General features: G+C 71.9%; 49 protein-coding genes, 1 pseudogene and 1 riboswitch (1 of these 51 cut by a window edge). Of the genes and pseudogenes, 27 read left to right on the top strand and 23 right to left on the bottom strand.

Features of this window, described 5'->3' with window-relative positions:
• From rpsF to rplI, 4 genes are all read left to right on the top strand, one after another.
• Positions 1-65 carry the 3' end of a 30S ribosomal protein S6 gene (rpsF, locus tag ABZ924_RS04225; protein ID WP_003956532.1) on the top strand. 226 nt of this gene lie to the left of the window's left edge, so the window shows 65 of its 291 coding nt (coding positions 227-291); the start codon falls outside the window, past its left edge; it ends in the stop codon at positions 63-65.
• Between the two features lie 71 nt (positions 66-136).
• A complete protein-coding gene (locus ABZ924_RS04220; protein WP_361903809.1) occupies positions 137-715 on the top strand; it encodes a single-stranded DNA-binding protein in 579 nt (192 codons plus the stop codon).
• Between the two features lie 43 nt (positions 716-758).
• Positions 759-995 carry a 30S ribosomal protein S18 gene (gene rpsR / locus ABZ924_RS04215; RefSeq protein WP_005315025.1) on the top strand — a complete coding sequence of 79 codons (237 nt, stop codon included), beginning with the start codon at positions 759-761 and terminating at the stop codon, positions 993-995.
• Positions 996-1,013: 18 nt separating this feature from the next.
• Complete coding sequence (rplI, locus tag ABZ924_RS04210; RefSeq protein WP_361903806.1) at positions 1,014-1,460, top strand: 50S ribosomal protein L9; 447 nt, start codon at positions 1,014-1,016, stop codon at positions 1,458-1,460.
• Between the two features lie 166 nt (positions 1,461-1,626).
• Here rplI and ABZ924_RS04205 read toward each other — a convergent pair whose 3' ends face one another.
• Positions 1,627-2,964: an MATE family efflux transporter gene (locus ABZ924_RS04205; RefSeq protein WP_361903803.1), complete on the bottom strand. Its 1,338-nt coding sequence runs from the start codon at positions 2,962-2,964 to the stop codon at positions 1,627-1,629.
• Positions 2,965-3,399: 435 nt separating this feature from the next.
• Here ABZ924_RS04205 and dnaB point away from each other — a divergent pair, with 435 nt between their 5' ends.
• Positions 3,400-4,875 (top strand): replicative DNA helicase, encoded by a 1,476-nt coding sequence (gene dnaB / locus ABZ924_RS04200; RefSeq protein ID WP_361903800.1) that lies wholly within the window; start codon positions 3,400-3,402, stop codon positions 4,873-4,875.
• Positions 4,876-4,885: 10 nt separating this feature from the next.
• Positions 4,886-6,271 (top strand): serine hydrolase domain-containing protein, encoded by a 1,386-nt coding sequence (locus ABZ924_RS04195; protein WP_361903797.1) that lies wholly within the window; start codon positions 4,886-4,888, stop codon positions 6,269-6,271.
• Positions 6,272-6,300: 29 nt separating this feature from the next.
• Here ABZ924_RS04195 and ABZ924_RS04190 read toward each other — a convergent pair whose 3' ends face one another.
• Together ABZ924_RS04190 and ABZ924_RS04185 are read right to left on the bottom strand one after the other, a co-directional pair.
• Positions 6,301-7,476, bottom strand: a complete 1,176-nt coding sequence (locus tag ABZ924_RS04190) for a winged helix DNA-binding domain-containing protein (protein WP_361903794.1) — start codon at positions 7,474-7,476, stop codon at positions 6,301-6,303.
• Positions 7,477-7,577: 101 nt separating this feature from the next.
• Positions 7,578-8,462: a GNAT family N-acetyltransferase gene (locus tag ABZ924_RS04185; protein WP_361903791.1), complete on the bottom strand. Its 885-nt coding sequence runs from the start codon at positions 8,460-8,462 to the stop codon at positions 7,578-7,580.
• A 174-nt stretch (positions 8,463-8,636) separates the two neighbouring features.
• Between ABZ924_RS04185 and ABZ924_RS04180 the strand changes: the two genes are divergently transcribed.
• Positions 8,637-9,287 (top strand): haloacid dehalogenase-like hydrolase, encoded by a 651-nt coding sequence (locus ABZ924_RS04180; protein WP_361903789.1) that lies wholly within the window; start codon positions 8,637-8,639, stop codon positions 9,285-9,287.
• 212 nt (positions 9,288-9,499) lie between these two features.
• A pseudogene (locus tag ABZ924_RS04175) lies at positions 9,500-10,612 on the top strand (globin domain-containing protein); the annotation flags it as partial.
• Between the two features lie 26 nt (positions 10,613-10,638).
• On the opposite strand, the gene ABZ924_RS04170 reads toward ABZ924_RS04175, so the two are convergent.
• The 5 genes from ABZ924_RS04170 to ABZ924_RS04150 form a co-directional block, all read right to left on the bottom strand.
• Complete coding sequence (locus ABZ924_RS04170; protein ID WP_361903786.1) at positions 10,639-11,118, bottom strand: NUDIX hydrolase; 480 nt, start codon at positions 11,116-11,118, stop codon at positions 10,639-10,641.
• 60 nt (positions 11,119-11,178) lie between these two features.
• A complete protein-coding gene (locus ABZ924_RS04165; protein WP_361903783.1) occupies positions 11,179-12,096 on the bottom strand; it encodes a LysR family transcriptional regulator in 918 nt (305 codons plus the stop codon).
• A 182-nt stretch (positions 12,097-12,278) separates the two neighbouring features.
• Positions 12,279-13,478 (bottom strand): cystathionine gamma-lyase, encoded by a 1,200-nt coding sequence (locus ABZ924_RS04160; protein ID WP_361903780.1) that lies wholly within the window; start codon positions 13,476-13,478, stop codon positions 12,279-12,281.
• Complete coding sequence (locus ABZ924_RS04155; protein ID WP_361904053.1) at positions 13,475-13,918, bottom strand: low molecular weight protein-tyrosine-phosphatase; 444 nt, start codon at positions 13,916-13,918, stop codon at positions 13,475-13,477. Before ABZ924_RS04155 ends, ABZ924_RS04160 begins: the two co-directional genes overlap by 4 nt.
• Positions 13,919-13,976: 58 nt before the next feature.
• On the bottom strand, positions 13,977-14,357 hold the full coding sequence (locus tag ABZ924_RS04150; RefSeq protein WP_361903777.1) for a phage holin family protein: 381 nt from the start codon (positions 14,355-14,357) through the stop codon (positions 13,977-13,979).
• Between the two features lie 89 nt (positions 14,358-14,446).
• Here ABZ924_RS04150 and ABZ924_RS04145 point away from each other — a divergent pair, with 89 nt between their 5' ends.
• From ABZ924_RS04145 to ABZ924_RS04130, 4 genes are all read left to right on the top strand, one after another.
• A complete protein-coding gene (locus tag ABZ924_RS04145; RefSeq protein ID WP_361903774.1) occupies positions 14,447-14,764 on the top strand; it encodes a cupin domain-containing protein in 318 nt (105 codons plus the stop codon).
• 178 nt (positions 14,765-14,942) lie between these two features.
• Positions 14,943-15,179: a DUF5326 family protein gene (locus tag ABZ924_RS04140; RefSeq protein WP_361903771.1), complete on the top strand. Its 237-nt coding sequence runs from the start codon at positions 14,943-14,945 to the stop codon at positions 15,177-15,179.
• Positions 15,180-15,476: 297 nt separating this feature from the next.
• Positions 15,477-16,223: a helix-turn-helix domain-containing protein gene (locus ABZ924_RS04135; RefSeq protein ID WP_361903768.1), complete on the top strand. Its 747-nt coding sequence runs from the start codon at positions 15,477-15,479 to the stop codon at positions 16,221-16,223.
• 97 nt (positions 16,224-16,320) lie between these two features.
• Entirely contained in the window at positions 16,321-16,770 is a 450-nt protein-coding gene (locus ABZ924_RS04130) for an SsgA family sporulation/cell division regulator (RefSeq protein WP_361903765.1), read from the top strand.
• 6 nt (positions 16,771-16,776) lie between these two features.
• Here ABZ924_RS04130 and ABZ924_RS04125 read toward each other — a convergent pair whose 3' ends face one another.
• Entirely contained in the window at positions 16,777-18,234 is a 1,458-nt protein-coding gene (locus tag ABZ924_RS04125) for a YibE/F family protein (RefSeq protein WP_361903762.1), read from the bottom strand.
• 39 nt (positions 18,235-18,273) lie between these two features.
• Positions 18,274-18,419: riboswitch (TPP riboswitch) on the top strand.
• Here ABZ924_RS04125 and thiC point away from each other — a divergent pair.
• Both thiC and ABZ924_RS04115 read left to right on the top strand, forming a co-directional pair.
• Complete coding sequence (gene thiC / locus ABZ924_RS04120; protein ID WP_361903760.1) at positions 18,414-20,201, top strand: phosphomethylpyrimidine synthase ThiC; 1,788 nt, start codon at positions 18,414-18,416, stop codon at positions 20,199-20,201. It overlaps the preceding riboswitch by 6 nt.
• A gap of 147 nt (positions 20,202-20,348) precedes the next feature.
• Positions 20,349-21,398 (top strand): aldo/keto reductase, encoded by a 1,050-nt coding sequence (locus ABZ924_RS04115; RefSeq protein ID WP_361904050.1) that lies wholly within the window; start codon positions 20,349-20,351, stop codon positions 21,396-21,398.
• Here the strand turns inward: ABZ924_RS04115 and ABZ924_RS04110 are convergent.
• Entirely contained in the window at positions 21,395-22,528 is a 1,134-nt protein-coding gene (locus tag ABZ924_RS04110) for a glycosyltransferase (protein ID WP_361903757.1), read from the bottom strand. The two genes, ABZ924_RS04115 and ABZ924_RS04110, sit on opposite strands and share 4 nt — an antisense overlap.
• 723 nt (positions 22,529-23,251) lie before the next feature.
• On the opposite strand from ABZ924_RS04110, the gene ABZ924_RS04105 reads away from it, so the two are divergent.
• The gene (locus tag ABZ924_RS04105) at positions 23,252-23,593 is read left to right on the top strand and encodes a hypothetical protein (protein WP_361903754.1); all 342 of its coding nucleotides are present in this window, start codon (positions 23,252-23,254) and stop codon (positions 23,591-23,593) included.
• 17 nt (positions 23,594-23,610) lie between these two features.
• Here ABZ924_RS04105 and ABZ924_RS04100 read toward each other — a convergent pair whose 3' ends face one another.
• The 3 genes from ABZ924_RS04100 to ABZ924_RS04090 form a co-directional block, all read right to left on the bottom strand.
• On the bottom strand, positions 23,611-24,465 hold the full coding sequence (locus ABZ924_RS04100) for a hypothetical protein (protein WP_361903751.1): 855 nt from the start codon (positions 24,463-24,465) through the stop codon (positions 23,611-23,613).
• Positions 24,466-24,622: 157 nt separating this feature from the next.
• Positions 24,623-25,840, bottom strand: a complete 1,218-nt coding sequence (locus ABZ924_RS04095; protein ID WP_361903748.1) for a metallophosphoesterase — start codon at positions 25,838-25,840, stop codon at positions 24,623-24,625.
• 231 nt (positions 25,841-26,071) lie between these two features.
• On the bottom strand, positions 26,072-27,187 hold the full coding sequence (locus tag ABZ924_RS04090) for a LacI family DNA-binding transcriptional regulator (protein ID WP_361903745.1): 1,116 nt from the start codon (positions 27,185-27,187) through the stop codon (positions 26,072-26,074).
• A gap of 361 nt (positions 27,188-27,548) precedes the next feature.
• Here ABZ924_RS04090 and hisC point away from each other — a divergent pair, with 361 nt between their 5' ends.
• Positions 27,549-28,634 carry a histidinol-phosphate transaminase gene (gene hisC / locus ABZ924_RS04085; RefSeq protein WP_361903742.1) on the top strand — a complete coding sequence of 362 codons (1,086 nt, stop codon included), beginning with the start codon at positions 27,549-27,551 and terminating at the stop codon, positions 28,632-28,634.
• 56 nt (positions 28,635-28,690) lie between these two features.
• Here hisC and ABZ924_RS04080 read toward each other — a convergent pair whose 3' ends face one another.
• Positions 28,691-29,059, bottom strand: coding sequence for a cyclophilin-like fold protein (locus ABZ924_RS04080; RefSeq protein WP_361903739.1), 369 nt, complete (start codon positions 29,057-29,059; stop codon positions 28,691-28,693).
• 186 nt (positions 29,060-29,245) lie between these two features.
• On the opposite strand from ABZ924_RS04080, the gene ABZ924_RS04075 reads away from it, so the two are divergent.
• Genes ABZ924_RS04075 through ABZ924_RS04060 form a run of 4 tightly spaced genes read left to right on the top strand, consistent with a single transcriptional unit; the run spans position 29,246 to position 37,174 of the window.
• Positions 29,246-30,748, top strand: a complete 1,503-nt coding sequence (locus ABZ924_RS04075; protein ID WP_361903736.1) for a cytochrome ubiquinol oxidase subunit I — start codon at positions 29,246-29,248, stop codon at positions 30,746-30,748.
• A gap of 18 nt (positions 30,749-30,766) precedes the next feature.
• Positions 30,767-31,768 (top strand): cytochrome d ubiquinol oxidase subunit II, encoded by a 1,002-nt coding sequence (gene cydB, locus ABZ924_RS04070; RefSeq protein ID WP_361903732.1) that lies wholly within the window; start codon positions 30,767-30,769, stop codon positions 31,766-31,768.
• Positions 31,769-31,819: 51 nt separating this feature from the next.
• A complete protein-coding gene (gene cydD, locus ABZ924_RS04065; RefSeq protein ID WP_361903730.1) occupies positions 31,820-35,398 on the top strand; it encodes a thiol reductant ABC exporter subunit CydD in 3,579 nt (1,192 codons plus the stop codon).
• Between the two features lie 24 nt (positions 35,399-35,422).
• Complete coding sequence (locus ABZ924_RS04060; protein WP_361903727.1) at positions 35,423-37,174, top strand: GAF domain-containing protein; 1,752 nt, start codon at positions 35,423-35,425, stop codon at positions 37,172-37,174.
• On the opposite strand, the gene ABZ924_RS04055 is transcribed toward ABZ924_RS04060, so the two are convergent.
• Positions 37,171-38,103 carry a Cof-type HAD-IIB family hydrolase gene (locus ABZ924_RS04055; RefSeq protein WP_361903724.1) on the bottom strand — a complete coding sequence of 311 codons (933 nt, stop codon included), beginning with the start codon at positions 38,101-38,103 and terminating at the stop codon, positions 37,171-37,173. The two genes, ABZ924_RS04060 and ABZ924_RS04055, sit on opposite strands and share 4 nt — an antisense overlap.
• A 118-nt stretch (positions 38,104-38,221) precedes the next feature.
• Between ABZ924_RS04055 and ABZ924_RS04050 the strand changes: the two genes are divergently transcribed.
• Positions 38,222-39,127 carry an LLM class flavin-dependent oxidoreductase gene (locus tag ABZ924_RS04050; protein WP_361903721.1) on the top strand — a complete coding sequence of 302 codons (906 nt, stop codon included), beginning with the start codon at positions 38,222-38,224 and terminating at the stop codon, positions 39,125-39,127.
• 54 nt (positions 39,128-39,181) lie between these two features.
• On the opposite strand, the gene ABZ924_RS04045 is transcribed toward ABZ924_RS04050, so the two are convergent.
• From ABZ924_RS04045 to ABZ924_RS04035, 3 genes are all read right to left on the bottom strand, one after another.
• A complete protein-coding gene (locus ABZ924_RS04045; RefSeq protein ID WP_361903718.1) occupies positions 39,182-42,208 on the bottom strand; it encodes a tetratricopeptide repeat protein in 3,027 nt (1,008 codons plus the stop codon).
• Entirely contained in the window at positions 42,205-44,133 is a 1,929-nt protein-coding gene (locus ABZ924_RS04040; RefSeq protein ID WP_361903715.1) for an HSP90 family protein, read from the bottom strand. The genes ABZ924_RS04045 and ABZ924_RS04040 overlap by 4 nt, the downstream gene beginning before the upstream one ends.
• 125 nt (positions 44,134-44,258) lie before the next feature.
• Positions 44,259-44,798, bottom strand: a complete 540-nt coding sequence (locus ABZ924_RS04035; protein ID WP_361903712.1) for an RNA 2'-phosphotransferase — start codon at positions 44,796-44,798, stop codon at positions 44,259-44,261.
• 143 nt (positions 44,799-44,941) lie between these two features.
• Between ABZ924_RS04035 and ABZ924_RS04030 the strand changes: the two genes are divergently transcribed.
• Positions 44,942-45,766: an aquaporin gene (locus ABZ924_RS04030; protein ID WP_361903709.1), complete on the top strand. Its 825-nt coding sequence runs from the start codon at positions 44,942-44,944 to the stop codon at positions 45,764-45,766.
• Between the two features lie 90 nt (positions 45,767-45,856).
• On the opposite strand, the gene ABZ924_RS04025 is transcribed toward ABZ924_RS04030, so the two are convergent.
• The 3 genes from ABZ924_RS04025 to ABZ924_RS04015 all read right to left on the bottom strand — a co-directional run bounded on the left by ABZ924_RS04025 (position 45,857) and on the right by ABZ924_RS04015 (position 49,560).
• Positions 45,857-46,771, bottom strand: coding sequence for a MerR family transcriptional regulator (locus ABZ924_RS04025; protein WP_361903706.1), 915 nt, complete (start codon positions 46,769-46,771; stop codon positions 45,857-45,859).
• An 84-nt stretch (positions 46,772-46,855) separates the two neighbouring features.
• Positions 46,856-48,694, bottom strand: a complete 1,839-nt coding sequence (locus ABZ924_RS04020; RefSeq protein ID WP_361903703.1) for an SDR family oxidoreductase — start codon at positions 48,692-48,694, stop codon at positions 46,856-46,858.
• Entirely contained in the window at positions 48,691-49,560 is an 870-nt protein-coding gene (locus ABZ924_RS04015; protein ID WP_361903700.1) for a M24 family metallopeptidase, read from the bottom strand. The genes ABZ924_RS04020 and ABZ924_RS04015 overlap by 4 nt, the downstream gene beginning before the upstream one ends.
• Positions 49,561-49,784: 224 nt before the next feature.
• Here ABZ924_RS04015 and ABZ924_RS04010 point away from each other — a divergent pair, with 224 nt between their 5' ends.
• From ABZ924_RS04010 to ABZ924_RS03990, 5 genes are all read left to right on the top strand, one after another.
• Positions 49,785-50,756, top strand: coding sequence for an ABC transporter ATP-binding protein (locus ABZ924_RS04010; RefSeq protein ID WP_361903697.1), 972 nt, complete (start codon positions 49,785-49,787; stop codon positions 50,754-50,756).
• A complete protein-coding gene (locus ABZ924_RS04005) occupies positions 50,746-51,639 on the top strand; it encodes an ABC transporter permease subunit (RefSeq protein ID WP_361903694.1) in 894 nt (297 codons plus the stop codon). Before ABZ924_RS04010 ends, ABZ924_RS04005 begins: the two co-directional genes overlap by 11 nt.
• Positions 51,636-52,547, top strand: coding sequence for an ABC transporter ATP-binding protein (locus tag ABZ924_RS04000; RefSeq protein ID WP_361903691.1), 912 nt, complete (start codon positions 51,636-51,638; stop codon positions 52,545-52,547). Before ABZ924_RS04005 ends, ABZ924_RS04000 begins: the two co-directional genes overlap by 4 nt.
• Positions 52,548-52,561: 14 nt before the next feature.
• Positions 52,562-53,281, top strand: a complete 720-nt coding sequence (locus ABZ924_RS03995) for an ABC transporter permease subunit (RefSeq protein ID WP_361903688.1) — start codon at positions 52,562-52,564, stop codon at positions 53,279-53,281.
• A gap of 85 nt (positions 53,282-53,366) precedes the next feature.
• The gene (locus ABZ924_RS03990) at positions 53,367-54,014 is read left to right on the top strand and encodes a rhomboid-like protein (protein WP_361903685.1); all 648 of its coding nucleotides are present in this window, start codon (positions 53,367-53,369) and stop codon (positions 54,012-54,014) included.
• Positions 54,015-54,246: 232 nt separating this feature from the next.
• Here the strand turns inward: ABZ924_RS03990 and ABZ924_RS03985 are convergent, their stop codons facing one another.
• Both ABZ924_RS03985 and serS read right to left on the bottom strand, forming a co-directional pair.
• The gene (locus ABZ924_RS03985; RefSeq protein WP_361903682.1) at positions 54,247-55,059 is read right to left on the bottom strand and encodes an HAD family hydrolase; all 813 of its coding nucleotides are present in this window, start codon (positions 55,057-55,059) and stop codon (positions 54,247-54,249) included.
• Positions 55,056-56,333 carry a serine--tRNA ligase gene (serS, locus tag ABZ924_RS03980; protein ID WP_361903679.1) on the bottom strand — a complete coding sequence of 426 codons (1,278 nt, stop codon included), beginning with the start codon at positions 56,331-56,333 and terminating at the stop codon, positions 55,056-55,058. Before serS ends, ABZ924_RS03985 begins: the two co-directional genes overlap by 4 nt.
• Positions 56,334-56,517 lie beyond the last annotated feature (184 nt).

Genomic DNA, 56,517 nt, shown 5'->3' with positions numbered 1-56,517 from the left:
ACCGCCAGATGAACCTGAACGAGTCGGTTCTCCGGACCAAGGTCCTTCGCCCCGAGACCCACTGAACCCCGGTTCAGCGGTAATCGGGTTCGAGTAGCACAGCAGCCAGCAGCAATCCCCGCCGAGAGGTTCATCCATGGCAGGCGAGACCGTCATCACGGTCGTCGGCAATCTCGTCGACGACCCCGAGCTGCGCTTCACCCCCTCGGGTGCGGCGGTCGCGAAGTTCCGTGTCGCGTCCACCCCCCGCACCTTCGACCGCCAGACCAACGAGTGGAAGGACGGCGAGAGCCTGTTCCTGACCTGCTCGGTGTGGCGGCAGGCGGCTGAGAACGTCGCCGAGTCCCTCCAGCGGGGCATGCGCGTCATCGTGCAGGGCCGGCTGAGGCAGCGGTCGTACGAGGACCGTGAGGGTGTCAAGCGCACGGTCTACGAGCTGGACGTCGAGGAAGTCGGCCCCAGCCTGAAGAACGCCACGGCCAAGGTCGCCAAGACCACCGGTCGCGGTGGCCAGGGTGGGTACGGCGGCGGCCAGCAGCAGGGCGGCGGCGGTGGCTGGGGCGGAGCCCCCAGCGGCGGCGCCCCGCAGGGCGGCGGAGGCCCCTCCGACGACCCGTGGGCGTCCAGCGCGCCGGCCGGCGGCCAGCAGCAGGGCGGCGGCGGTGGCTGGGGTGGAAACTCCGGCGGCGGCTACTCGGACGAGCCCCCCTTCTAGGGAAGCTCGCATCCCCACTTCTTGATCACACAGGAGAGACACCATGGCGAAGCCGCCTGTGCGCAAGCCTAAGAAGAAGGTCTGCGCGTTCTGCAAGGACAAGACCGCGTACGTGGACTACAAGGACACGAACATGCTGCGGAAGTTCATTTCCGACCGCGGCAAGATCCGTGCCCGCCGCGTCACCGGCAACTGCACGCAGCACCAGCGTGACGTCGCCACGGCCGTGAAGAACAGCCGTGAGATGGCGCTGCTGCCCTACACGTCCACCGCGCGATAAGGAAAGGGTGACCGACTAATGAAGATCATCCTGACCCAGGAGGTCTCGGGCCTCGGTGCCGCCGGCGACGTCGTCGACGTCAAGGACGGTTACGCTCGCAACTACCTGGTCCCGCGCGGTTTCGCGATCCGCTGGACCAAGGGTGGCGAGAAGGACGTGGCGCAGATCCGCCGCGCCCGCAAGATCCACGAGATCGCGACCATCGAGCAGGCCAACGAGGTCAAGGCCAAGCTCGAGAGCACGAAGGTCCGCCTGGCCACCCGCTCGGGTGACGCCGGCCGCCTCTTCGGCTCCGTGACCCCGGCCGACATCGCCACGGCGATCGAGGCCTCCGGTGGTCCGAAGGTCGACAAGCGCCGCGTCGAGCTGGCTGCCCCGATCAAGACCCTCGGTTCGTACCAGGTCTCCGTGCGTCTGCACGCCGAGGTCGCCGCGAACGTGGGCGTCGAGGTCGTCGCCGCCTAAGTGCTGCGCATGAAGGGCCGCACCCCCCTGGGGTGCGGCCCTTCGTCGTTGTGGGGCGATGGGTGTGTGGACCGTGTTTCACGTGAAACACACCGCGTGTTTCACGTGAAAAGCGCGGCATGTTTCACGTGAAACACAGCCCCCAGCCGTCGTCCGGCCGCAACCCTCAGCGCGTGGCTCCGGCGACCAGCCACCGGCCGGAGCGGGAGCGCAGCTGGAGGGTGACCAGGCGGACCAGCATCATCAGGGTCATGGCGCACCAGAGCAGGGTCAGCCCGCCGCCGAGGACCGGTACGAGCACGGCGGCGGGGGCGAACACGGCCAGCGTCGCGAGCATGGCCCAGGCGAGGTAGCGGCCGTCGCCCGCGCCCATCAGGACCCCGTCGAGCACGAAGACCACCCCGTTCACCGGCTGGGAGACCGCCACGACCACCAGGGCGGGCAGCAGCGTGTGCACCACGAGCGGGTCGCTCGTGAAGAGCGGGACGATCAGCGGGCGCGCCGCGATCAGCGCCAGGCCGAGCACGACGCCGGAGGCGATGCCCCACTGCACCATGCGGCGGCAGGCGGCCTTGGCCCCCTCGGTGTCGTCGGCGCCCAGGTAGCGGCCGATGATGGCCTGGCCCGCGATGGCGATCGCGTCGAGGGCGTAGGCGAGCAGGCTCCACAGGGAGAGCAGGATCTGGTGGGCGGCGATGTCCGCGTCGCCGAGACGGGCGGCCACGGCCGTCGCGATCATCAGGATGGCGCGCAGGGACAGCGTGCGGACCAGCAGCGGCACGCCGGCCTGGGCACAGGCCCGGATCCCGGCCGCATCGGGGCGCAGGGAGGCTCCGTGCCTGCGGGCCCCGCGGACGACCACGACGAGGTAGGCGCCCGCCATGGCGCACTGGGCGATGACCGTGCCCCAGGCGGATCCCGCGATCCCGAGGCCGGCGCCGTAGACGAGGGCGGCGTTGAGGCCGGCGTTGACGGCGAAGCCGGCGACGGCGACGTAGAGGGGCGTGCGGGTGTCCTGGAGGCCGCGCAGGACGCCGGTGGCGGCCAGGACCATCAGCATGGCCGGGATGCCGAGGGCGGAGATGCGCAGGTAGGTGACCGCGTACGGGGCGACGGTGTCGGAGGCCCCGAAGGCGGTGACCAGCCACGGGGCCGTCGGCAGGACGAAGGCGATCACGGCGGCGCCGAGCAGGAGGGCGAGCCAGATGCCGTCCATGCCCTGGCGGATGGCGGCCTTCAGGTCTCCCGCCCCGACGCGTCGGGAGACGGCCGCGGTCGTCGCGTAGGCGAGGAAGACGAAAACGCTCACCGCTGTGGTGAGGAGGGCGGCGGCGATGCCGAGGCCGGCCAGCTGGGGGGTGCCCAGGTGTCCCACGATGGCGCTGTCGGCCAACACGAAGAGGGGCTCGGCCACGAGGGCGCCGAACGCGGGGAGGGCGAGGGCGAGGATCTCGCGGTCGTGCCGTCTCGGGGCAGCCTTCAGCGGTTCGGTGGCCTGTGTCATGCGCTCAATCTAATCTTCCACAGGTAATAGACGCAAGGCCATTGAGATCCTTACGTATGAGCTGGTTCACGCCGCCCCGGCACCCCGTTGGAGGCGAACTCGAAGAGGTGGCCGAGAATTTTCTCCCCCACAGGCCGTGGAGAAAGAAAATGCAGGTCAGGTGCGGTGGAGGGGCGGGTCTGGTGATTTTGTCCACAGCGCCGTCCCCCGGTCCGTGCACAGCTTCCGGCGAGTTACCCACAGCTTGGGGTCCGTCGTCCACATCTCATCCACACAGCCTGTGGATAACAAGATTGGCTGACGTCGCCGTCGGCCCTACCGTTGTGCGTTGCCCGACCCGCCGACAGCCGGTTCGGGTGTCCCAAATGTCAGAGCCGTGCCCTAGAAAGAGTCGCACGGCGAGGTCCGCGTCCGCGGACGGGAGGAGGCGGCCCGGTGAGTATGCCCGAGCCCATGGACGACCCCTGGGCCGACAGCGGTCCGGGTGACCGTCTGCCCACCCGCTCGCGCCGTGGAGGCGAGGGCCGGGGCCGTGGGGACGAGCAGCACGAGCGCGGCCGCGAGGGCGGCTCCTGGGACGGCGGCGGCTTCGAGCGCGTACCGCCGCAGGACCTCGACGCCGAGCAGTCGGTGCTCGGCGGCATGCTGCTCTCCAAGGACGCGATCGCGGACGTCGTCGAGGTCATCAAGGGCCACGACTTCTACCGGCCCTCGCACGAGACCATCTACCAGGCCATCCTCGACCTGTACGCCAAGGGAGAGCCGGCCGACCCGATCACGGTCGGCGCGGAGCTGACCAGGCGGGGCGAGATCGCCAAGGTCGGCGGGGCCTCGTACCTGCACACCCTGGTCCAGTCGGTCCCGACCGCGGCGAACGCCGAGTACTACGCGGAGATCGTCCACGAGCGGGCGGTCCTGCGGCGCCTCGTCGCCGCGGGCACGAAGATCACGCAGATGGGATACGCGGCCGACGGCGACGTCGACGAGATCGTCAACAGCGCCCAGGCGGAGATCTACGCCGTCACCGAGCAGCGGACGTCCGAGGACTACCTGCCGCTCGGCGACATCATGGAGGGCGCCCTCGACGAGATCGAGGCCATCGGCTCGCGCAGCGGCCAGATGTCGGGCGTCCCGACGGGCTTCACCGACCTCGACTCGCTGACCAACGGACTCCACCCGGGCCAGATGATCGTCATCGCTGCCCGACCCGCCATGGGCAAGTCGACGCTCGCGCTGGACTTCGCCCGCGCCTGCTCCATCAAGAGCAACCTGCCGAGCGTCATCTTCTCCCTCGAGATGGGCCGCAACGAGATCGCGATGCGCCTGCTGTCCGCAGAGGCCCGCGTGGCGCTGCACCACATGCGCTCCGGCACGATGACCGACGACGACTGGACCCGCCTGGCGCGCCGGATGCCGGACGTCTCCGCGGCACCGCTGTACATCGACGACTCCCCCAACCTGTCGATGATGGAGATCCGGGCGAAGTGCCGGCGTCTCAAACAGCGCAACAACCTCGCCCTCGTCGTCATCGACTACCTCCAGCTGATGCAGTCGGGCGGCGCGCGCCGGCCCGAGAGCCGCCAGCAGGAGGTCTCGGACATGTCCCGAAACCTCAAGCTGCTGGCCAAGGAGCTCGAGGTGCCCGTGATCGCGCTGTCCCAGCTGAACCGTGGCCCCGAACAGCGCACCGACAAGAAGCCGATGGTCTCCGACCTGCGTGAGTCGGGCTCCATCGAGCAGGACGCCGACATGGTGATCCTGCTGCACCGCGAGGACGCGTACGAGAAGGAGTCCCCCCGCGCGGGCGAGGCCGACCTGATCGTGGCGAAGCACCGCAACGGCCCCACGGCGACGATCACCGTCGCCTTCCAGGGCCATTATTCGCGGTTCGTCGACATGGCCAACACGTAGCATCCGGGGCATGGATGCCCTGGATGAAGACGTGGAACTGCTGCCCTCCACCCGGCGCGCCCTGCGCCACCGGATCGCCGTCGCACAGAGCGAGGGGCGGGCGCCGTCGGTGGTCGCCGCCGTCTCGCGCGGCGGGGCGCTGGTCTGGGAGGGGTCCCGGACCTCGGTCGAGGGCCACGGTCCGGACGGGAGCGTGCAGTACCGGATCGGGTCGATCAGCAAGACGTTCACTGCCGTCCTGGTGATGCGGCTGCGCGACGAGGGACTGCTGGCGCTCGGGGACCCGCTGGAGAAGCACCTGCCGGGCACGGGAGCCGGCGAGGTCACCGTCGGACAGCTGCTGGCCCACTCCGGCGGGTTGGCCGCGGAGACGCCGGGCGAGTGGTGGGAGCGCACTCCGGGGTCCTCGCGCCCCGAACTCGCCGACGTCCTGGGCGGGCAGCCGTTCGTGTTCGAGCCGGGCAGGCGCCACCACTACTCCAACCCCGGCTACACCCTGCTGGGTTCGCTCGTCGAGGCCGTGCGCGGCAGGCCCTGGGAAGAGGTGCTGCGCGAGGAGGTGCTCGAGCCGCTGGGGCTGGAGCGCACGTCCGCGCAGCCGCAGGCCCCGCACGCGGGCGGCTGGGCCGTCCACCCGTGGGCCGATGTGATGATGCCCGAACCGCTGCAGGACCTGGGCCTGATGGCCCCCGCCGGGCAGCTGTGGTCCACGACGCGGGACCTGTCGGCGTTCGCCCGGTTCCTGATGCACGGCGACGAGCGCGTGCTCGGCGCGGGCACGGTCCGGGAGATGGCCACCTCCGCGGCGCCCCCGGAACGCGGGCTGGCGGAGTTCGGGTACGGGCTCGGGCTGCAGCTGACCGAGAGCCGCGGGCGCCGGCTCGCGGGCCACAGCGGCTCGCTGCCGGGGTTCGTCGCGGGCCTGTGGACGAGCGAGGCGGACGACGTGGCGGCGGTGGTCCTGGCCAACTGCACGTCGGGGCTGCCGGCCGCGACGGTCGCCGCCGACCTGGTGGGCATCGTGGCCGATGCGGAGCCCCGCTTCCCGGCGCCGTGGAAGCCGTTCACCGAGGCGGAGCCGGTCGCCCTGGAACTGTGCGGGCCCTGGTACTGGGGAACGGCCGCCCACGTGCTGCGGCTGGCGTCGGACGGGCGGCTCGAACTGGGCCCGGTGGGCGCGCCCGGCCGTTCGGCGGCGTTCCGCGCGCAGCCGGACGGCACCTGGCTGGGCCTGTCCGGCTACTACGCGGGGGAGACGCTGCGCGCGGTGCGCCGGCCCGACGGCACGGTGAGCCACCTCGACCTGGCGTCGTTCGTGTTCACCCGGGAGCCCTACGACCCGCAGGCCCCGGTGCCCGGCGGGGTGGACCCCGAGGGTTGGCGGGGCATTGGCTGAGCCGCAGCCGGCCTTCCTGCTCCCGCCTCCTACGCGGAGAGTTCACGCTCCAGCGGGGTCCTGAACCGCGGGGTGACACGGGCCGGGCCCAGCCAGCGGGCGAGCCGGCCGGCCTCGGCGGCGACCGCCTCCCCGGCGTCGCGGCCGCGGTCGGCCAGCATCCGCCAGACGATCTCGCCGTCGGCCCGCTGGGCCCAGCCGCCGACGATCTCGCCGTTCCACCAGACGGTCGGACCGATGTTGCCGGCGTAGTCGAAGAGCGCCGGCCGGTGGGCGGGGTCGAGGTGGAAGGCGCGGTCGGACCACCCCATGGCGCTGGGGTCGAGGCCGGGCAGCAGCGCGGCCCACGGCTCCGGGGCGGGCTCGCCGCCGGTGTCCCCCGGGGCGACCAGCGCGGTCGTGCCGTCGTCGAGGCGGACCTCCTCGGGGCCTACGGCCGCCAGCGCCTTGCGGACATCGGTGAGGGTCCACCCGGTCCACCACTTGAGGTCGGCAGCGGTGCCCGGCCCGTACGCCGTCAGCCAGCGCCGGGCGAGCTCCGCCCGTGCCTCGCCGGCGGCCACGGCGGGCCAGGGCTCGGTGTGCACCCAGTGGAACTGGCTGGAGGTCCAGGAGCCGAGCGGGCGGTCGCGGCGGATCCTTCCGTCGGCGGCCAGGAGCCGGATGACGCGGGTGGCGACGCCGGTCTCGGCCTCGTACGCCCGGCCCCGGCCGACGGTGATCTTCCGGCGCAGCTCGGGCACGGCAGCGGAGAGCCGGCTGCCGGTGGCGGGGCCGAGGGAGTCGAGCGCGTCGAGCGCGGCGGCCTCCACCCGGGCGAGCCAGTCGGCATCGAGGCCCTGGCCGTCCTCCGCGAGGCGCTTGAGGAAGGTCCGCCGCTCCTTGGCCGCGATGCCGCGGGCGGTCGAGGCATCGACGTACGGGGCGAGTTCGGCGGACACGGCGAAGAGCGTGTTGCGCATGCTGAGCAGCCGGACCAGGCTGACGTCCTCGTACAGGGCCTGCTCGACGGCCTCGGGGCCGCCTGCGCCGAGCCGGGCCCGGACGGAGAGGAACACGGTCGCGGCGTCGGTGGCGTGCAGGGCGACGACGGCGTCGGCGGCCTCGACGACAGTGGCCGCATGCGCCGAGGGAGCCAAGCGGTGCCTGCGGCCGAGCCGGTGGCGGCGGTCGGCGGTGGTGACCAGGGGGAGGCGGGCGCTCATCCTCCCGATCGTAGGCCGGGCCCGCGGCAGCGGCCCGGCCTTCCGCGCGGCGCTCAGAGCGCGAGCATGAACCCGATGTGGGACGCGGGACTGCTCCTTTCTCAGCCGGCGGCCACGGTGAGCGGAGCCCAGCGGCGGGTCCAGTCGCCGGGCAGGCCGGGGAGGCCTCGGGTCATGACGGAGTTGAAGGCGACGGACTCCAGGCCGCGCTCCTTCAGCCAGGCCACCAGCTCCTCGTGGCGTACGTCGATGTCGGTGCGCAGGGGCCGGTCGGTGGCGGCGGCGAGCGCGGTGACGAGCGCCCGGGCGCCCGCGGAGTCCCGGGCGATCAGCGGGCCGATGACATGGGTTTCCATGTTGGGCCAGATCGCGGCGTACCCGGTGAGGTCGCCCGCGGCGTCCTCGGCGACGAGCAGCCGGTCCGCGAAGGCGGGGAGCCGGGTGATCATGTGGGTGCGGTCGGTACCGAAGACTTCGGTGTCCAGGCGGAGGATCCGCGGGATGTCCTCGGCGGTCGCGGGCCGGACCTCGACGGTGTCCGCCTCCGGCGCCGGATCGGGGCGGAAGGAGCCGAGCAGCATCTCGGCCCTGCCGGTGGTGTCGAAGCCGAGTTCCTCGTAGAGGGGCCGGCCGTTCGGCGTGGCATGGAGGGTGAGCGGGACGCCCTTGAGCACGTCGTCGCACACGTGCGTCATCAGGCGGCGGCCCAGGCCCTGGCGGGCGTATCGCGCGGCGACGAGGACCATCCCGATGGCGGCCAGCTCCGGACCGGCGTGCGGGTAGCCGTAGGAGGTGACGACGCAGGCGGCGGCGAGCCCGAGCCCGTCGGGGGCATCGATGCCGTAGCCGTTGCCGGCGGCGAGGAGGAGCCCCCACTTGTGGTCCTCGCGCGGCCACCCGCGGTCTTCGGACAGGTCGGCGCAGTGGCGGAGGTCTTCCACCGTCAGCGCACGGATCGGCAGGTCGGTGAGGTGTGGTGGTGTCACCGGCCCAGATTGGATCACCGAGTGGGGGGCGTCCAGGGGAATTCGGCGGATGTTCGGCGACCCACCGCCGAATGTTTCACGTGAAACGCCGCCCGCTGTCCCCCGCCCGCTGTTCCCCAACTACCGCTGGGGGGTGCCTCCGGGGAAACATCGGGCGGGATAGCCTCGACTGCCATGACGCGTCTGCACCTCTTCGACCTCGACGGCACTCTGATGTACGGCTCGGCGGCGCCGGCGGAGATCTCCCGGCAGCTCGGCCTCGATGCGGAGATCGCCGAGCTGGAGCGGGCGTTCGGGGCCCGGAAGATCGGCCCGCAGCAGTTCTCCGTGGCGGTGCACGCCCTGTGGGCGGAGCTGACGCCCGCACACGTCCGGGCTGCGTTCGACGGATCTCCCTGGCTGGCGGGCATCCGCGACGTGTGGCAGGAGATCCGGGAGCAGGGGGACTACTGCGCGGTGATCTCGCTGTCGCCGTCGTTCTTCGTCGAGCTGTTGCTGGAGTGGGGCGCGCACGCCGCCCACGGCTCGGTCTTCCCGGAGGTTCCGTTCACCCGGCCGGTGGACGTGAGCGGGATCCTGACGCCGAAGGACAAGGTCACGGTCGCGGACCGGCTGTGCACCCGGTTCGGGGTGACCAGGGCCGACTGTGTCGCGTACGCGGATTCCGCGACCGACGCGGTGCTCTTCGAAGCGGTGGGGGTGTCGGTGGCGGTCAACGCACGGCCCGCTCTGGTGGAGTGCGCGACCCATGTGTACGAGGGGCGCGACCTGCGCGACGCATACCAGCTGGTGCCCGCGGCACGCCCGGGAGTTGAGGCATCTTAGGAGGAAAGTGGGTTCGAAACGCGGACTTTCTGCATTCCCCCGCGGGCCGTTGGGTCGGCTGGCAGGCTGTGAGCCCCGGAACCACGGATTCTGAGGCCGTGGCGTGCTTACCGACCGAGATGCCCGAAGCGAGGCACCGCATGGACGCTCCGCCCACCAGATCGGCCAGAGCGACGGCCCGGATACCGTCCGGGGGCGGACCGGCAGAGCCCTCCCCCGATGCGGTGCTCATCCGCCGGACGCTCGAGGAGATCGCACCCGTCGCCGACAAGGTCACCTCGTACTTCTACGCCCTGGTGTTCACGGGTCACCCCGAAGTACGCGGCATGTTCCCCGCCGCGATGGACGCGCAGCGCGACCGGCTGCTGAAGGCACTGCTGACCGCCGCCGAGCACATCGACAACCCGGACGTGCTCGTGCCGTACCTGCGGCGGCTGGGCACCGGGCACCGCAAGTACGGCACGGTGGCGCAGCACTACCCGGTGGTGGGCGAGGCCCTGATCGAGGCGCTCACCCGGTACGCCGAGCACACGTGGGGGCCCGAGACGCAGGCCGCATGGGTGCGGGCGTACACGGCGATCTCCCAGATCATGATCGACGCCGCGGCCGAGGACGAGCAGAGGGCGCCGGCGTGGTGGCATGCGGAGGTGGTGTCGCACGACCTGCGCACCCCGGACATCGCGGTGATCACCGTCCGCCCGGACCAGCCGTACGCCTTTCTGGCGGGCCAGTACACGAGCCTGGAGACCCCCTGGTGGCCGCGGGTGTGGCGGCACTACTCCTTCGCCTCGGCCCCGCGCGCCGACGGCCTGCTCACCTTCCACGTCAAGGCCGTGCCGGCGGGCTGGGTCTCCAATGCCCTGGTCCGCCACGCCCGCCCCGGCGACGTGCTGCGGCTGGGGCCGCCGGCCGGTTCGATGGTGGTGGACCACAGCACCGACAACGGGATGCTGTGCCTGGGCGGCGGGACCGGCATCGCCCCCATCAAGGCCCTGATCGAGGACGTGGCCGAGCACGGCGAACGCCGTCCCGTGGAGGTGTTCTTCGGCGCGCGCACCGACGGCGACCTGTACGACAAGGACACCCTGCTGGGGCTCCAGCGCTCGCACCCGTGGCTCTCGGTACGCCCGGTGATCGGCGAGGGGCTGGCGGGGCAGCTGCCCCAGGCGGTCGGTGAGCACGGGCCGTGGAGCTCGTACGACGCCTTCATCTCGGGCCCGCCGGCGATGATCCGCAGCGGTGTGGACGAGCTCAAGCGGATCGGGATCCCGCGGGAGCGGATCCGCTACGACGCGGTGGAGGAGCTGGTGGGCGCCGCCGGCTGACGCCGGCGGCCCGTTCGGCCGGGGGCTCAGCCCAGGTCGGGCGCGTGCATGGCGCGCACACCCTCGATGTTGCCGTCCAGGTAGTGGCGCAGCGACAGCGGGACGAGGTGGACGGCGGCGATGCCCACCCGGCTGAACGGCACGCGGACGATCTCGTACTCGCCCTCTGGCTCGTCGACCTCGGGACCGTGCCGCTGGCTGGGGTCCATCGACGCGAGGCGGCAGACGAAGAAGTGCTGCACCTTCACTCCGGTCACTCCCCCGTCGGCGATGTGCTCGACGGTGTCGACGAAGCAGGGCACCACATCGGTGATCTTCGCGCCGAGTTCCTCGTGGACCTCCCGGTGGAGGGCCTCGACGACGGTGGCGTCCGTGGGCTCGACCCCGCCGCCGGGGGTGAGCCAGTACGGGTCGACGCCGGGCTTGGTGCGCTTGATGAGGATCAGGTCGTCACCGTCGAGCAGGATCGCGCGGGCGGTGCGTTTGACCACAGGACGTTCGGTCATGGGAGAAGAGTGGCCCAGGACTCCCCTTCCGAAACGCGCCGCGGTCCGAAACCGGAATGCTCACCACTGCGCCGCGGCGCGCAGCAGCCGCTCGTGGGCACGGGCCAGGTGGGCCAGGGCCAGGCTCCCGGTGCGCACCACGAGGAACCAGGTGCGCAGCGGCGGGACGGGCGGCTCAAGCAGGGCGACGACGTGCCCGTGGTCGAGGGCCTCCTGGCACAGGTAGCGGGGCAGGACGGCGAGCCCCGCGCCGGCCCGGACGCAGGCGAGCACGGCCCGCAGGTCGGGGACGACCACGGTGGCGGCATCGGGCCGGGTCTCGGGACGGGCCTCGAGGCGGGTCTCGAAGACGGACGCCCAGTAGCGGGTGACGAGCGGCAGGCTCTCGTGCACCTCGACGAGCGGAATGCCGTCGAGCGCGGCGGGGTCCTTGTCGCGCAGCCGGTCCGGGTCGACCAGGGCCGCCCAGTAGGGCGCGGCGACCAGCACGTGCTCCTCGTCGCACAGGGCGGTGGTGGCGAAGAGCCCGCCGCGCGGGCGGGCGGTGGTCACGACGAGGTCGTGGTGGCCGGCGGCGAGCCCGTCGAGGGTCTCCTCGGCGCCGGTCTGCAGGGCGGTCCGCAGGGTGTGGCCCTGGCCGACGAGGGGAGCGAGCGCCGGCAGGACGCGCAGGCACAGGAATTCGGGGGGACCGGCGAGGTGCAGGGTGCGCGAGGCGCCGGCCGCCTCTCGCTCGGCCTCGGTGATCTGGAGCAGGGCGTCGAGGTGCGGGGCGGCCTTGTGGGCGAGCTCGTCGCCCACGGCGGTGGGGGTGACCCCGCGGGCCCGCCGGTGGAACAGGGGCCGCCCGAGCTGGCGTTCGAGGGTGCGGATCTGTGAGGTGACGGCCGGCTGGGACAGCCCGAGGAGGGCCGCGGCCCGGGTGAACGAGCCGGCCCGGTGCACGGCGACGAAGGTGCGCAGCAGGGCCAGGTCCATGAGGGCCCCTCTCCGTGGGGGCCTTCAACTATAAATATGTCGATAGGCCCCTGTCGTTACCGTGATTGGACTCTGACGCAGAGTCAATTAGCCTTGACCGCGTGGTTCTTCGCGCGGGAACCCGAGGCGGTCCGAGCCACTAGGGGGGAGGCTCGGACCGCCCTCGCGCGGGCGGCTCCGGTTCAGGCGGCGCCTGCGCCCGCGGAGTCCAGGGCGCGCAGCACGTCCGCGACCAGGTCCTCGGGATCCTCGGCCCCGGCGGAGAACCGGATGAAGCCCTCCGGGACCGGGTCGCCGCCCCACCGTCCGCGCCGCTCGGCGGTGGACCGTACGCCGCCGAAGCTGGTGGCGTCCTCGACCAGGTGCAGCGCGGCGAGGAAGCGCTCGGCGTGTGCGCGGTCGGGCAGCGTGAAGGAGACCACGGAGCCGAAGCCCTGCATCTGCCGGGCGGCCGTCGGATGGGACGGGTCCCCGGGCAGGCCCGGGTAGCGCAGCCCGGCCACCTCGCCGCGGCCCGCGAGCGCCTCCGCGACGGCCAGGGCATTGGCCCACTGGCGCCGGGCGCGCAGCTGGAGGGTGGCCAGGGAGCGGTGGGCGAGCCAGGCCTCCATGGGGCCCGGGATGGCCCCGATGATCTTGCGCCAGCGGCGGATGCCCGCGGCGAGCTCCGGGTCGCGGCAGACGACGTAGCCGAGCAGCAGGTCGCCGTGGCCGGTCAGGCCCTTGGTGCCGCTGGCCACGGAGAAGTCCGCGCCGAGTTCCAGCGGCCGTTGCCCGAGCGGCGTGGCGAGGGTGTTGTCGACGGCGACCAGGGCGCCTTCGGCGTGCGCGGCCTCGGCCAGGCGCCGGATGTCGCACACGTCGAGGCCGGGGTTGGACGGGGTCTCGATCCACAGCAGCCGGGCGCCGCCGAGGACGCCGAGCTGGGCGTCGCCGCCGGTCGGGGCGGTGCGCACGCGGATCCCGTACGCCTCCAGCTGCTCCCGCAGCAGCGGCAGGGCCTGGTAGCCGTCGTCGGGGAGGACGACGGTGTCCCCGGTGCGCGCCTGGGACAGCAGGACGGCGGAGACGGCGGCCATGCCGGAGGCGAAGACCACCGTGTCCACGCCGTCGCGGCCGGGGGCCTCGATCTCCCCGATGGCCCGCTCCAGCAGCGTCCAGGTCGGGTTGGTGTCCCGGCCGTAGGTGTACGGGCCCTCGACGTCGCCCGGGAGGTGGAAGTGGGCGGCGAAGACCGGTCCGGGCAGGGGCGGTTCGTTCTTGACGGGGGCCGGCAGTCCGGCCCGCACGGCCCGGGTGCCCTCGCCTATGGCGAAGGGCGCGGCGTCCGGGGGGGTCTCGGCTGCGCCCGCCGCGGCGGCGGGTTCGCGGTCGTCGGTCATGCGGTGTGCTCCTTCAGGGCCTCGCGTACGGCGTCCAGCAGGCCCCGGCTGGCCGCCTCGACGAGCCGCAGGCACTCCTCGAACCCGTCGAGGGAGCCGTAGTAGGGATCCGGTACGTCGGCCTCCGGGGCCGTGGCCGCCTGGTCGTATGACCGCAGCAGGCGGACCTTGGCGGCGTCCTCGGGGGTGGGCGCGAGCTTCCGCAGATCCCGCAGGTGGCCCGCGTCGAGGGCGATCACGAGGTCGAGGGCGGCGAACCAGGAGGCCCGGAACTGCCGGGCGCGGTGGTCCTGTTCGTACCCGGCGGCCTCCAGGACCAGGACGGTGCGGGGATCGGCCCGGTCCCCCTCGTGCCAGCCGCCGGTGCCGGCGCTGTCCACCTCGACCAGGCCGTCGAGGCCGGCCTCGACGAGGTGGGCGCGGAAGACGGACTCGGCCATGGGGGAGCGGCAGATGTTGCCGGTGCAGACGAAGCACACGCGGTACACGGCCGGCCGCTCAGCTCTTGTCGGGCAGGGCCAGGTTCACGGCCCAGGAGACAACGGAGATGATCAGGCCGCCGAGGACGGCGGTCCAGAAGCCGTCGACGTGGAAGCTGAGCTCGAGCTGCTTGGCCAGCCAGGACGTCAGCAGCAGCATCAGGGCGTTCACGACGAGGGTGAACAGGCCCAGGGTGAGGATGAACAGCGGCAGGGAGAAGAGCTTCACGATCGGCTTGACGAGGATGTTGACCAGGCCGAAGACCAGCGCGACGAGGATCAGCGTCAGGGCCCGGCGCCCCAGCGGTGCCTGGTCGTCGAGCGTGATGCCGGCGAGGAGCCAGATGGCGACGGCCAGAGCCGCCGCATTGGCGAGCGTCTTGACTACGAAATTGGTCATGTGTCTGATCGTGGCAGAGAAGATCCCGGTGGGACATCAGCAGATCAGCGGATGCCCGGGACCGCGAGAACACGAGGGGCACAACGAAGATGAAGGCCTTCCGGCTGGACGAGCTCGAGGCGGAGCGGCTCGCGAACGACGGCGCCTACCTGCAGTTCCTGCATGAGCGGAACATGTCGGTCGGGCTGTACGCGCTCGATGCCGGCCAGAGCGACCCGCAGCAGCCGCACCGCCAGGACGAGGTGTACTTCGTCGTGAGCGGCCGTGCGTCGATCACGGTCGGGGAGGAGACGACGACGGTGGCCCGCGGCAGCGTCGTCTACGTCCCGGCCGGAGTGCCGCACAAGTTCCACCACATCACCGAGGACCTGAAGGTCCTGGTGGTGTTCTCCCCGCCGGAGGCCTGACGGGCCCGCCGGCTGAGGGTCCGTGGCCCGGTCCCCCTAGGGGGCGGATCAGGGGAGGGCGGGGGCTTGCGGGCCCCCGCTGCCGGGCGCGGCCTCCTAGCATCGGAAGCAGGAAGACGCGCCACGAGCGCGATCGAGCGCGATCCGAGCGCTACCCGAGCGAGAAGAGGTCGAGGACATGGACGGTATCCGGGAGACGTTCGCAGGCATGCCCTGGTGGGTGAAGTGGGTTGCGATCCCGCTTCTGGTGGTCTTCGTCTTCGGCGGCGTCATCACGAGCATCCTCGGTGCCCTGATCGGGTTCGTCTTCAAGCTGCTGCTCTTCGTCGCCCTGGTCGGCGGTCTGGTCTTCCTGGTGAAGAAGTTCGCCGGGAGCAGCGGGAGCAGCACGAAGTCCTCGTACGACAAGTGGTAGGCCGGGCGGGACGGGCGGCGCGGGCCCGGTCCGGGCACTTCCCGGACTCACCCGGGTGGGGGAACGCCGGCCGCTGAACCGCTCACGGTGCGGGAATCGGCCGATACAGTGGCAATCTATGCCGTTCCCTTGGCCTGAGCACCGGTAATGCCGCCGTGAACGCGGCTCTACCGAGCACGGCCGAGTGCGACCCCAGGGGACCCACGGCATGTGCGGGGGCGGCCCCCGCAGGGCGGGTGCCCGAAGCCCGCCGCCACGCCTGGGGGTGTGCTTTTGTCTTCGGTTCACAATGCCGGTGTGCCGACACTGATCGGTTCGGTCCAGCGGGCGTTGAGGCTGCTCGAAGCCGCGGGGTCCCACAGCGGCGGAGCGCCCGCGAAACAGCTCGCCCGCGAGGCCGGGGTCCCGCTCCCCACCGCGTACCACCTGCTGCGCACCCTCACGCACGAGGGATATCTACGCCGCGAGAGCGGGGTCTTCGTGCTCGGGGCCGCCGCCGGGCGGCTGGCGGGCGGGGGATTGCAGCAGAAACGTCGCAGCATGATCCTCGACTCCCTCGCCCACTTCCGCGACGCCGTCGGGGCACCCGTCTACTTCGCGGTGTTCCGCGAGGGTGAGATCGAGGTCGTGGGCGTCTCGGACACCCCGGCCGATCCGGCCGTGGAGGAATGGGCCGACTTCCGTGCGACGGGCCACGCGCACGCGATCGGCCAGTGCCTGCTGGCGCAGCTCGACGAGGCGACGCGCAAGGATTACTACGACCGCCATCCGGTCGAGGCCATCACCGCCTACACCGTGCGGGACCAGCGCGCCCTGGAGGCCCGGATCGCCTCCCTGGGGCGGATGCAGCCCGTGACGGAGCATCAGGAGTACGCGCTGGGCACGGTCTGCGCGGCCATCCCGATCACGGCCGGGGACACCGCGGCCACAATGGCCATTTCTCTCCCCTTGCACCAGGAAGCCCGATTGCCGTGTGTAGTCGATCGACTACGGAGTGAAGTAGGCGCGCTGTTGAGTACCCTCTCCTTCTCTATCAGTATCTGAAAACTCACTCCTTGTGATCCGCCAGCGCTTACACCACTCTTGTCAAGAGGGTCTTGGGGGGTCATTCCTGGCCACTTCCACAACAGCGGGGTAGGCAATGCGCGAGTCGGTGCAGGCAGAGGTCATGATGAGCTTCCTCGTTTCCGAGGAGCTCTCGTTCCGGATCCCGGTGGAGCTCCGGTACGACGCCCGTGACCCCTACGCGGTCCGCCTGACCTTCCACCTTCCGGGAGATGCGCCCGTGACCTGGGCGTTCGGCAGGGAGCTCCTCCTCGACGGCATCAACAAGCCGTGCGGCGACGGCGACGTGCACATCGCACCGACCTCCCCCGAGGAACTGTCCGACGTGCACATCCGGCTCCAGGTCGGCGGCGACCGGGCCCTGTTCCGGGCCGGCGCGGCCCCGCTCGTCGCCTTCCTCGACCGCACCGACCGGCTCGTTCCACTCGGCCAGGAGCGCAGCCTCGGCGACTTCGAGGGGAGCCTCGACGAGGCGCTCGACCGGATCCTGGCCGAGGCGCGGCAGAACGAGCAGAACGCGGGCTGATCAGGGTCAGCGCTTGCGCCGCCGTCGGCCCCGCCCGCCGCGCGCCGGACCGGCCGTGGTCGCTCCGGCCGGGGTCCCGGGCCGGTCGGCGGACACCACCAGCGCGGCCAGCACCGTCGTCACCGGCACGGAGGCCACGAGTCCGATCGAGCCCACGAGGGTCCGGACGATCTCCTCCGCGACCAGCTCGCTGTTGGCCACCGAACCCATGCTGCTGTTCGCGATCGAGAACAGCAGTAGCAAGGGCAGTGCCGCGCCGGCGTAGGCCAACACCAGTGTGTTGACGACCGAGGCGATGTGGTCGCGGCCGATGCGGATGGCCGCCCGGTACAGGGCCCGCGGCCCCATCGTCGGGTCCGCCTGGTGCAGTTCCCAGACCGCCGAGGTCTGGGTGACCGTCACGTCGTCGAGCACACCGAGCGATCCGATGATGACGCCCGCGAGCAGCAGGCCGCTCATGTCGATGCCCGGGTAGAGCCCGTGGATCAGCCCCGTGTTGTCGTCGGTGTTGCCGCTGAGGAACGCCCAGTCGATGAACAGCGAGCCCAGCAGCCCGATCAGCAGCAGCGAGACGAGCGTACCGAGCACCGCGACGGAGGTGCGGGCGGTCAGCCCGTGGCACATGTAGAGCGCGATCAGCATGATGGCGCTCGCCCCGATGACCGCGACGACCAGGGGGTTCGAGCCCTGCAGGATCGCCGGCAGGATGAACAGGGTCAGCACGACGAAGCTGACGGCCAGGGCGATCAGCGCGAACATGCCGCGCATCCGTCCGACGACGACCACCGCCACCGCGAACAGGCCGGCGAGCAGCGCCAGCGGCAGCTTGCGGTTCACGTCGATCACGGAGTACTGCAGGTCCCGGGGTGCGTCCGGTGCGTACGCGACGACGACCTCCTGGCCGTCGGCCAACTGCCGCGGGGCGCCCGGCTGGACGATCTCGAAGAAGGTGCGGCCCTTGTCCGGTCCGGTGCCGACCTCGATCGTCGCCTTCTTGCACTCGCCCGTCTGCGAGGCCACCGCCTCGCGGCCCTCCGGGGTCGCGGTGCTGCCGGTGGGCGGCACCTGAGAGGCGTTCACCGATTTGCAGTCGACATTTTCGAGGGCGACGACCTTGCCCTGCTGGGTCTGGCGGTCGAACCCCACGCCGGAGCGCTCGTGGGACGGGGCGCCGCCCGGCCAGAGCACCGCCATGCCGATGAAGACGGCGGCGGCGAAGGGGATCAGCACGGCCGCGATGACCTTGCGCAGGTGCATCGAGACGGGTGCCGCCGGTCCGTGGCCGTGGCTGTGGCCGTGCGCATGTCCGTGGCCGTGCCCGTGTCCGTTCCCGTTCACATGCCCGGGCGCGGGCACGTGATCATGGCCGTCGGCACGACCGTGGTCAGTGGGCTCGGAGGGATTGAACGGAGGCTGCGGCGAGGACGTCACCGGCAGATCATCGCAAGAGATGAGGGGGCCCACTGTTCAGCACGCCACAGATGACGCTAGCGTGGGGGCACCTTTGCACAACGCGGGAGCTCGGAGCACCGGGCTGAGAGGACGCTGATCACCGTACGCGCGCACGGCACGCGTGGGGGAAGAGGCTGCGTCGACCGCCGAACCTGTTACCGGGTAATGCCGGCGTAGGGAGATCAGGTCTCATGACCATTCAGGACGCACGCACGCCTGCCGTCGGCCAGGACGCCGAGGGCGAGACCGAGCGCCAGCCGGGCTGGCACAAGGGCTACGTGGCGGGCTCCCGCCCCGACATCCGGGTGCCGGTTCGCCAGGTCCACCTCACCAACGGCAAGGACGTCACGCTCTACGACACGTCCGGGCCGTACACCGACCCGCAGATCGAGACCGACGTGCGCCGCGGCCTGCCGCCGCTGCGCGAGAACTGGATCATCGGCCGCGGCGACACCGAGGAGTACGCGGGCCGCCCGGTGCGCCCCGAGGATGACGGCATCAAGCACACCTCGCCGCGCGGTGGCCTCAAGAACCTCGACGCGGTCTTCCCGGGCCGCCCGCGCCTGCCGCGCCGCGGCCGTGACGGCCAGGCCGTCACGCAGCTCGCGTACGCCCGCCGCGGTGAGATCACCCCGGAGATGGAGTACGTCGCGATCCGCGAGAACGTCTCCCCCGAGGTCGTCCGCGAGGAGATCGCCGCAGGCCGCGCGGTGCTGCCGGCCAATGTGAACCACCCGGAGATCGAGCCGATGATCATCGGCAAGAAGTTCCTGGTGAAGGTCAACGCCAACATCGGCAACTCCGCCGTGACCTCCTCCATCGAGGAGGAGGTGGAGAAGATGACCTGGGCCACCCGCTGGGGCGCCGACACGGTCATGGACCTCTCCACCGGCCGCAACATCCACACCACCCGCGAGTGGGTGCTGCGCAACTCCCCCGTGCCCATCGGCACCGTGCCGCTCTACCAGGCGCTGGAGAAGGTCGACGGCAAGGCCGAGGAGCTGACCTGGGAGATCTACAAGGACACGGTCATCGAGCAGGCCGAGCAGGGCGTCGACTACATGACGGTCCACGCCGGTGTGCTGCTGCCGTACGTGCCGCTGACCGCCCGCCGCAAGACGGGCATCGTCTCGCGCGGCGGCTCGATCATGGCCGCCTGGTGCCTGGCGCACCACAAGGAGAACTTCCTCTACACGAACTTCGAGGAGCTCTGCGAGATCCTCGCGACGTACGACGTGACGTACTCGCTGGGTGACGGCCTGCGCCCCGGCTCGATCGCGGACGCCAACGACGCGGCGCAGTTCGCGGAGCTGAAGACGCTGGGCGAGCTGAACACGATCGCCAAGCGGCACAACGTCCAGACGATGATCGAGGGCCCGGGCCACGTCCCGATGCACAAGATCAAGGAGAACATCGACCTCCAGCAGGAGATCTGCGAGGAGGCCCCGTTCTACACGCTGGGCCCGCTCACCACCGACGTCGCCCCGGCTTACGACCACATCACCTCCGGCATCGGCGCCGCGATGATCGCCTGGTGGGGCACCGCGATGCTCTGCTACGTGACCCCCAAGGAGCACCTGGGCCTGCCCAACCGCGACGACGTGAAGACCGGCGTCATCACGTACAAGATCGCGGCCCACGCGGCGGACCTGGCCAAGGGCCACCCGGGCGCCCAGGAGTGGGACGACGCCCTGTCGGACGCGCGGTTCGAGTTCCGCTGGGAGGACCAGTTCAACCTGGCCCTCGACCCGGACACGGCCCGCGAGTTCCACGACGAGACGCTTCCGGCCGAGCCGGCGAAGACCGCGCACTTCTGCTCCATGTGCGGTCCGAAGTTCTGCTCGATGAAGATCTCCCAGGACATCCGCCGCGAGCACGGCGGCGACCTGAAGGCCGAGGAGATCGAGGCGGGCATGGCGGAGAAGTCCGCCGAGTTCGCTGCGAGCGGCAACCGGGTCTACCTCCCGCTGGCGGACTGACCGCAGCGCCGCGGGCGCACCGCTCCGGGGAGGTAGAGGGGGCTTCCCCGGAGCGCCGTCCGGTCCTGCACCGGCGGTGAACCCGTCGCCGTGGAAAGGGCCTTGCGCTGGAGTGCGCTCCAACTCCTAGAGTGCGGGCCCATGACCATGAGATACCGCAGCCTGGGCCGGACCGGCATGGAAGTCAGTACGCACTGTCTGGGGACCATGATGTTCGGGGCGGTCGGCAACCCGGACCACGACGACTGCGTGCGGATCGTCCATGCCGCGCTCGACCGGGGGATCAACTTCGTCGACACGGCGGACATGTACTCAGCGGGCGAGTCCGAGGTGATCGTCGGCAAGGCCCTCAAGGGGCGGCGTGACGATGTCGTGCTCGCCACCAAGGTGCACTTCCGGATGGGCGAGGGGCGCAACCGCAGCGGCAACTCGCGGCGCTGGATCGTGCGCGCGGTGGAGGACAGCCTGCGGCGGCTGGACACCGACTGGATCGACCTCTACCAGGTGCACCGGCCCGACCACACGACGGACGTCGAGGAGACCCTGTCCGTCCTCGGCGACCTGGTGCGGGCCGGCAAGATACGGGCCTTCGGCTGCTCGACCTTCCCCGCAGAGGAGATCGTCGAGGCGCACCACACCGCCGAGCGGCGAGCCCTTGCGCGGTTCCGGACCGAGCAGCCGCCGTACTCGATCCTCGCGCGCGGGATCGAGGCCGACGTCCTGCCCGTGGCCCAGCGGTACGGGATGGGGGTGCTCACCTGGAGCCCGCTCGCCTCGGGCTTCCTGAGCGGCAAGTACCGCCTCGGCGGGCCGATCGACCTGACCTCGGGCCGGGCCGCGCTGACACCGGCGCGCTTCGACCCGGCGATTCCCGGCAACGTCGCCAAGCTGGAGGCCGTGGAGCAGCTCGTCGAGCTCGCCGACGGGATCGGCTGCACCCTGCCGGAGCTGGCCGTCGCCTTCCCCGTCGCGCACCCCGCCGTCACATCGGTGATCATCGGCCCGCGGACCATGGACCAGCTGGAATCGCTCCTCAAGGGCGCCTCCTTGGTGCTCGACGATGCCGCGCTCGACCGGATCGACGCGATCGTGCCGCCCGGGACGAACCTGTACCGGCCCGATGGGGTCTGGCTTCCGCCGGCCCTCGCCGATGCCGCGCTGCGCCGCCGGCCCCTGGGGGAGCGCGCCGCCGGCTAGGCCTTCGCCCTGCGCTTCGATGTTTCACGTGAAACGGGGATGGAGGAACCGCTGCGGGCCAGGGCGTAGCCGCGGTTGGTCTCCGTCTGGCGCCGGTACGGCTCCGGCAGGTCGGGCAGGGCCAGCAGCCGGTCGCAGGCGTGCAGCGAGGCCTCCATGTCGCCGATCCAGTACGCGGTGATGGAGTGCTCGAAGAGCAGCCCCCACCGGTAGACCCACGGGTGCATGAACAGCAGGTCGTCCGGGGCGGGCCGGTCCAGGACGGCCGAGGTGATCGCGTGGGCGGCGTGGTGGCGGCCCAGCAGCCGCAGCCTGGAGGCCAGTTCGTAACAGGCCTCCAGGCGGCCCGGCCGCGACTCCCAGGCACGGGTGAGGGCGTCCATGGCTGTCGGCCAGTCCCCGGAGTCGGCGGTCAGGACGCCGACCTGGAGCAGGGAGCAGTAGACCTCCTCGGCCCAGCCGCCCATTTCGGCCCGGTGTTCGTAGAGCCGGATCGCCTCCTTGGTGTCGCCCATGTCGCGCATCGTCTGGGCGAGGTAGAAGACCGTCCGGGTGTTGGACGGGTCCCGCTCGAGTTCCGCGCTGAGCAGGCGGGCGTCGCGCTCGAACTTGTCGTGCCTGGAGCCGCCGTCGGCGTGGTCCTCGATGAAGAGCGCGTCGAGGTTCTCCTGCACTCCCGGGCGATGCTCGAACTCGCCGGGGCGGTCGCAGGTGAGGTACTCGTGGGTGACGCCCTCGTACCGCCAGGGCAGGTCGCCGCGGACCAGGCGCTTGATGCGGTACTCGGTCGCCCCTTCGTGGCGGAGCATGTACGACTGCGCTCCGAGCCGGGGCAGCGGCCCCTCGCTGCGCAGCACGTGGTCGGCGTCGAGGAGCAGCAGGTAGTCGGCCTTGCCGCGGGCATGGGCGATGTTCAGGCTGCGGTTGTGGCCGAAGTCCGTCCACGGCTCCTCGTGCAGCTCGCCGGGGATCCCCTCCAGGGCGTCGCGGATCAGCTGCTGGGTGCCGTCCGTGGAACCGGTGTCGGAGATGACCCAGGTGTCGATGAGGTCCCGTACCGAGGCCAGGCAGCGCTCGATGACGGCGGATTCGTTCTTCACGATCATGCAGAGGCAAATGGTCGGCTTCACGGCCGCCGACCCTAGGGATACGGCCGGCCGGGGTACCGGCGGCACGCCGTGCGGCGACCCGGGGGGCTGGTACGGCACCGCCAAGTGGCCGTGTTCACTGGTCCGTTCCGCTGACAGGCGTGCGAGCCGGACCGGTGTGGCGGGAAGGGCTCTTCAGGATGGCCCGCGGAGCCCACTCGTGTGTGCGGACTCCGCCGAAACATTCGATCAGGTGTGCGCGAGGAGCGGTACATGAGTTCTGAGGACAGGTCCCGATTCCCCCTGGGGCCACTGCCCCGCCGTCGAGCGGGCTGGCTGGCCGGAGGCGCCTTCGCCTCTCTGGCCTTGGTGCTGACGGGCGTCGTGGCTCCGGCCTCGGCCGTCACGCCGCTGCCCGGCGGCTCCGTGGTGGCGCCGGGCAGCGGTGACCACTGTGGCCCGTCCACGGCGAAGAAGGCGATGGAGCAGGCGCAGCCCGTCGGGGGCGACAAGTGCAAAGTGGGCCCGACGGGCCCGCGCGGGCCCAGGGGGCATACGGGTCCGACCGGTCCCACCGGACCGACCGGTCCCACCGGACCAACCGGACCGACCGGACCCACCGGTGCCCCGGGCACCGGTGCCACAGGCGGGACCGGTCCGACTGGTCCGACTGGTCCGACCGGCCCCACCGGCACGCAGGGAGCCAGCGGCCAGTGCTTCGACGTCGACGCGGTCCGGCCCGCCGCCTCTCGCGAGGTCAAGGCGGTGCTCTCCGACACCATCACGTACGCCGGTATCCGCGACCTGACCCCGGCCGTGACGCCGTGGCGCTGGTACGACCTGACCGACACCGGGGACACGTATCCGACGGACGCCTGCGCGGTGTCGATCTCCACCCAGGCCAACATCGTCAACATCGAGGTGCTGACCACGGGCGGCGAAATCTTCGAAACGAGATGCACGATCGTTCCCGGCACGCCGGACGCCCTCACCTGCAACGAGGTGTGGACACCGGCGAATCCGCAGCCGACCGCCGGGGCGAACGGCCTGGCCCGGTTCGCCCACGGATCCCTGTCCGCGGAGGACCGGAGTCTGCGCCCCAACTGAAGTGGCAGTAGCAGCCGTTACCGTGGCTCGGGCTCCGAGCCTCCGAAGTCCGGGCTCGTGAAGTCCGGCGGCGTGTAGCCGGGCCGGGTCCCCTGTGAGGGCGAGCCGGGGCTGGTGAAGTCGGGCCGGGTGTATCCCAGGTTGGGGATGCGCCCGGCCTTCGGCGTGCGGGGGCCCGAAAGCGCAGGTCCGGGCACCGGATCCGGCACCGCGGCCGGGTCGGCGAGCGCGTCCCGCAGGAACGGCAGGATGCCCCGCTCCAGCAGCGCGCGCCGCCAGGCCTCGCGGGCCAGCGCGACCTCGTCGGGCACCGCATCGGCCGCGTCCCCGTCCCCGGCCACGACCTCGGTCGCACGGTTGCGGACGGCCGTCACCACCAGCCCGACCACCGCGAACAGCAGGGTCACCACGGTGAGTGCGCCGAAGAGCCAACCCGCCGTCAGCATCGTGTCGGCGAACGAAGGTTCGGGGTCGATCGCCTTCAGCGTGTAGCCCAGCAGCAGGAAGATCACCATGGCGGCGGCCGCCAGGACCGGCGCGAGGACCGCGACCATCGCGCTGATGCCCGCGCCGTCGCCCTCCCCGTCCTCCTGCCCGGCGCCCCGGTGCCCGGCCGCGGCACTCGGGGCCGAGCGCAGCTCCTCGCGCCGCTCGCCCCGTACCTTCACGAAGTGGTCGTACTCGGCCGCGGCCGCGGCGGTCAGCAGGGCGATGGCCCCGACGGCCATGGTGCGCAGTTGTTCGGCGTTCAGTCGCATCCCGAGCGCGGCGAGCTCGGGCCGTTCGTGTGCGGTGCGCAGCGCCTCGTCGAGGAGCCGATCGAACTCCGGTCGGTCTTCGGTCAGCAGGTGCGGAGCGCTGTTCATGTGCATCCCCCGATGCTCCGTGGGAGCCGGTTGTCCCGCGTAGACCCGGGCACCGGCACAAACGGAGGAGAGCCTGCTACGGATAGAGCGATGGTAGAGCGCTCATGCCGCGCCGTGACAGGGGCTTTCGTGAATTGCCCCGCACGTGACAAGCCTGCAAGCCTCAGTCGTGCAGCGGGAGTTGCTGGACGAGCAGCTTGCCGGCCATGGTGACCCCGCCGTCCATCGCGATGGCGAGGCCGCCCGCGTACACGTGCGGTCCGTGGACCGCCTCCGGTCCGTGCCCGCTGTCGCCGTCCTCGGTGCCCACCTCGCCGAGCAGGTACGGGATGGGGCTGTGTCCGTGCACGACGCGGCTGCCGCCGTACATGTCGAGGAGCTCGCGCACCGCCTGGGGGCCGGTTTCCTCGTCGCGGAAGGCGAACCGCTTGGTGAACTTGCGGAACAGGTCCCAGGTGATGTCGGCGTCGTTGCGGTTGAGCAGCTCGTGGATGGTGTCGTTGACGTCCTCGATGGAGTCGCCGTAGTCGAGGTACGCGGTGGTGTCGGAGTGCAGCAGCAGGTGCCCGTCCTCCAGTACGGCCGCGTCCAGCCGGGACATCCACTGCAGGTGGACGTCCTCGAGGCGCTCCATGTCGGTGCGCTGGCCGCCGTTGAGGAGCCAGGCGGCCTGGAAGGTCGCGGTGCCGGCGCCCGAGGCGACGGGGGTGTCGCCGAAGCGCTTGGCGCCGATGAGCAGCAGCTCGTGGTTGCCCATGAGGGCCTTGCAGTAGCCGCCGGCGGCGGCGGCCTCGGCGGACAGGCGCATCACGAGGTCGATGACGCCGATGCCGTCGGGGCCGCGGTCGGTGAAGTCGCCGAGGAACCACAGGCGGGCGTTGCCGGCGGACCACCGCCGCTCGGCGTCGATGAGGCCCTGGGCCTGGAGTTCGGCGACGAGCTCGTCCAGGTAGCCGTGGACGTCGCCGACGACGTAGAGCGGGCCGGGGCCGGTCGGGGACTCCTGGGGGACGTACTGGACCTGGACGGTGTCGCCCGGTCCGCCGCGGCCGATGATCGGCAGGTCGCGGTGGGTCGGGGTGTAGCCGCCGAGGTCGTCCTCCGCGGGCGGCGCCGTGGCCGGGGTCGGCACGGGGGCCGGCGCGGACGCGGGCATGGGCGGCACGGGTGCCGGCGGGGGCGGCGGCACGGGGGCCTGGCCCGGGGCGTGGGGCGGCGCGGGCGGCTCGCCGTAGTACGCCGGGTACTCGCCGTACACAGGGGCGTCCTCGGGCTGCGGTGCGGGCGCGGCGCCGTACGGATGGGGTTCGGTGACCGGCACCCGGAAGTCCCGCAGCGTCTCCGTCCGCATCGCGGGTCCCTGACCGGCCCCCTGAGTCATCGACCCCTCCACCACCGTCGCGCTGCCGTACACCTGCGGACCCTCCTGGCCTCCAGGGTGGAGGATCCGTGATGTCGTGCGCCCATCATAGGAATGCGGCTCGCGCTGTGTGACGCACCAGGGGTGGTGAATCCTGCGCGGAACCGATCGTTCCTGCCGCTTTCGCCCGAAATCGGAGTTGCCGAAATCCTCGGCGGGGCCGTCGACCCCGCCGGTACGGCGGTGTGGCGGTCAGTCCTGGGCCGGTGACCGGGGCGGGCTGACCGTCGTCCGGGGCCGCCTGCGCTGCGAGGACGTACGGACGATCAGCTCGGTGGGGACGACCTGTTCGACGGGCCGCCCGGTGTCGACCCCTTCGATGGCGTCGATGAGCAGCTGCACCACCGCGGTGCCGATGCGCCGCGGCTTGAGGGAGAGCGTGGTGATCGGCGGCTCGGTGTTGGCGTACACGGTGGATTCGCTGCAGCACACGAGCAGCAAGTCCTCCGGGACGCGCAGTCCGTAGCGCCGGGCGGCGGCGAGCAGGTCGGTGCCGTTGGGGTCGAAGAGCCCGTAGACGGCGTCGGGGCGGTCGGGTCGGGCGAGCAGGCGGTCGGCGGCGACGGCGCCCGCGCACGGGTCGTGGGCGGGGTAGGACTCGTAGACCGGGTCCTGGCCGACGCGCTTGCACCAGTTGAGGTAGGCGGTGGTGGACAGGCGGGTGTACGTGTCGGTGGTCGTGCCGGTCAGCAGCCCGATGCGGCGGGCGCCGGCGGCGGCGAGGTGGTCGAGCAGGTTGAGCACGGCCGCCTCGTGGTCGTTGTCGACCCAGGCGGTGACGGGCAGGGAGCCGGCGGGGCGCCCGTCGGAGACCACCGGCAGGCCTTGGCGGACCAGCTCGGTGACGACGGGATCGTGGTCGGAGGGGTCGATCACGACGGTGCCGTCGAGGGCCACGTTGGACCACACGTCGTGCCGGGAGGTGGCGGGGAGGATGACGAGGGCGTATCCGCGGGCGAGCGCGGCGGAGGTGGCTGCTCTGGCCATCTCCGCGAAGTACGCGAATTCGGTGAAGGTGAAAGGTTCATCCCCGTACGTGGTCACGGTCAGGCCGATGAGGCCCGACTTGCCGGTGCGGAGGGTGCGGGCGGCGGCGGAGGGGCGGTAGCCCAGCCGGTCGGCGACCTCGCGAACGTGGCGGCGGGTGGCGTCCGGCAGTCGCCCCTTGCCATTGAGCGCGTCGGAGACGGTCGTGATCGAGACGCCCGCTGCGGCGGCCACGTCCCTGATGCCGGCCCGGCCCTGTCGGCCGGCGGCCCGCCGGGTGGTCTCGGTCCGGCTCACCTGATGCTTCCCTGCTGCTGTCATGGCGAGCCGATAGTAGGGCTCGGTGGGGTGGGTGGTCCGGATGCATATGCACGCGTTGACAGGCACGATTCTGCATGGTTCGCCACCCCCAATGACCTTGGAAATAAAGGCATTTGGGAGCGGAGGGTGACCGGGCCCTTTGTCGGCGGGTACGGGCATGCCAAACCGGGCTGGTCTCGGGACGGTCTCAACTCACCTGTACGAGGGATGCGCGCCACGGCGCAGGCCACCGGCGCACGCATATATGCGTGCGCTCCCCCGCAATCCTGGCGCCGCCATTTTCGGAAGCGCGGAATCCTCATAAGGTGAGCAGTATTGAGTCGACGGCGACGTCGGACGGGATGGTCGAGGAGGACCTGCGGTGAGCGAGAAGAGCCCGAAGCTGCGCGCCGAGCTGGACGGCATTCCCGTCTACAAGCCGGGGAAGCCCGCCGCCGCCGGTGGCGGGCCGGTCGCGTACAAGCTGTCCTCGAACGAGAACCCCTACCCGCCGCTGCCCGGCGTGCTGGAGAGCGCGGTCGCGGCCGCCCACGCGTTCAACCGCTACCCGGACCTGGCCTGCACGGGCCTGGTGAACGAGCTCGCGGAGCGCTTCGGCATCCCGGCCGAGCACATCGCCACGGGCACGGGCTCGGTGGGCGTGGCCCAGCAGCTGGTGCAGTCCACGGCGGGCCCGGGCGACGAGGTCATCTACGCCTGGCGGTCCTTCGAGGCCTACCCGATCATCACGCAGATTGCGGGTGCGACCTCCGTGCAGGTCCCGCTGGCCGAGGGCGACGTGCACGACCTCGACGCGATGTACGACGCGATCACCGAGCGGACCCGCCTGATCTTCGTCTGCAACCCGAACAACCCCACCAGCACCGCCGTGCACCGCGCCGAGCTGGAGCGGTTCCTCGACCGTGTGCCCTCGGACATCCTCGTGGTGATCGACGAGGCGTACCGCGAGTTCGTCCGCGACGTCGAGGTGCCGGACGGCATCGAGCTGTACCGCAACCGCCCGAACGTCTGCGTGCTGCGCACCTTCTCCAAGGCGTACGGCCTGGCCGGTCTGCGTGTCGGCTTCGCAGTGGCACACGAGCCGGTGGCCGCGGCGCTGCGCAAGACGGCGGTGCCCTTCGGCGTCAGCCAGCTGGCCCAGGACGCGGCGGTCGCCTCGCTGCGCGCCGAGGACGAGCTGATGGGCCGGGTCGGATCGCTGGTCGCGGAGCGCACCCGGGTGTACGAGACGCTGCTGGGCCAGGGCTGGACGGTCGTCCCGCCGACGCAGGCGAACTTCGTGTGGATGCGGCTGGGCGAGCGGACCGCCGAGTTCGCGGCGGCCTGCGAGAAGGCCGGTGTGGTGGTCCGGCCCTTCCCGGGCGAGGGCCTGCGGGTCACGATCGGTGAGACCGAGGCGAACGACCTCTTCCTGCACACGGCGGAGGCGTTCTTCAAGGAGATGTAGCGCCGGCTGCGGGGGACGCGGCCGTTGCAGCGCCGGCTCGGGGGATCCCGGGCCGGCTAGGCCAGCTCCACCCGGACCGGGTCGCCGTCGCGGACGGTGGCCAGCAGGCGGGGGTCGCCGTCGAACGAGCCGAGCACGTTGCACGGGCTCGCCAGGCGGCTCTCGCCCCCGCGCGAGATGGGCGTCGGACCGTAGGGGAGTGCGAGCGCGTCGCCCTCGGTCCAGAAGGCGACCGTGCCGGGCTCGACGACCTGGCGGGCGTCGTGCTCCAGCGCGACGGAGACACCGGTGTCGAAGTAGACCTCCTCGCCCCAGGTGTTCGCGGAGGCGTGGATGGGGAGGGCGGCGGTGAGTGCCTTGGCGGTCGGGGTGTCGTCGAGCGTGGCCGTGAGCTGGCCTGAGGGCCAGGAGATTCGAATCTTCATGCGCTGAATTCAACAATATGTTGAATTCGTTGGCCAGTGCTTGTACCCCCCGGATGAAAGCGCCGGAAGCCTGTGCGACATAATGCTTGTGAATGTGAACGCGTTCACAAGCGCGCGTGCCTTCTCCCGGTTCACGCCGGTTCGGGCATGCGCAGTGCCGCCCACGGCGACGTAAGGAGAGACGACGTGGACCTGGCTCTGGCGCCGGAGACTCTGGCGCGATGGCAGTTCGGCATCACCACCGTCTACCACTTCCTCTTCGTCCCCCTGACGATCTCGCTCGCCGCGCTCACCGCCGGCCTGCAGACGGCCTGGGTGCGGACCGAGAAGGAGAAGTACCTCAAGGCCACCAAGTTCTGGGGCAAGCTCTTCCTGATCAACATCGCGATGGGTGTCGTCACCGGCATCGTCCAGGAGTTCCAGTTCGGCATGAACTGGTCCGACTACTCGCGCTTCGTCGGCGACATCTTCGGTGCCCCGCTGGCCTTCGAGGCCCTGATCGCGTTCTTCTTCGAGTCCACCTTCATCGGTCTGTGGATCTTCGGATGGGACAAGCTCCCGAAGAAGATCCACCTGGCCTGCATATGGATGGTCTCGATCGGCACCGTCCTGTCCGCGTACTTCATCCTCGCGGCCAATTCCTGGATGCAGCACCCGGTCGGCTACCGGATCAACAAGGAAACGGGCCGCGCCGAACTGACCGATTTCTGGGCGGTGCTCAGCCAGAACACCACCGTCACCCAGGCCTTCCACACGCTGTCCGCGGCCTTCCTCACCGGCGGCGCGTTCATGGTCGGCATCGCCGCCTATCACCTGGCCCGCAAGAGGCACGTCCCGGTCATGCGCAGCTCGCTGCGGCTGGGCCTGGTCACCGTCGTCATCGCCGGCATGCTCACCGCGCTGAGCGGCGACTTCCTCGGCAAGGTCATGTTCAAGCAGCAGCCGATGAAGATGGCCGCGGCCGAGGCCCTGTGGGACGGCGAGGCACCCGCCCCGTTCTCCGTCTTCGCGTACGGGGACGTCGACAAGGGCCACAACCGGGTCGCCATCGAGATCCCGGGCCTGCTGTCCTTCCTCGCCAACGACGACTTCGACTCCTTCGTCCCCGGCATCAACGACGTCAACAAGGCCGAACAGGAGAAGTTCGGGCCCGGCGACTACCGGCCCAACATCCCCGTCGCCTACTGGGGCTTCCGCTGGATGATCGGCTTCGGCATGGCCTCCGTCGCGCTCGGCGCGGCCGGGCTGTGGCTGACCCGCAAGAGGTTCATGCTCCCGCCGGCCCTGCGGACCGGTGAGGACGAGGTGCCGCACCTGGTGCTCTTCCGGCAGCCGCTCGGCGCCCGGCTGACCCGGTGGTACTGGCTCGCCGCCGTCTGGATGCTCGGCTTCCCGCTGATCGCCAACTCCTGGGGCTGGATCTTCACCGAGATGGGCCGCCAGCCGTGGGTCGTCTACGGAGTCCTGCGGACTCGCGACGCCGTCTCGCCCGGAGTCTCCCAGGGCGAGGTCCTCACCTCGATGCTCGTCTTCACCGCCCTGTACGCCGTACTCGCCGTCATCGAGGTGAAGCTCCTGGTCAAGTACGTCAAGGCCGGCCCGCCCGAGCTCACCGAGGCCGACCTCAACCCGCCGACCAGGATCGGCGGAGACGGCACCTCCGACCGGCCGATGGCCTTCTCGTACTGAGGCTGAGGGGACCCCACCATGCAACTCCACGACGTCTGGTTCGTGCTCATCGCCGTCCTGTGGACCGGCTACTTCTTCCTGGAGGGCTTCGACTTCGGGGTCGGCGTCCTGACCAAGCTGCTCGCGCGGGACCGCGCCGAGAAGCGGGTCCTGATCAACACGATCGGGCCCGTCTGGGACGGCAACGAGGTCTGGCTGCTCACGGCCGGCGGCGCGACCTTCGCCGCCTTCCCCGACTGGTACGCCACCCTGTTCTCCGGCTTCTACCTGCCGCTGCTCGTCATCCTGGTCTGCCTGATCGTCCGCGGCGTCGCCTTCGAGTACCGGCACAAGCGGGACGAGGACCGATGGCAGACCAACTGGGAGCACGCGATCTTCTGGGCCTCGCTGATCCCCGCCTTCCTGTGGGGTGTGGCCTTCGCCAACATCGCGCGCGGCGTGAAGATCGACCAGAACAAGGAGTACGTCGGAAGCCTCTTCGACCTGCTCAACGTGTACGCGCTCCTCGGCGGACTGGTCACCCTCACCCTGTTCACCTTCCACGGCGCGGTGTTCACCTCGCTCAAGACGGTGGGTGGGATCCGGGACCGCTCCCGTGCCCTGGCGACCCGGCTGGGCGCGGTCACCGCGGCGCTCGCGGTGGTCTTCCTGGGGTGGACCCAGCTCGAGCGCGGTGACGGCTGGAGCCTGATCGCCCTGGTCGTCGCCGCGCTGGCGCTGGCCGGAGCACTGGGCGCCAACCTCGCGGGCCGGGAGGGCTGGTCGTTCGCACTCTCCGGGATCACCATCGCGGCGGCCGTGGCGATGCTCTTCCTGACGCTCTTCCCGAACGTCATGCCGTCCTCGCTGGACGACGCCTGGAGCCTCACGGTCACCAACGCCTCGTCCAGCCCGTACACCCTGAAGATCATGACCTGGTTGGCGGCCGTCGCGACCCCGCTGGTCCTGCTCTACCAGGGCTGGACGTACTGGGTGTTCCGCAAGCGGATCGGCACGCAGCACATCGCCGACGCGCACTAGCCCCGGCTCTGCCGAGGGCCCCGCCTCGCCTGACCGACCCTGCCCTGGGGGATGTTTCACGTGAAACCGATCGACCCGCGCCTGTTTCGGTACGCCCGCTCCACCCGCCCGTTCCTGGCGGCCGTGGTGGCCCTGGGATGTGCCGGGGCGGGGCTGGTCATCGGCCAGGCGATGCTGCTTGCCGAGATCGTCGTCGGGGCCTTCGAGAAGGGCCTGGACGGCGAGGCGCTGCGCACGCCGCTGCTGCTGCTCGCGGCCGTGGCGGTCGGGCGGGGCCTGCTCGGCTGGCTCACCGAGCTGGCCGCGCACCGGGCCGCCGCGGCGGTCAAGTCGCAGCTGCGGGGGCAGCTGCTGGACCGGGCGGCCGATCTGGGACCGGGCTGGCTGAGCGGGCAGCGGACCGGTTCCCTGGTGGCGCTGGCCACCCGGGGCGTGGACGCCCTCGACGACTACTTCTCCCGCTACCTGCCGCAGCTGGGCCTGGCCGTGGCCGTGCCGGTGGCGGTCCTCGCCCGGATCGTCACCGAGGACTGGGTGTCGGCGGCCATCATCGTGGTGACCCTGCCGCTGATCCCCCTGTTCATGGTGCTGATCGGCATGGCCACCCAGTCCCGGATGGACCGCCAGTGGCGGCTGCTGTCCCGGCTGTCGGGCCACTTCCTCGACGTGGTGGCCGGGCTGCCGACGCTGAAGGTGTTCGGGCGGGCCAAGGCCCAGGCCGAGTCGATCCGCCGGATCACCGACGACTACCGGCGGGCGACCATGCGGACCCTGCGCATCGCCTTCCTGTCCTCGTTTGCATTGGAACTGCTGGCCACGCTCTCGGTGGCCCTGGTGGCGGTCGGCATCGGCATGCGGCTGGTCAACGGCGACCTCGACCTGTACACCGGCCTGGTCATCCTGATCCTGGCGCCCGAGGCGTACCTGCCGTTGCGCCAGGTCGGGGCCCAGTTCCACGCGGCAGCCGAGGGGCTGGCGGCCGCGGACGAGATCTTCGAGGTGCTCGGGACGCCGGCCGCCGCCGCGCCGGGGGCGGGGGCCGCGGTGCCCGACTCCGGTCCCGGCGGCCTGCGGATCGAGGTCGACGGGGTCGCCGTACGCCACCCCGGGCGGGGCGGGGACTCGCCCGGGCCGGTCACGTTCACGGTCGGGCCCGGCGAGTGCGTGGCCCTGACGGGGCCCAGCGGGGCGGGGAAGTCCACCCTGCTCCAGGTGCTGCTCGGGTTCGTCGCACCGACCTCGGGGCGGGTGCGGATCGGGGGCACGGACCTGGCCGAACTGGCGCCGGAGCAGTGGCGGGGGCAGATCGCGTGGGTGCCGCAGCGGCCGCACCTGTTCGCCGGGACCCTCGCGGAGAACGTGCGGCTCGCCCGGCCGGAGGCCTCCGACGCAGCCGTGGCGCAGGCTCTGGAGGCGGCCGGGGCCCGGGAGTTCGTCTCCGCGCTTCCGCTCGGCGTCGAGACGGTGCTCGGCGAGGGCGGGGCCGGGCTGTCCGCCGGTCAGCGCCAGCGGATCGCGCTCGCCCGGGCGTTCCTCGCGGACCGGCCGGTGCTGCTGCTGGACGAGCCGACGGCCGCACTGGACGGGGAGACCGAGGCGGCTGTGGTGGAGGCCGTACGCCGCCTCGCGGTGGGTCGGACCGTCCTGCTGGTCGTCCACCGGCCGGCGCTGCTCGCCGTCGCCGACCGGGTGGTCGCGATCACCGCGGGGGAAGCGGAGGGCGCTGCCCTGGACCGCGTCCGGCTCGTCTCCGCGCGCGCAGCCGGCCCCGTGCACGCCGCGTCCGCCCGGGAGCGGGAGCCTGCGGCCGTCGCGCCGCCCACCCGCGCGGGGCTGGAGACCGCTGGGCCCGGTGCGGCCGGGCGGGATCCGCTGCGGCGGGTCCGTGACGTGGCGAAGGCCTGGCAGGGGAGGTTCCGGCTCGGGCTGCTGCTCGGGTCGCTGGCGGTCGGGTGCAGCGTCGGGCTGATGGCGGTCTCCGGCTGGCTGATCTCGCGGGCCTCCGAGCAGCCGCCCGTGCTCTACCTGATGGTTGCGGTCACGGCCACCCGCACGTTCGGGCTCGGGCGGGCCGTGTTCCGGTACGCCGAGCGCCTCGTGTCGCACGACGCCGTCCTGCGGATGCTTGCCGACCTGCGGGTCTCGGTGTTCCGGCGGCTCGAGCGCATCGCACCCGGCGGGCTGCGCGCCCAGCGGCGCGGGGACCTGCTGGCGCGGCTGGTGGCCGACGCCGACGCCCTTCAGGACTACTGGCTGCGCTGGCTGCTGCCGGTGGGCACCGCGGTCCTCGTCGGCACCGGATCGGTCGCGTTCACCGCCTGGCTGCTGCCCGAGGGCGGGGCCGCCCTCGCCGTGGGCCTGCTCGCCGCCGGGGTCGCGGTGCCCGCGGTCAGCGGGGCCTGCGCCCGGAGTGCCGAACGCCGGCTGGCGCCCGCCCGCGGGGAGCTCGCCATCCGGGTGGCCGACTTGCTCACCGGGACGGCCGAGCTGACCGTCGCCGGGGCGCTGGCGCGCCGCAAGGAGGCAGCGAGGGACAGCGACCGCACCCTGACCGCCATCGCCGCGCGCGGCGCCGCCGCCACCGGGCTCGGCAGCGGACTGACCGCCCTCGTGTCCGGGCTGACCGTCGTGGCCGCCGCGTTCTTCGCCGCCGGCGCCGTGCAGGACGGCCGGCTCTCGGGGGTCGCCATGGCGGTGGCCGTACTGACGCCGCTGGCCGCCTTCGAGGCGGTGTCCGCACTGCCGCAGGCCGTCCTGTTCCGCCGGCGGGTGCGCCGCAGCGCCGAGCGGGTGTACGAGGTCATCGACGCCCCGGCCCCGGTCGCCGAGCCGGAGCAGGCCGCCCCGGCGCCCGCCTCGCCGTTCCCGCTGCGCCTGGCGGGGCTCACCGCCCGCCACCCCGGGCAGGAGGGCGACGCCCTGCGCGGGCTGGACCTGACCCTCGAGCCGGGACGGCGCATCGCCGTCGTCGGCGCCTCGGGCGCGGGCAAGACCACCCTGGCCCAGGTGCTGCTGCGGTTCCTGGACCCCGGCGACGGCACGTACACCCTCGGCGGGACCGATGTGCGCACGCTCGACAGCGACGACGTCCGCCGGATCGTCGGCCTCTGCGCGCAGGACGCCCACATCTTCGACAGTTCGGTCCGGGAGAACCTGCGCCTGGCACGCCCCGGGGCGGGCGAGGAGGAGCTGCGCCGGGCCCTGGCCGCTGCCCGGCTGCTGGACTGGGCCGACGGCCTTCCGGACGGGCTCGACACCCTCGTCGGCGAACACGGCCGGCGGATCTCCGGCGGCCAGCGCCAGCGCCTGGCCCTGGCCCGCGCGCTGCTCGCCGACTTCCCCGTCCTCGTCCTGGACGAGCCGGCCGAACACCTCGACCTGGCGACCGCCGACGCCCTGACGGCGGATCTGCTGGCCGCGACCGAGGGCCGCGCCACGGTGCTGATCACGCACCGGCTGGCCGGGCTGGCCGCGGTCGACGAGGTCCTGGTCCTGGACGGCGGAGCGGTCGTCCAGCGCGGCGCGTACGCGGAGCTGGCCGCCGAGGAGGGGCCGCTGCGCACGCTCCTGGACCTGGAGCGTGCGGCGGAGGGGCTGCGGCACGGGGCACTGGCCGACTTTCCCCGGTAAATAGGACTAACTAGGCTCAAGGGCATGTCGCTGCAGCACTCGCAGGAACCGCCGGAGGCGCGGGATCCGGCCTCGGGGGCGCCGGATCCGATGGAGGCCGCCACCCAGACCACGCGGAGTCTGCAGGGACTGTCCACCGAGCTCACCGCCCGGGTTCCGCAACTGCTGGAGGCCATGCGCTCCGTCGGCACCGGCCTCGAACTGCACTCCACGCTCGACCGGATCTGCGAGACCGCCGCCGAGCTCGCGGACGCCCGGTACGCCGCGATCGGCGTCGTGGACACCGAGGGCCGCGGGCTGTCGGACTTCGTGACCTTCGGCATCAGCTCCGAGGTGGCCCGCAGGATCGGGCACCGACCGGACGGGAAGCGCGGCCTGCTCGGTGCGCTGATCTCGCACGCGGGCACCGTACGGCTGGCGGATCTGACGAAGGATCCGCGCTCGGCCGGCTTCCCGCCGCACCACCCTCCGATGAAGACCTTCCTCGGCGTACCGATCAGGGTCCAGGGGGAGATCTTCGGCAACCTGTACCTCGCCGAGAAGAACGGCGGCGGCGAGTTCAACGACTACGACGTGCACATGGTCCGGGTCCTGGCCACCGAGGCCGGCATCGCCATCGGCAACGCACGGCTGTACGAGGCGGCGACGCAGCGCGAGCGGTGGATCGACGGCTCGGTCGCCGTCACCACCGCCCTGCTGTCGGGCGGGGACGCCGACGATGCGCTCGCCGTGGTGGCGGAACAGGCCCGCCGTCTGGCCGACTCCTCGGCAGGCATCGTGATGCTGCCCGCCGAGGAGGGCGGGATGGAGATCGTCGCCGTCTCCGCCGACGACCCGGCCACCTCGCTCGGGGTGGTGATCCCGGCCGAGAGTCCCGTGGTGGCGAAGCTGCTGGAGGGCGAGCCCGTCTTCGTCGACGACGCCGCCTCCGACCCGCGCACGGTCAGCAAGCTGACCAGCCGGTACGGCCCCTGCATGATGCTGCCCCTGCACAGCGGCGGGCGGGTGCTGGGTGCGCTGGTCACCCCCAGGGGCCGCGGCAAGCGCCCGTTCAGCGAGGCCGAGCGGACACTGGCCACGCAGTTCGCCTCGCAGGCGGCGCTCGCGCTGATGATGGCGGAGGCCCAGCGCGACCGGGAGCGCCTCGCCGTGTTCGAGGACCGCGACCGGATCGCCCGGGACCTCCACGACCTGGTCATCCAGCGGCTGTTCGCCACCGGGATGATGCTGGAGGGCGCGGCGCGCCGGTCCGTGGTCCCCGAGGTCCGCGACGGCGTCGGCAAGGCCGTGGACGAGCTGGACGTGACGATCCAGGAGATCCGCACCGCGATCTTCGCGCTCCAGCAGGGACCGGCGGAGGCCCCCTCGGGGCTGCGGACCCGGGTGCTGCGGGAGATCAACATGGCGGCCGTGCCGCTGGGCTTCAAGCCCGCACACCGCTTCCTCGGTCCCATCGACACGGTGGTCGGCGAACTCGTGGGCAAGAACCTGATCGCCGCGCTGCGCGAGGCCCTCTCCAACGCCTTCCGGCATGCGGACGCCTCGCGGATCGAGGTGGTCCTCGACTGCACCGCCACTCTGCCGGACGGTCGGCCCGGGGTGCGCCTGGAGGTGGCCGACGACGGGGTGGGCATCACCGAGGGCGGGCGCCGCAGCGGACTGCGGAACCTGCGCCGCCGGGCCGAGTCGCTGGGCGGCACCAGCACGTACGGGCCCGGCATCGGGGAGCACGGCGGCGGGACCAGCCTTGTGTGGCAGGCCCCGCTGCAGCCTTAGAGCTTTTCGGGCTCCTGCTGCCTCTGCCGGCTTTGTGCTGCTGCCCGGTCCGCGAGGATCTGCTCGATGACGACGGCGACCCCGTCCTCGTTGTTGGCGACGGTCCGGCCGGACGCGGCCGCGATCACATCCGGGTGGGCGTTGCCCATCGCGTACGAGGTGCCGGCCCAGCGGAGCATCTCCACGTCGTTCGGCATGTCGCCGAAGGCGACCACCTCGGCCGGGGAGATGCCGCGCTCCGCGCAGCACAGCGCGAGCGTGCTGGCCTTGGACACGCCCAGCTCGCTGATCTCCAGCAGGGCCGTCGGGCTGGAGCGGGTGATCGACGCGTAGCCGCCCGCAACCTTGCGCGCCAGGGCCAGGAACTCGTCGGGGGCCAGCTCGGAGTGGTGCGCCAGCAGCTTCAGGACGGGGGCGGCGGCCTCCTCCGTGTCTGCGCCGTCGCCTGCGGATTCCTTCAGCAGCTGCTCCGCGGTGGCGACATGCGCACCCGGGTCCTGGAAGAACGGCGGGTACAGCGGCTCGTAGTTGATGCCCGTGGTCATCTCGACCGCGAAGGACGTGCCCGGGGCGGCGGCGCGCAGCGTGTCCACGACCGTCAGAGCGGTGGCCCGGGGCAGGGCCCGGACCTGGACGAACTCGCGGCCAGCATGGAGGTCGACGACCGCCGCGCCGTTCGCGCAGATCGCCAGGCCGTGGCCGTGGACGTGGTCGCTGACCACGTCCATCCAGCGGGCCGGGCGGCCGGTGACGAAGAAGACCTCGATCCCGGCCTCCTCGGCGGCGGCGAGGGCGGCGACCGTGCGGAGCGAGACGGATTTGTCGTCGCGCAGCAGGGTGCCGTCGAGGTCGGTGGCGATGAGCCGGGGCGTCGGGGTTGGCCCGTCCGGGCGCTGGGGAGCCGAGGTCACGGATCCATCTTCGCCCATGGCCAGGGCACGCCAGTGCCGGACCTGGTCGCCCGAGGTGCCCGTTGGCGATGTTTCACGTGAAACGAGGCGGGCCGAGGTTTCACGTGAAACATCGGCGGGGCCGTAGGCTCGACACATGAGTTTGCGTCTGAGCACTGTGATTCTCCCGGTACGTCCATGGCGTGAGGGCGGCCGTGACCAGTGGGTGCGGGCCGAGGGGCTCGGGTTCCACACGGCCTACAGCTATGACCACCTGTCCTGGCGGGCGTTCAGGGACCTCCCGTGGTTTGGCGCGATTCCCACCCTGACCGCGGCGGCCGCGGCCACCGAGCGGATGCGACTGGGGACCCTCGTCACCTCGCCGAACTTCCGGCACCCGGTGACCCTGGCCAAGGAGCTCATGACGCTGGACGACATCTCCGGCGGGCGCATCACCCTCGGCATCGGGGCCGGCACCAACGGCTTCGATGCGACCGTGCTGGGGCAGGACCCCTGGACCCCGCGCGAGCGCGCCGACCGCTTCGCCGAGTTCCTGCCGCTGCTGGACCGGTTGCTGACCGAGCCCGCGGTGAGCACTCACGGCATGTTCTACGCCGCCGACGAGGCCCGCAACGTCCCCGGCTGCGTCCAGCGCCCCCGCCTGCCGTTCGCGGTCGCCGCGACCGGCCCGCGCGGGCTGAAGCTGGCCGCGGCGCACGGCCAGGCCTGGGTGACGACCGGTGACCCGAAGCTGTACGAGGAGGGCACCCCCGAGCAGTCGCTCGAGGCCCTGCGCGGCCAGCTGACCCGCCTGGAAAAGGCGTGCGCGGAGATCGGGCGGGCCCCGGAGTCGCTGGAGAAGGTCCTTCTGACCGGCTTCACCCCGGAGCGCAACTCCCTGCTGGACTCCGTGGACGCGTTCGTCGACTTCGCGGGCCGCCACCAGGAGCTCGGCTTCACCGAGCTGGTGATCCACGCCCCGATCCCGGACTCGGACTTCGCCGCGGACCAGGGCGTCTTCGAGAAGATCGCCACCGAGGGCCTGGCCCAGCTCGCCGGCTGATGCGCCGGTGCCCCGGCCGCCGAGGCGGCCGGGGCACCGGGAGCACGGGGCGCCTCAGGAGGTCAGGTGCCCGAGCGTGTACTCCGCGCGCTCCACCACGGCCGTCGGGGCGCCCTGGGCCCGCAGCTCCTCGATCAGCGCCGTCATCCGGGCCGCCCCGGCCTCGTCGCGGCCCAGTTCCTGCTCGGTCCACGCGGCGAACTGCACGCACTCCAGCCAGCCGTCCAGGTGGTCCGGTCCCAGCTCGGCGTAGAGCGTGGCGGCCCGCTCCACCAGCTCGATCTCCTCCAGGCGCAGCGCCTCCAACAGTGCCTCCTCCGCCTGCGCCGCCTCCTCGTCGTCGCTCTCCTCGGACGAGGTCACCCGCCGGTCGAGCACCTGGGCGAGCTGGTGCCAGGTCTGGGCGAGCTCGTAGCGCAGGGCAGGAGCCTGCGGATCGGCGGCCAGCGCTGCGTCGAGCACCGCGGCCGCCTCGGCCATCCGCGACCGCGCCTGTGCCACCCGCACGTCGGTGATCTCCCCGCGCAGGCCCAGCCAGGCCAGGGAGCGCAGGATCCGCACCTCGGCGACCGGTGCACCGCCCGTCGCCCGATACAGCTCCAGCGCCCGTTCGAAGGCGGCGGCCGCCTCCTCGTCGAGCCGGGCCTCGGAGAGCTGGTCCGCCGCCGAGTGCGCGAGCCCCGCCTGCGGCCGGGCGTCCTCCCAGCCCTTGGCCACCTCCGCGGCCAGCAGGAACTGCTCCGCCGCCGCCCGCGGTTCGTTCAGCTGTCGCAGCAGGTCGCCGAGGAACTCGCGGGCGGCCACGGCCTGGCCCTCACCGTGCTCCAGCAGGTCGGGCAGCGTCGACTGGAGCACCTCGGCCGCGTCGGCGGTGCGGCCCGCCCGCGCGTACGCCCGGGCCAGGACCAGCCGTGCCTGCGCCCCGCCGTCGGCCGTCAGGCCGGCCAGGTCGAACCAGTGCGCCGCCGTCAGCGCGTGCTCGGCCGCCTCCTCCGCAGTGTCGGGCCGGTGGAGCAGGATGTCCGCAAGGGTGAGCCGTACGGCGCCCTGCGTCTCGGCGTCGGTGACCTCGTCGGCGTGCTCCACCCCGGCGCGCGCTGCTTCCTCGGCCTCCTCGGGCCGCCCCAGCTGCATCAGCACACCGGCCCGCAGGGCGAGGGGCTCCACCCCCTGCCACGGCCGGCCGACCGCCACGGCGCGCCGGGCGCCTGCGGCCAGCAGCTCGACGGCCCGCTCGGGGTCGCCCTGCGACAGGGCGATGCGGCCGAGCATCTCCTCGGCCTCCGCGGCCAGGTCGGGCAGCGCCTCGGCGCGGGCGGCGATGAAGGCGGTCAGCCCGGCCGCCAGCACGCCGTGCCCGTGGTCGTGCTCGTGGTCCTGCCCGTGCCCGTGTCCGTCCGCGTCTCCGTGGCCGTCGCCGCCTTCCAGCGAGCGCAGGTACGACTCCAGCCGCATCGACGCCAGTTCGGCCAGGGCGATCCGCCGCTCGCGCAGCGGCTCCCCGGCGTCCAGCGCCTCGGCAGCCCGTACGGCCACCGCCAGAAGCTCTCGGATCCGCTCCGGTGCGGCACCGGCCTGCGCGGCCGCGCTAGCCAGCCGCAGCTCCGCCAACGCAGCCCGTTCGTCCCGTCCGAGGGCCCGGTAGCCGTCGCGGACGGCCTCCAGCAGCTCCGCCGCATCTGCGGCCCCGCCGCGCGCGGCCGCCAGTGCCCGGCTGTCGGCGACATCGGCCGCGACCAGCGGGTCCACCTCGCCCTCCGGGAGGGCGGCCGCGCGTACGGCCACCTCCGCCCAGAGCCCGTCCGCGGCCGGGTGCCCCGTCTCGCGGGCCCGGCGCGCCCGCTCCACCAGTTCGGCGAAGCCCTGCCCGTCGCCCCCGGCGCCGGACGCAGCCGAAGCCGAAGCCGAAGCCGCAGTCGGTACGGGCGCCTGCGCGGCCCGTCCGGCCGTGGCGCCCTGCGCGGGCAGCGGCGCGCTGCGCACCCCCAGCGGCAGCACGGCGGCCAGCGGCTCCCGTCCGATCCGCGTGAGGAAGCGGTCCGAGACCCGGGTGGTGCCGTTGCGCGCGTCGAACCGGCGGGCGATGTCGAGCGAGCCCGCGTACAGCACGTCGTACAGCTCGGAGACCGTCCGCGGCGTGCCCTCGTACGGGACGGCCGGGCTGTCGCCGTACCCGAGCTCCTTCAGCCGGCGCAGCAGCACGAGGATGCCGCCGTGGAACGCCATCCGGTCGTCGACGTTGGCGAGGGGGCCCACGTGGGCTGCGTGCTCGGCGAGGATTTCCAGGCCGCGCGACTCGTTGCCGCTGAGCGCGCAGAACTCGATGTGCTTGCCGACGGAGGGGAGCAGGCTCTCGTTGCCCCGGGCCAGGCGGTAGCCGCGCAGGTGGTGTGAGCGCGCCTCGTCGAGGCGGCCGAGGCGCAGCAGCGGCAGCAGCGAGGTGGCCAGCACCCGGTGCGGCTCCTCGGCGCAGGTCCGCTCGCCCGCCAGGACGGGCTGCCAGTGCTCCATGGCTCGGGCGTCGTCGCCGCGAAGCACGGCGTACTGGCCCTGGCTGTTGAGCTCGCAGGCGTGGCAGTCGCTCATGTCGTCGCGTTCGGCCGCCAGCCAGGCGCCCAGCGCCCGGTCGGCCCGCTCGTCGTCGCCGGTCGCGTGCGCGAGCCACATCTCGGCCTCGCGCACCGGACGCTCGCTGTAGCCGGCGAGCCGGTAGCGGCGCTCCATCTCCTCCAGCCAGCCGACGGCGGACTCCAGAGGGATCTCCGGGGAGTCGCCGATGGCCGTGCCCACCCACTTGAACTGCCAGAACAGCGAGTGCGCGTCCCAATGGGAGAAGGAGCCGGGGTCCTTGTCGTACTCCTGGAGCAGCCGGGCGAACGGCACCAGCATCTTCGAGGACTCGGCGCTGTAGAGGTATGCCGTGATCAGGTTGTCCAGCGTCCTGCGGAACAGGGCGGCGTCTCCGCTGGCCTCCGCCGCGCCGACCAGGGCCTCGGCGTGGGCGTTGCGGGCCGCACCGTTGGGCGCCTGCCGGTTCTCCTCCAGCCCCCGGTCGATCTCCTCGCGGGTCATCATCGTCACTGCTGGCCCTCCCGGGCGTCGGTGGAGTGGGTCGCCCATTCGAGGAGCCCGAGGAAGGCCCGGTTGAGCAGGGTGGAGTCGGCAGGGCGCAGCGGCCGCTGGGACATCAGCAGCGCCTGCCCGTACAGCGATTCGACGGCCGTCCCGGTCAGGGCCTCGTCGGGCAGGGCCGCGATGCGGCGGATCAGCGGGTTGTTGTGGTTGAGCACCAGCCGGGCCCGCGGCGCGGAGCCGCGCAAGGCGCCGAGGATGCCGGTCCACAGAGAGTCGGCGCTGTCCAGGGCGGCGGTCCGGTCGCGCTCCTGGCGGGCCTGGCGGTCGTCCAGGTAGAGGGCGGGGACGGAGACGGGCTGGAAGGCGCGCAGCACCACGTCGCAGCCCTGCGGCTCCAGGCGGGTCCGGGCGGTGGACAGGAAGGACGACAGGGCCAGTTCGGCGGCGGTCGGGACCGGGTCGAGCCGCTCGGTGACGGCTCCGGCATCGAGCTCGGTGACCTTCAGGTCCGGCCGGACGGCGGGCAGCAGGGCGAGCAGGTCGGCGTCGTAGGTGTAGCCGGCGTTGATGACGCCGAGGCCGTGCGCCGCGGCGATCGGGGCGATCTGGCGGAACTCCTCGACGGTACGGGTGAAGTGGATCTCGGTGTGGGCGGCCGTGAACTCCTGGAGGCTCATCGAACCGTCGCTGGTCTCGAACGGCAGCCACGGAAGCATCAGGCCGAGCAGCTCGGCGTCGTGCCGGGCGAGGGACTTCACGCCGAGGTGGTGGACGCTCAGGAACGCGGCCAGCCGCTCCGGTTCGCTCGCGGCGAGCTCGGCGAGCCAGGCGCGCACCCGCCCGCCGAGGGCCTCCCGTACGGCGGCCAGGGTCTCGTCGTCGTACAGGTTCTCGCGGGAGGCGGTGGGGCGCAGCGTGTCCGTGTCGATGACGGCGCGGACGAAGAACGCCCAGTCGGGCAGCAGGCTGTCGGCCCGGTCGGTGAGCAGCATGCCCTTGAGGTGGACGCGGTGCCCGGCCCGGTGGGCGGGGCTGGTCGGCTCGGGCAGGACGTACGCGACGCCCCGGACGCCGGCGACGGGCAGGTCGAGGTCGATGGTGTCGAGGGGGGTGAAGCCGAAGAGCTGCGCACAGTGCCCGGCGAGGGCGACGCGGCGCGCGGCGGGGGTGGGGAAGGGGCGGTCCCACACGGCGGGCCGGTCGGTGACCGGGCGCGGTTCGCCGCCCTCGCCGTCGTCGAAGGTGATGTCGTACGGGAGCAGGGAGCCGTAGTCGCGGGCCAGCTGCTCGACCTTGGCCGGGACCATCCACTCCTCCGCGCCCGGGCGGGCTTCGAGGATGACGGTGGTGCCGGGCTCCTGGCGGGCGTCGTGGGGCAGTTCGCGGACGGTGTAGGAGCCGTCGTCGGTGGCGAGCCATTCGACGGGGGCGGCCTGGGGATCCCGGGCGGAGCGGGTGACCACGCGGATCTGGCGGGCCACGACGAAGCAGGCGAGCAGGCCGATGCCGAACTGGCCGAGGAATTCACGGCGGGTGGTCTCCAGGCCGTGCTCGCCGCCGCGCTTGGAGCTGCGGCCGATGGTGGCGAGCAGGGAGTGGGCCTCGGCGGCGGTCAGGCCGATGCCGCTGTCCTCGATGGTGACGCGGCCGGCGGTCGCCGACAGGCGGATGCGGATCTGTGCCTCGGGGTCCAGGGCGTGGCGGGCGGTGACCGCGTCCACCGCGTTCTGCAGGAGCTCGCGGACGTAGACGCGCGGGCTGGAGTAGAGGTGGTGGGAGAGCAGGTCGACCAGACCGCGCAGGTCCACCTGGAAGTTGTTGGCCGAGGATTCCCCGCTGGATACGGAGCTGGAGCCGGAGCCGGAGTCGGAGTCGGATACCGGGTCGGGCGCGGACTCGGCGCCGGAGGCCGACGTGGATGCGGACGTCATGGAGTGTCACCTCGCGTGCGTACGGGAAGGGTTCGGCGATCGCGAGGTACCCCCCCTCACGGATCCCGGAGTGAGGAACAGATTAGGGGGCCGATACGACAATCTCCGCGGAAATTCCTGCGCGGTCAGGGCCAGCGCAGGAATTGCGGAGGCACGGCGTCCACCAGCCACACCCCGTTGGCGCTGAGCCGGAACACGTGCCCGGCCGCGCGCATCGCGGCGGCGTCCACGCCGAGCACGACCGGCCGGCCGCGCCGGGCTCCGACGCGGGTGGCGGTCTCCCGGTCGGGGGACAGGTGGACGTGGTGGCGGGCCATGGGGCGCAGGCCCTCGGCGCGGATCGCATCGAGCGCCCGCGCGACCGTGCCGTGGTAGAGGTACGCGGGCGGCTCGGCCTCCGGAAGATCCAGATCCACCGGGACGGTGTGGCCCTGGTTCGCGCGGATGCGGGTCCCCTCGACGGCGAAGCGCTGCTTGTCGTTGGAGGCGACGACGTGGTCGAGCTCGGCGCGGCTGATGGGGAAGCGGTGGTCGGCAGCGGCGCGCAGGAGGTCGTCGATCTCCACCCAGCCCTGGGGGTCGAGCGACAGTCCGATGCGTTCGGGCTGGTGGCGCAGGTGTTTCGAGACGTATTTGGACACCTTCACGGTGCGTCTTTCGTCCATGACGCCAGCTTGCCGGGTCGCACGGCAGCGCCGCAGGGATTTTCGGCCGTCTCGGGCGCCCGCGGACTGGCGGATCGCACGCTATCTCTCTTTCAAGATGCGGAATACCTTTTCCATAAAACGTCTACTCAGGGGGAGAACCCATGACACACCGTGCTTCCCTGCCACGCCGTGCGGTAGCCGAGCTCGTCGGCACCGCCGGCCTCCTCATGGTGGTGATCGGATCCGGGATCCAGGCCGCCGGCCTCAGCCGCGACACCGGTGTCGCCCTCGTCGCGAACTCGCTCGCCTCGGCCGTGGGCCTCGGGCTGATCATCACCCTGTTCGGGCCGCTGTCGGGGGCCCACCTGAACCCGGTGGTCACGCTCACCTCCTGGTGGGCCCGCCGGCGCGGCGGCGACGGGCTCGCAGGCCGCGAGGCGCTCGTCTACACCGCGGCCCAGACCGCGGGGGCCATCGGCGGCGCGGTCCTGGCCGAGGTGATGTTCGGCCACGCCCCCGGCGCCTTCTCCACCCAGGTCCGCGGCGGCAGCCACCTGCTGCTCGGGGAGGTCGTCGCGACCGCCGGGCTCGTCCTCGTCATCCAGGGCCTGGAGCGCATCGGGCGGGCCAAGCTGATCCCGGCCGCCGTGGCCGCGTACATCGCGTGCGCGATCTGGTTCACCTCGTCGGGCTCGTTCGCGAACCCGGCCGGCACCATCGGACGCGCCTTCAGCGACTCCTTCACCGGGATCGCCCCGCAGTCGCTGCCCGGCTTCGTCGCGGCGCAGCTCGTCGGCGGAGCCCTCGGCCTGGCCCTGGCCGCGCTCCTCTACGGCGGCACCGGCCGCGGCGCCGGTCACGGCGCCGGACGCCGCATCGGGCGTCGTATCGGGCGGGGCAGGGAGAGGACTGCGGTCGAGCCGCGGCCCATCAGCACCGCGGATCACACCAGCGCCACCAGCCCTACGTATGAGACCGCCAGCTGAGACGCCCACCGAGTTGCCCACAGGAAGCCCCGGCTTGTCCACAGCCGGTTGGGTGGGTTTTGACGGCAAACGAGGGATCCGCCCTGTGGACTACCGGCCTCCCCTGCGTGCCAGATCGTTCATCGTCCGGGCCTGCAGCTCGCGTTCCGTCGCGGCCCGGACGAACTCCCCCACATGCTCGGCACCGACCAGTTCCTGCACCGCCCGGACCGTCCCGGCCGGCAGCGGCACCGCCGCCGGCCCCGACGGCTGGAACGCCCCCGCCGCGCCCAGGTGGCGCTGGAGGTGCCGGGTCGCGAACAGCCGCATCGCCCGCGCCAGCTCGGCGTCCACCGTCTGCTGGGCCAGCGGCCGCAGTCGCCGCACCATCGTCGCCGCCTCCGCCGCGTCCGCGTCCGTCGGCGGCACCTGCCCCAGGTAGCGCGCGAAGACGTGCTCGGTGGTGAAGTCCAGGAACCTCGAGGCGATGTGCTCCACCTGCCCGCGCAGCTCCCGCAGGTGCCCGGTGATCGCCGTCAGCGGTACCCCGGCCGCATACAGCTCCGCCGCCACCGCCAGCTCCTGCGGCGAGGGGACGAGGAACTCGTCCGGGCGCCCCGGGATCCGCTCCAGCACGCCCAGCTCGCACGCCTCGTCCACCGCCGCGTCGTCCGAGGTGCCGCCGAACCGCTCGTTCAGCTCGGCGCGGCTGACCCGGGCGGCCTCCTCGTCGGTCCACGGTCCGTGCACCTCGGCGACCAGCCCCAGCACACCGCCGAGCCCGCGCCCCGCGTCCCAGGCCTCCAGCAGCTCCTTGATGGAGGCCAGGGTGTAGCCGCGGTCCAGCAGGTCGGCGATCTGCCGCAGCCGCGCCAGGTGCGTGTCGCGGTAGACGTTCGAACGGCCGCGCCGCTCCGGCTTCGGCAGCAGGCCACGGTCCTGGTACGCCCGGATCGTGCGCACCGTGGCTCCGCTGTGGTGCGCCAGATCCTCGATCCGGTACTCGGCTACTGCCTGATCGGACAATCCCGGCTCCCTACGACATGGCGGATCGGCCCTCCTGCCAGGGATGGTACGACCGCCGGAAACAGGGGGGTATGGCCGTGCCGCTCACAGCCCGGCTTCCGCCTTGGCCAGCCTGCGCAGCAGACCCGGAGCCCAGCGCGACATCCACAGGGCGCCCTTGGACTCCGGTGTCACCGGCACCACCGCCTCGTTGTGCACGACGGCGCGCAGGATCGCGTCGGCGACCTTCTCCGGCGGGAAGTTGCGCAACCCGTACAGCCGGGACGCCTTCTCCTGGCGGCGCTTCTCCTCCGCCGCATCCGCCCCGGCGAAGCGGGTGGTGGCGGTGATGTTGGTGTTGACGATGCCCGGGCAGATCGCCGAGACCCCGATCGACTGCGAGGCGAGTTCTGCGCGCAGGCACTCCGACAGCATCAGCACCGCCGCCTTCGAGGTGCCGTACGCGGGCAGGCTCTTGGAGGGCAGATAGGCGGCGGCCGAGGCGGTGTTGACGATGTGGCCGCCCTGACCGCGCTCTGCCATCTGCTTGCCGAAGATCCGGCAGCCGTGGATGACGCCCCACAGGTTGACGTCGAGGACCTTCTTCCAGTCCTCCGAGGTGGTCTCCAGGAACGGCCCCGAGAGCCCGATCCCGGCATTGTTGACCAGCACGTCCACGATCCCGTACTCGGCGGCGGTCTTCGCGGCGAGCTTCTCCATCGCCTGCTCGTCTCTGACGTCCACGCCCTCGCCCCAGGCCCCGGGCGCCCCGATGAGCCGCGCCATGTCCGCCGTGCGGGCCGCGCCCTCCGCGTCCCGGTCCACGCACACCACCCGGGCCCCGGCCTCGGCGAAGGCGAAGGCGGTGGCCCGGCCGATGCCGCTCGCGGCTCCGGTGACCAGCACCAGTCGGCCGCCGAACCAGTCGGCGTACTTCCCCGGGGCCTTCTGCTCCGGTGCCCGCGCGGCCGGCTCCTCCCGGGCGGTGACGAACTCGGTGATCCACGCGGCCAGCTGGTCCGGCCGGGTCCGGGGGATCCAGTGCTGGGCCGCCAGCGTGCGCCGCACCAGGTCGGGGGCCCACCGCTCCACGTCGTCATAGAGCCGCTCGGACAGGAACGCGTCCTGTGTCGGCGTGATCAGCTGGACCGGTACGTGGGCGTACGCGTCGGCGCGCGGGCGGCGCATCCGGGAGCGGACGTTGTCGCGGTAGAGCCAGGCCCCGTGGGCGGCGTCCGAGGGCAGCGAAGGGGTCGGGTAGGAGCCGGCCGGGATCTTCTCCACCCGCTCCAGGATCCCGGGCCACCGCTTGCCGAGCGGCCCGCGCCAGGCGAGCTCCGGCAGCTTGGGGGTGTGCAGCGCATACACGTACCAGGACTTCGCGCCCTGGCCCAGCAGCTGGGCGGCCCGGCGCGGTGTGGGCCGGCTCATGCGCTTCTTGATCCAGTGCCCGAAGTGGTCCAGGGAGGGGCCCGACATGGAGGTGAAGGAGGCGATCCGGCCCTCGGTGCGGGCGACCGTCGCGAACTCCCAGCCCTGGACGGAGCCCCAGTCGTGGCCGACCAGGTGCACCGGCCGGTCCGGGCTGACCGCGTCCGCCACCGCCAGGAAGTCGTCGGTCAGCTTCTCCAGGGTGAACCCGCCGCGCAGCGGCACCGGCGCCGTGGAGCGCCCGTGCCCGCGCACGTCGTAGAGCACCACGTGGAAGCGGGAGGCCAGCCGCTCGGCGACCTCCGACCAGACCTCCTTGCTGTCCGGATAGCCGTGCACCAGCACCACCGTCGGCCGGTCCGCGTCGCCGAGTTCGACGACGCACAGCTCGACCCCGCCGGTGCGCACCCGGCGCTCGCGCGCTCCGGCGAGGCCGCCGGGGCGCGTGATGCCGTTGATGCCGGTGCCCGCGTCGATGCCGGTGGACCCGGCCGTTTCGCCCATGCCGCTCATGCTGCCTTCTCCTCGGCCCAGCGCCGCACGTGCGGCAGATCGTCGTCCAGCCAGAACGCGCTCTCCTCGGGATCCCGGGAGTCGGTGACCACCAGGATCTCCTCGAACTTCGCCCCGGTTCCCCGGAAGCCCAGATGCGGCTCCACCGCCCACAGGCCGGGCTGCGGCGCGTGGTCGGAGAAGCGGTACGGGCTCCACAGCGGTGACCAGCCCTCACGGTGTCCGTGCAGGGCGTCGCTCGCCAGTCCCTTGAGGGACTGCGTCCCGAATCCGAAGGCGGTCGGCGACCAGCGCCGCTCCTTCACCCGGTCGATCTTGTGGGCGATCACGCCGAAGGGGTAGGCGCGGTGCCGGTTGGCGTACCCCTGCCAGACCATGAGCCGCTCGACGTTCTCGTAGATCTCCCGCAGGGAGCGCCGCTCGCGGACCTGGCGCAGGATCAGCTCACGGTGGAAGCGCAGGTCGGACATCAGCCGGTCCTGGACCGGATTGAGCCCGAGGCTGCCCGAGTACCCGATGTCCGCCGCGTACCCCCGGTGGACCGGGGCCATGTCGAGGATGAACGGCATCCCCGGCTCCAACTTCCGGTTCGTCGGGAAGAACTGCAGCGGGATCCTGAACCCCGCGAAGGCGGTGCGGTCCCCGAACCACGCGAACGGCAGGTGGAACCAGTCCCGTACGCCGCGCTCGCGCAGCCACTCGCGCTGCATCCGCGCCGCCTCCCGCTCGGTCACCCCCGGCCGCAGCTGCGCAGCGACGGTCTCCGCGCACTCGTACGCGAGGCGCTGCACCTCTCTGAACCCGCGGAGATCGGCGGCGAGCCGCCCGGTGAGCCGTGCGCTGTGCTGTGCGGTGTCCCCAGCCATCCCAGCCATGCCAGCCGTCCGTCCCTAGAGCCGTACCGCCCATAACTTGACACTGATGAATGTGACAATGGCCGGAGATCACGTCAAGGGCCGTGCACCGGCCTGTGGACAAAGTTGTCCGGTCCGCATCAGCCTTGCGTCAGGGTCCGTACGCCTGAAGGCTGATACCGGACCGCGCTCCAGGTCTGACGATCCGGGCGGCACGCGCCACTAACGTCGAAGCCGTGACTGTCATCGCGACCGAAAGCCTGAGCAAGCGGTACCCCCGAGTGACCGCCATCGACCGGCTCACCCTGGACATCGGACCGGGCGTGACCGGTCTGGTGGGCGCCAATGGAGCCGGCAAGTCCACGCTGATCAAGATCCTGCTGGGACTGTCCCCCGCCACCGAGGGCCGCGCCGCCGTACTCGGACTCGACGTCGCCACCCATGGCAGCGCCATCCGCGAGCGCGTCGGCTACATGCCCGAGCACGACTGCCTGCCCCCCGACGTCTCGGCCACCGAGTTCGTCGTGCACATGGCGCGGATGTCCGGGCTCCCGCCGGCCGCCGCCCGCGAGCGGACCGCCGACACCCTGCGCCACGTGGGCCTGTACGAGGAGCGCTACCGCCCCATCGGCGGCTACTCCACCGGCATGAAGCAGCGCGTCAAGCTCGCCCAAGCGCTCGTCCACGACCCCCAGCTGGTCCTGCTCGACGAGCCCACCAACGGCCTCGACCCCGTAGGCCGCGACGAGATGCTCGGCCTGATCCGCCGCGTCCACACCGACTTCGGCATCTCCGTCCTGGTCACGTCCCACCTCCTCGGCGAACTGGAGCGGACCTGCGACCACGTCGTGGTGGTCGACGGCGGCAGGCTGCTGCGCTCCAGCTCCACCAGCGACTTCACGCAGACCACCACGACCCTCGCGGTCGAGGTCACCGATTCCGACGCCCACCCGGACGGCACCGCCGCCCTGCGCCGGGCGCTCACCGACGCGGGCGTCGTACTCCACGCGGGGGAGGAGCAGGGCCTGCCCGGGGCCGGCCACATCCTCCTGCTCGAGGCCACCGGCGAGAGCACGTACGACGTCGTCCGCGACACCGTCGCCTCCCTCGGCCTCGGCCTGGTCCGCATGGAACAGCGGCGCCACCACATCGCGGAGGTCTTCCGCGACCACGACCAGCGGAAGGGAGCCGGCACCGATGGCGCCTGACACCTCCACGGCCACTCAGATCCACAACATCGGCTACCGGTCCTACGACGGGGCCCGGCTCGGCCGCTCCTACGCCCGCACCTCGCTGTACTCGCAGTCGCTGCGCGGCGCCTACGGGCTCGGCCGGTCCGCGAAGTCCAAGGTCCTGCCGATGATCCTGTTCGCGGTGATGTGCGTCCCGGCGCTGATCATCGTCGCCATCGCCATCGCGGTGCCCGGCTCCACCGACCTGCCGATCAAGTACACGACGTACGCCCTGACCACCCAGATGGTCATCGGCCTCTACCTCGCCTCCCAGGCACCCCAGTCGGTCTCCCGGGACCTGCGCTTCAAGACCGTGCCGCTGTACTTCTCGCGGCCCATCGAGCGGGTCGACTACGTCCTCGCCAAGTACGCGGCGATGGCCTCGGCCCTGTTCATCCTCACCGCCACGCCGCTGCTGATCATGTGGATCGGCTCGTTGCTGGCGAAGTTCGACTTCGCGGACCAGACCAAGGGGTTCGCTCAGGGGCTGGTCTCCGTGCTGCTGCTCTCCGTCCTGTTCGCCGGCCTCGGCCTGGTCATGGCTGCGCTCACCCCGCGCCGCGGCTTCGGCGTCGCGGCGATCATCGCCCTGCTGCTGATCCCGTACGGCGCCGTCACCGCGGTCCAGGGCGTCGCCTACAGCGCGGGATCGACCGGCCCGATCGAGTGGATGGGCCTGTTCTCCCCGATCACCCTGATCGACGGCATGCAGACCGCCTTCCTCGGCGCCACCTCCGCCTTCCCCGGCGGCGAGGGCCCCTCCGCCGGTGTCGGCTTCGTCTACCTGCTCGTCATCCTCGGCCTCATCGCCGGCTCCTACGCCGCCCTGATGGCCCGCTACCGGAAGGCCGGGCTGTGACCACCATCGACATCGACCACACCAGCCGCTGGTTCGGCAACGTCGTCGCCGTCAACGACGTGACCATGCGCATCGGCCCCGGCGTCACCGGTCTGCTGGGCCCCAACGGCGCCGGCAAGTCCACCCTCATCAACATGATGGGCGGCTTCCTCGCCCCCTCGACCGGCACCGTCACCCTCGACGGCGTCGCCATCTGGGGCAATGAGCAGGCGTACCGGCACATCGGTGTCGTGCCCGAGCGCGAGGCCATGTACGACTTCCTCACGGGCCGCGAGTTCGTCGTCGCCAACGCGGAGCTCCACGGGCTCGACGACGCCGCGGCACGCCGCGCCCTGGCCACCGTCGAGATGGAGTACGCCCAGGACCGCAAGATCTCCACGTACTCCAAGGGCATGCGCCAGCGCGTGAAGATGGCCTCCGCGCTGGTCCACGACCCGTCCGTGCTGCTCCTGGACGAGCCGTTCAACGGCATGGACCCCCGCCAGCGCATGCAGCTCATGGACCTGCTGCGGCGCATGGGCGACGAGGGGCGCACCGTCCTGTTCTCCTCCCACATCCTCGAGGAGGTCGAACAACTCGCCTCCCACATCGAGGTGGTCGTCGCCGGCCGGCACGCCGCCTCCGGCGACTTCCGCCGGATCCGCCGCCTGATGACGGACCGCCCGCACCGCTACCTGGTCCGGTCCTCCGACGACAGGGCACTGGCCGCCGCCCTGATCGCCGACCCGTCCACCGCCGGCATCGAGGTCGACGTCCAGGAGGGGGCCCTGCGCATCCAGGCCGTCGACTTCGGGCGGTTCACCGAACTGCTGCCGCAGGTCGCCCGCGCCCACGGCATCCGCCTGCTGACGGTCTCGCCCTCGGACGAGTCCCTCGAGTCGGTCTTCTCCTACCTCGTCGCGGCCTGAAGGAGCTGGCAACCGTGTACAACCCCACCGTGGCCCGGCTCACCTACCGCGCCCTGCTCGGCCGCCGCCGCGCGCTGATCCTCTTCGCGCTGCCCGCCCTGCTGATCGTCATCTCCGCCGTCGTCCGGGCCTTCACCGGCGTGGACGACAAGGTCGCCGCCGATCTGCTGGGCGGCTTCGCCCTCGCGACCATGGTCCCGCTGATCGGCGTCATCGCCGGCACCGGAGCCATCGGCCCCGAGATCGACGACGGCTCGATCGTCTACCTGCTCTCCAAGCCGGTGAAGCGGCCGACGATCATCCTGACCAAGCTGACCGTCGCGGTCGCCGTCACCATGGCCTTCTCCGCCATCCCGACGCTGATCGCCGGCTTCATCCTCAACGGCAACGGCCAGCAGATCGCCGTCGCCTACGCGGTCGCCGCCCTCGTCGCCTCCATCGCCTACAGCGCCCTGTTCCTGCTGCTGGGCACGGTCAGCCGGCATGCGGTGGTCTTCGGCCTCGTCTACGCCCTGATCTGGGAGTCGCTCTTCGGCAGCCTGGTCTCCGGCGCGAAGACCCTCAGCGTCCAGCAGTGGGCCCTGGCCCTGGCCGAGAAGGTCGCCGGCGAAGGCTACGTCGACGCCACCGTCGGCCTGCCCACCGCGGTGGTCCTGCTGTCCGTGGTCACCGTCGGCGCCACCCTCTACGCCGGCCAGAAGCTGCGCCGCCTCACCCTGGCGGGCGAGGAGTAGGACCCGCCGCACCGGCCCCGTCACCCGTGCCCCGCCCGGCCCACCGGCCGGGCGGGGCACGGCCGTGCGAGGCATGATCGGGGGCATGACCGAGCACGCCGAGCCCGAGCCGTCCAGGCCCGTACGGTCCTGGATACGCTCCTCGCCCGGCACGCACATATGGCTGCTCGTCATCGCCGTCACCAGCCTCATCGTCGTGATAGCCCCCGACCACCTCGAACACGTCCTGCTGCACCGGCACAGCAGCAACATCCACGAGCTGACCAGACACCCCGTACGGGCCCTGCTCTCCAGCGCCTTCTGGATCGAGAACCCGGCCTCGCTCGCCCTGTACGCGGCCCTCTTCGAGCTCTTCCACGCCCCCGTCGAACGCTGGCTCGGCACCCTGCGCTGGCTCGCCATCGTCGCCACCGCGCACATCACGGCCACCCTGATCAGCCAGAAGGTCGTCCTGACGGCCATCCAGGACCACCGGGCCCCGCAGAGCATGGTCCACGTCGTCGACGTCGGCGTCTCCTACGGCCTGGCCGCCTCCATCGGCGTGCTGACCTACCACCTCCCCGGCCCGGTGCGGTGGTTCTACCTCGCCGGAGCCGTCGCCTTCTACGGGATCCCGCTCCTGACCGGCAGCACGTTCACCGACCTCGGCCATGCCATCTCGCTCGCCGTCGGTCTGCTCGCCTGGCCGCTCACCCGCCACCCTCCGCCCACCGCTGTTTCACGTGAAACATGACGCGCCGTTTCACGTGAAACACGACGCGGCCGGCTGTGTGTGGGTGGTCAGGGCCGCCGCGCACTGGCACGGAGAAAATCGCTGGTACGGCGCTTCGGGCAGGGGCAGAGTGAGTCGTGCGGGGAGCAACAAAAGGTCCGGGGCAGCCACTTCGAGCGCGCCGTGCGGCGCGGGCTGCCCCGGACCCTCGTGCATTTCGGCCTCGGCGGTGACGCCGCGGCCGCCCCAAGCCTCAGGCGGCGCCGAGCAGGCGCTCCAGGACGACCGCGATGCCGTCCGCTTCGTTGGAGGTCGTCACCTCGTCCGCCACCGCCTTGAGCTCCGCATGGGCGTTGGCCATGGCCACGCCGTGCGCCGCCCAGCTGAACATGGGGATGTCGTTGGGCATGTCGCCGAAGGCGATCGTCTCCGCCGCCTTGACCCCCAGCCGACGTGCGGCCAGGGACAGGCCGGTGGCCTTGGTGAGCCCCAGCGGAAGGATCTCCACTATCCCGGGGCCGGCCATGACGATGTCCACGAGGGAGCCGACCGTCTCCCGGGCCACCTTGACCAGCGCGTCGTCGTCCAACTCCGGGTGTTGGATGTACAGCTTGTTCAGCGGAGCCGACCACACCGCCGCGGTGTCGTCCAGGTACCGGGCCGGGAGGCCCCCCTGGACCCGGTAGTCCGGCCCGTACAGCACGTCGCCGTCGACCCCGTCGCGGCTGGCCGCGAGGGCCAGCGGGCCCACCTCGGCCTCCAGCTTCGCCAGGGCCAGCCCGGCGAGCTGCCGGTCCAGGGTCACCGAGGTCAGCAGCCGGTGCGCCCCCGCGTCGTAGACCTGGGCGCCCTGCCCGCACACCGCGATCCCCCGGTAGCCGAGGTCGTCGAGCACGCCCCGGGTCCAGGGCACGCCCCGGCCGGTGACGATGATGTGCACCGCGCCCGCCGCGGTGGCCGCGGCGAGCGCCTCACGGGTGCGTTCCGAGACGGTGTCGTCGCCACGCAGCAGGGTGCCGTCGAGGTCGGTCGCGACGAGCTTGTACGGGAACGGGGCCGGGCTCACTTGGTGATCGGCTCCAGGACCTCGCGGCCGCCCAGGTAGGGGCGCAGGACCGGGGGCACGTGCACGGAGCCGTCGGCCTGCTGGTGGTTCTCCAGGATCGCGACGATGGTGCGCGGCACGGCGCACAGGGTGCCGTTCAGCGTGGCGAGCGGCTGGGTCTTCTTGCCGTCGCGGACGCGGATCGACAGGCGGCGGGCCTGGAAGCCGTCGCAGTTCGAGGCGGAGGTCAGCTCGCGGTACTTGCCCTGGGTCGGGATCCACGCCTCGCAGTCGAACTTGCGCGAGGCCGAGGCGCCGAGGTCACCGGTGGCGACGTCGATCACCTGGAACGGCAGCTCGAGGCTGGTCAGCCACTGCTTCTCCCAGGCGAGCAGGCGGGCGTGCTCGGCCTCGGCGTCCTCCGGCGCGACGTACGAGAACATCTCGACCTTGTCGAACTGGTGGACGCGGAAGATGCCGCGGGTGTCCTTGCCGTACGTACCGGCCTCGCGGCGGAAGCACGGGGAGAAGCCGGCGTAGCGCAGCGGCAGCTTCTCGGCGTCGATGATCTCGTCCATGTGGTACGCGGCGAGGGGGACCTCGGAGGTGCCGACCAGGTAGTAGTCGTCCTTCTCCAGGTGGTACACGTTCTCCGCGGCCTGGCCGAGGAAGCCGGTGCCCTCCATGGCGCGCGGACGGACCAGCGCGGGGGTGAGCATCGGGATGAAGCCGGCCTCGGTGGCCTGCGCGATGGCGGCGTTGACCAGGGCCAGCTCCAGCAGGGCGCCGACACCGGTGAGGTAGTAGAAGCGCGAGCCCGACACCTTGGCGCCGCGCTCGACGTCGATGGCGCCGAGCGCCTCGCCGAGCTCCAGGTGGTCCTTGGGCTCGAAGCCCTCGGCGGCGAAGTCGCGGATCGTGCCGTGCGTCTCGAGGACGGTGAAGTCCTCCTCGCCGCCGACCGGCACGTCGGGGTGGACGACGTTGCCGAGCTTGAGGAGCAGCGTGCGGGCCGCTTCGTCGGCCTCGTTCTGCTCGGCCTCGGCGGCCTTGACGTCGGTCTTGAGCTGCTCCGCCTTCTTCAGCAGCTCGGCCCGCTCCTCCGGGGAGGCCTTGGGGATGAGCTTGCCGAGCGACTTCTGCTCATTGCGCAGTTCGTCGAAGCGCATGCCGGAGGACCTGCGGCGCTCATCGGCGGAGAGTACGGCGTCGACGAGTTCGACGTCCTCTCCACGGGCGCGCTGCGAGGCGCGGACACGGTCAGGGTCTTCACGGAGCAGCCGAAGGTCAATCACCCCTCCAGGCTACCGGTCTGGGCTTCCCGCACTCACACCGATATCACGCTGCGTGTCGCTATGTCCTAATTGCCGAGAATGGAAAACTCTGATCGACTGGCCGGAAGTGGCCCCTCCCGGGCGGTCGATAAAGAACACCCCATTCCCCGGAAAGAGGAACAATCCGAGCATCCCGCCCTGCTTC

Origin of the sequence: Streptomyces sp. NPDC046876 (assembly GCF_040645035.1) — a bacterium.
Classification (GTDB): Bacteria; Actinomycetota; Actinomycetes; order Streptomycetales; family Streptomycetaceae; genus Streptomyces.
Note: the sequence above shows the minus strand (reverse complement) of the source record. Positions and strands in the feature narration are given on the sequence as shown.

Excerpts from the sequence above, each read along its gene's own strand:
- ABZ924_RS04220 (WP_361903809.1), top strand. The coding sequence starts at position 137 with ATGGCAGGCGAGACCGTCATCACGGTCGTCGGCAATCTCGTCGACGAC.
- rpsR (WP_005315025.1), top strand. The coding sequence starts at position 759 with ATGGCGAAGCCGCCTGTGCGCAAGCCTAAGAAGAAGGTCTGCGCGTTC.
- rplI (WP_361903806.1), top strand. The coding sequence starts at position 1,014 with ATGAAGATCATCCTGACCCAGGAGGTCTCGGGCCTCGGTGCCGCCGGC.
- ABZ924_RS04205 (WP_361903803.1), bottom strand. The coding sequence starts at position 2,964 with ATGACACAGGCCACCGAACCGCTGAAGGCTGCCCCGAGACGGCACGAC.
- ABZ924_RS04195 (WP_361903797.1), top strand. The coding sequence starts at position 4,886 with ATGGATGCCCTGGATGAAGACGTGGAACTGCTGCCCTCCACCCGGCGC.
- ABZ924_RS04190 (WP_361903794.1), bottom strand. The coding sequence starts at position 7,476 with ATGAGCGCCCGCCTCCCCCTGGTCACCACCGCCGACCGCCGCCACCGG.
- ABZ924_RS04180 (WP_361903789.1), top strand. The coding sequence starts at position 8,637 with ATGACGCGTCTGCACCTCTTCGACCTCGACGGCACTCTGATGTACGGC.
- ABZ924_RS04170 (WP_361903786.1), bottom strand. The coding sequence starts at position 11,118 with ATGACCGAACGTCCTGTGGTCAAACGCACCGCCCGCGCGATCCTGCTC.
- ABZ924_RS04165 (WP_361903783.1), bottom strand. The coding sequence starts at position 12,096 with ATGGACCTGGCCCTGCTGCGCACCTTCGTCGCCGTGCACCGGGCCGGC.
- ABZ924_RS04160 (WP_361903780.1), bottom strand. The coding sequence starts at position 13,478 with ATGACCGACGACCGCGAACCCGCCGCCGCGGCGGGCGCAGCCGAGACC.
- ABZ924_RS04155 (WP_361904053.1), bottom strand. The coding sequence starts at position 13,918 with ATGGCCGAGTCCGTCTTCCGCGCCCACCTCGTCGAGGCCGGCCTCGAC.
- ABZ924_RS04150 (WP_361903777.1), bottom strand. The coding sequence starts at position 14,357 with ATGACCAATTTCGTAGTCAAGACGCTCGCCAATGCGGCGGCTCTGGCC.
- ABZ924_RS04145 (WP_361903774.1), top strand. The coding sequence starts at position 14,447 with ATGAAGGCCTTCCGGCTGGACGAGCTCGAGGCGGAGCGGCTCGCGAAC.
- ABZ924_RS04140 (WP_361903771.1), top strand. The coding sequence starts at position 14,943 with ATGGACGGTATCCGGGAGACGTTCGCAGGCATGCCCTGGTGGGTGAAG.
- ABZ924_RS04130 (WP_361903765.1), top strand. The coding sequence starts at position 16,321 with ATGCGCGAGTCGGTGCAGGCAGAGGTCATGATGAGCTTCCTCGTTTCC.
- thiC (WP_361903760.1), top strand. The coding sequence starts at position 18,414 with ATGACCATTCAGGACGCACGCACGCCTGCCGTCGGCCAGGACGCCGAG.
- ABZ924_RS04115 (WP_361904050.1), top strand. The coding sequence starts at position 20,349 with ATGAGATACCGCAGCCTGGGCCGGACCGGCATGGAAGTCAGTACGCAC.
- ABZ924_RS04100 (WP_361903751.1), bottom strand. The coding sequence starts at position 24,465 with ATGCACATGAACAGCGCTCCGCACCTGCTGACCGAAGACCGACCGGAG.
- ABZ924_RS04095 (WP_361903748.1), bottom strand. The coding sequence starts at position 25,840 with ATGACTCAGGGGGCCGGTCAGGGACCCGCGATGCGGACGGAGACGCTG.
- ABZ924_RS04090 (WP_361903745.1), bottom strand. The coding sequence starts at position 27,187 with ATGACAGCAGCAGGGAAGCATCAGGTGAGCCGGACCGAGACCACCCGG.
- ABZ924_RS04080 (WP_361903739.1), bottom strand. The coding sequence starts at position 29,059 with ATGAAGATTCGAATCTCCTGGCCCTCAGGCCAGCTCACGGCCACGCTC.
- cydB (WP_361903732.1), top strand. The coding sequence starts at position 30,767 with ATGCAACTCCACGACGTCTGGTTCGTGCTCATCGCCGTCCTGTGGACC.
- cydD (WP_361903730.1), top strand. The coding sequence starts at position 31,820 with ATGTTTCACGTGAAACCGATCGACCCGCGCCTGTTTCGGTACGCCCGC.
- ABZ924_RS04060 (WP_361903727.1), top strand. The coding sequence starts at position 35,423 with ATGTCGCTGCAGCACTCGCAGGAACCGCCGGAGGCGCGGGATCCGGCC.
- ABZ924_RS04055 (WP_361903724.1), bottom strand. The coding sequence starts at position 38,103 with ATGGGCGAAGATGGATCCGTGACCTCGGCTCCCCAGCGCCCGGACGGG.
- ABZ924_RS04050 (WP_361903721.1), top strand. The coding sequence starts at position 38,222 with ATGAGTTTGCGTCTGAGCACTGTGATTCTCCCGGTACGTCCATGGCGT.
- ABZ924_RS04040 (WP_361903715.1), bottom strand. The coding sequence starts at position 44,133 with ATGACGTCCGCATCCACGTCGGCCTCCGGCGCCGAGTCCGCGCCCGAC.
- ABZ924_RS04035 (WP_361903712.1), bottom strand. The coding sequence starts at position 44,798 with ATGGACGAAAGACGCACCGTGAAGGTGTCCAAATACGTCTCGAAACAC.
- ABZ924_RS04030 (WP_361903709.1), top strand. The coding sequence starts at position 44,942 with ATGACACACCGTGCTTCCCTGCCACGCCGTGCGGTAGCCGAGCTCGTC.
- ABZ924_RS04020 (WP_361903703.1), bottom strand. The coding sequence starts at position 48,694 with ATGAGCGGCATGGGCGAAACGGCCGGGTCCACCGGCATCGACGCGGGC.
- ABZ924_RS04015 (WP_361903700.1), bottom strand. The coding sequence starts at position 49,560 with ATGGCTGGGGACACCGCACAGCACAGCGCACGGCTCACCGGGCGGCTC.
- ABZ924_RS04005 (WP_361903694.1), top strand. The coding sequence starts at position 50,746 with ATGGCGCCTGACACCTCCACGGCCACTCAGATCCACAACATCGGCTAC.
- ABZ924_RS03990 (WP_361903685.1), top strand. The coding sequence starts at position 53,367 with ATGACCGAGCACGCCGAGCCCGAGCCGTCCAGGCCCGTACGGTCCTGG.